This is a genomic window from Staphylococcus sp. GW823-FHT05F06 (genome assembly GCF_058795495.1).
Genome location: NZ_JBXAHW010000001.1, coordinates 115,343 through 173,013 on the forward strand (window position 1 = coordinate 115,343; position 57,671 = coordinate 173,013).

A 57,671-nucleotide genomic window follows, 5' to 3' on the forward strand; every position below is an offset into this window, starting at 1 on the left:
TATATTGCTCATAAATTAATCAAACGGACACATTTTGTCAAACTGGAAGAAATAGATTTAACTCCGCATAATTACAAGAATTAATTATTAAGAAGGCCTGTGACGTGTATTTTTGTCACAGGCCTTTTTAATATTAGTAATTGATAGTTGAACTCAAAATGCATACATCAATTTCAATATCAGTAATCTCAATGCTAAAGAGTATTTCATACTTAATTTCTACTGAAAATATATGTCGAGACTATAGACTATAGTGGAGCTTCGAATTCGATAGGAAATTTGTTCACCCTCTTTTGAATGATTTAACACCATATATAAATTTTCGTTATTTTATGATTAAAACTTATAATGTATAATAAAGATAATAAAATGGTATAGAGGTGGATAACATGGTTGGACAAACAAATTTATTCGATGATGTTATAAAGAAAGAGGAACGCTTTGTTATAGTTGTTCAAGCACTTGAAGAAAAAAATGGTAAGCTCTTAAAACGGACTTTGAGAGAATATCCAAGCTTAGAGCACACGCAAATGAATGACCTTTTCTCTCATCTTAAAGAAGTATTTCTTGAAGAACCTTTTGGGGTCAATCAATCAGCATATAGCATTACTGTTTATACAAACCTAGATTATGCCGCAGATCAAGTATATGCACATGTTAAACGCTATAAAGGAAAACATGACTGGACACATACTGCGAAATAGCAAATCAATTGAAAGTCTCGATTTTCAATTGATTTGAAAGAAAAAGTAAATAAAGATTTAAATATATTCAATAAAGAAATTGTAGGCATGGATGAAGGTTAATTATGTAACTTATATTATGAATAAAGAAGCCCGTAAATAAATTTTGAAAATTCATTTACGGGCTATTATTCTAGATTATGTTTCAGACTTATATATTATATTAAAAAGAAAATTTTTTAATTATATTTATATCGACAGTTTTTTATGACTTACTACTTATATTTAGAGAAGTCAGATTCAATTAACCTTAAAATTATTAATTTACATATTAATTCATTGTAATAATACTTTAAACCAAAAGTTCTTTTAAAGCATAAGGAATACCGTTAGAATTATTATCTAAAGTTACCTCGTCAGCAATTTTCTTGAGTTCATCACTAGCATTTCCCATTGCTACAGAATATCCAGCAACTTCAAACATTGACTTATCATTCAAACTGTCCCCGAATACTATAACTTCTTCTAGAGAAATTTGTAATCTTTTACAAAGTGCTTTTATTGCGTTCCCCTTCGAAACATTCTTTGCCATAAACTCTAGGAAAAAAGGCTTACTCGTTGTCACATCAATATCATTATTGAAGTAACCATCCAATTCAATACGTGCTTCGGTAATATGACCTACATAATCCACACCCATAACTTTGGGTACACTATGATTAATATATTCCTTCAAATCAGCAACACGATTCATTGGTAATCCGGTAAGTTGTGATTCTATGTTCATATATTCATGACTACTATCGTGAATGATATATCCATTATCATAAGTAAGTACTAAAAAGTTCTTATCTCTACAATAATCTACAATATTATCGAAATCTTCCTTTGAAACAGGCTGATCGACCTCTACATTTTCATTAGCCATATTTATAGTTTTACCTCCATTATAACTAATAATGAAGCTGTTATATTTATTTAACTCTAATTCTCTCGCAGTAGGTAACATACCTTCTGTTGGTCTACCTGAGGCCAATACCACATAATAACCACGCTTTTGAATATCTAATAAGTAAGATTTTGTCTCAATGGATAATTTATTATCACTATTCATTAAAGTATCATCCATATCTAAAACTACCATTTTATACTGAGTCATATAGTATAGAACTCCTTTCAAGAGTTATTAAAAGTTTATTCTTAACTATATTTTACAATAATTTAGGACTTTAGGTACACCACTTCATCTTTAACACCTATTTCATTAATTGTTACTAGTTCTGAAGCACAATTATTAATTTTCTCACGTAGTGTTCTAACTAATTTACCACTTTTTTCTTTTGGACAAAGAGTGAGTATCGTAGGTCCAGCTCCACTTATAACAGTTGCATATGCATCATGTTGACGTGATAGTTTACGTACTTGATTGAATTCTGGAATAAGGTGTTGCCTATATGGTTCATGAAAACCATCTTGTTCCATCATCTTTCCAGCAAGTTTATATTTATGCTGAATGAGAGCACAAATCATAGTGTTACTAATGGCACTATTTTGCACAGCACCTTTATGTGAAAATGTATCGGGTAAGACCCTTCTAGAGTCTTCTGTACGAAGCTCATATGGAGGTATAGTTAAAATTATATCTACGTGCGGAACTTCTATTCTAGCAACATCTGTTATTTTAGTTATTGGATTATAAAAACCTGCAATCAAACCTCCATATATTGTAGGTGCTACATTATCAGGGTGTCCCTCAATTTCAGTCGCTAGTTGTAACAATTCGTATTTAGATAATTGAATATTACCAAAGTAATTAGCAATAAAAAGAGCACCGACTAATGCAGAAGCAGATGAACCTAGTCCTCTAGCTAATGGAATATCACTTCTCATTTCAATTTGCAAGCTTGGAAGTGTAACATTGTATTTACGCGCAACATTTAGAGCAGTTTGATAAATATAATTATTCTCATCTTTAGGTAAACCTTCTAGTTCTGAACTATAATATAGAAATTCCCAATTAGCTCTTTCAATCTTACGTATAGACATATGCAAATATTTATCCAATGCCATACCAATTGAGTCAAAACCTACACCTAGATTCGCGGTTGATGCAGGGATTTTAAGTTTTAAAACTTCCTCCATACTAGATTGCCCCTTTGATGTATCTAATTATACTTTCTTTATTATTAGGTAAAGGTTGAATAGGATTATCTAAGAGAGAAATAGCTGTGTCAGGATCTTTAAGTCCATTCCCAGTTAATATTGCAACTATCTTTTTACCTTTAGGTAACTTACCAGAGCGATGAAGTTTGATTAGACCTGCAATTGAAGCATTACTCGCTGGTTCACTAAAAACACCTTCATTTGTTGTCATTAACTGATAAGCTTCTAAAATTTCTTCATCTATCACACTATCAATTAAACCATTTGATTCATCTAGTGCATTAACAGCTTTTTGCCAACTAGCAGGATTCCCTATTCGGATAGCTGTAGCTATTGTTTCTGGATTTTTGATTATTTTATTTTGAACAATTGGAGATGCTCCTTCTGCTTGGAAGCCAAACATTTGTGGTAATTGTGTATTCTTTTTATTATGATATTCAACAAATCCTTGCCAATAAGCAGTTATATTACCTGCATTTCCCACTGGTATTGCTAAAATGTCAGGGGCTTGACCATCTAACTGTTCAACAATTTCAAAGGCACCCGTCTTTTGTCCTTCAATCCTAAATGGATTAACAGAATTAACTAATTCAATTTCATCATTTTCTTCAGCAATCTCTTTTACAATTTCTAGTGCTTCATCGAAGTTTCCTTCTATAGAAACAATTTCTGCACCATACATAACTGCTTGTGATAATTTACCTAATGCTATTTTACCTTCAGGAATTACGACAATTGCTTTTAAACCAGCTCTTGCAGCATAAGCAGCTGCTGATGCTGAAGTATTACCAGTTGAAGCACAAATAACAACTTTTTTCCCTTGTTCTTTTGCCTTTGTTACAGCCATAACCATACCACGATCTTTAAATGAGCCAGTCGGATTTGCTCCTTCATATTTAACATATAATTCAATATCTAATTTTTGAGAAAGATTTTCACAATAAATAAGTGGTGTATGTCCTTCATTGAGTGTTAGTGCTGGTGTAGATTGATTGACTGGTAAATATTCTTTAAATTCTTTAACTAATCCTTGCCATCTTTTCATAATTATTAAACTCCCTCTACAGGATAAACTTTCTTGATATTAAATCCTGATTGATTTAGAACTTTTTCTGGAGATGTTTCTATTCCAGTAACGATAATTGCATAAGTATCTTGATCCCTCTCAACAAGTTGCAACGATTTATGGAATGGTAATTTCTTTTTAATGTCATATTCAACTTTCTCCAAAGATTTATTATTGTTACTAATTACTATATAGTAATTAGATTTCTCTTGAATAACCACTGGTTCTGCACCATCCATCATTTCTTTAGTTTCCTCTGTCTTTAATTCAAAATGAGGTGGTAAAGTGTGTAAGTTTGATTCAAAGAAAAGTGCCACATTTAATAAATCACTTACAACTGCACTTCCTGTTGCTAAACTACCTGCACCTTTACCATAAAACATTGTATCGCCAACAGCATCACCTATAACATATATTGCATTGTATTCGTTCTCTACAGCTGCAAGTTGGTGATTCTTATGTATCAGTGTCGGTTCCACAGAAGCATTCACATATCCATTTTCATATGTACCTTTACCTATTGATTTAATTTTATAATTTAATGCGCTTGCTGCATTGATGTCTGCTAATGTAATGTCACTAATTCCTACCGATTTAACATCATTCAGTTTAATGACTTGGTTAAAAGATAAATAAGATGTAATAACTACCTTTCTTGCAGCATCTACACCTTCTACATCATCTGTTGGATCAGCTTCAGCAAATCCTAATCTTTGTGCTTCTTCTAACGCATCTTTAAAAGTTGTTTGTTCATGAGTCATTTTTGAGAGAATAAAGTTAGAAGTTCCGTTAAATATTCCCATAAATTTAGAAATATTATTTGCATTCAGTCCGTTATTAATAGCATTGACAATAGGGATACCACCTGCCACACTTGCTTCAAATTTAAGAGCGACGCCATTTTCTTCAGCTAAGTCTTCTAATAATTTTAAATGGATAGCTAGTAAATCCTTATTTGCTGTAATCACATGTTTTTTATTTTTAAGGGCTGTTCTTAACCAATCAACAGTAGGTTCAATACCACCCATAACTTCAACGACTATATCAATAGAATTGTCATTTAAGATGTCATTAATATCTTCTGTAAGATGATATTGACTAATATTTAACGGACGTTTCTTAGATTTATCTCGGACTAGAATATGTTTAATGACAATATCCTTATTGATGGTGTCTTTAATCTGTTGTCTATTCTCTTCAATAATCTTTACAACACCTGATCCGACTGTTCCCAAACCAAGTAATGCGATATTTAACTCTTTCATGTAAATTACCTCCGTTTGTGCTTTTGAGAAAAACAATTGTACTGTTGAAAAATACTAGATAATGGTTTAGTATAAAATCATTCTAAATTTTTGTAAAGTTCTTAATATTGAAAATATAAATCTATATTACCATGCTTAATCAGAAAACTAAATAAAATTTTCTGATTTTTTAGAAAGGTAGGAAAATTATGAAAGTTGCTAAGTTTGGTGGAAGTTCTGTATCAACTGCAGAACAAATTAAAAAGGTATTAACTATAGTGAATGAAGACCCTGAACGTAAAATCATTATCGTTTCAGCTCCAGGCAAAAGGCATAATGACGACATTAAAACTACTGATTTATTAATTCGTCTCTATGAAAAAGTACTTAATAAATTAAATTATGAAAGTAAAAAACAAGAAATTATCCAAAGATATGCTGATATAGTAGAAGAATTAGGTATAGGAAATGACATTTTAATAACAATTAATGACACTTTAGAGGAATACATTAAACATCTTTCTGACAAACCTAACCGTTTATATGATGCTTTATTATCTTGTGGCGAAAATTTTAATGCTCAATTAATAGCCCAGTATAATAATAGTCAAGGTATTCCTACTCGTTATATTTCTCCTAAAGAAGCTGGATTAACTGTAACTGATTTACCACAGCAAGCTCAAATTTTAGATTCCGCATATAATGAAATATACAAATTGCGTGATTATGATGAAAAGCTAATTATTCCTGGTTTTTTCGGAGTTTCAAAGCAAAATTATATCGTTACGTTTCCACGCGGTGGTTCTGACATAACTGGTGCTATCATAGCACGTGGCGTCCGAGCCTCACTTTATGAGAACTTCACTGATGTATCAGGAATATATAAAGCTAATCCGAATATCATAAATAATCCTGAACTCATAGAGGAAATAACTTATAGAGAAATGCGAGAGCTATCTTATGCAGGATTTGGAGTTTTTCACGATGAAGCTCTACAACCTTTATACAAAGATCGAATTCCCGTAGTTATCAAAAATACTAATCGTCCAAATGATAAAGGGACCTACATTTTACATGACCGTGAAATCGATTCTAAAAATGTCATTAGTGGAATTAGTTGTGATAAAGGCTTTACTGTGATTAATATTAAAAAATATTTAATGAATAGATTAGTTGGATTTACACGAAAGATTCTTGGCGTTTTAGAAGAATTTAATATATCATTTGACCACATGCCTTCTGGTATTGATAACATAAGTATTATCATGCGTACAAATCAAATTCAAGGTAAAGAAAGTCAAGTTCTTAATGCCATACGCAAACGTTGTGAAGTTGATGAATTAAGTATCGACCATGATTTAGCAGTACTAATGATTGTTGGTGAAGGTATGAATCAAGTTGTTGGTACAGCTAGTAAAATTACTCACGCCCTTTCAGAATCAAACATTAATTTAATAATGATTAACCAAGGTGCTTCTGAAATTTCAATGATGTTTGGAATTCATGAAGCAGATGCTGAAAAAGCAGTATTATCTACGTACGAATTTTGTTACAACGGTGTTTGTTTAAAAAATTTGTGTAAATAAAATAAAAAAGATTTCTACATCACTTTCAATACATAAAGTAAATTTATTAACTCTGTATCAATGATGTAGAAATCTTTTTAAGATATCTTTTTAGTGGAACTATTTACTATAGCTTTTTTAATACGCTGTTCACCTACTACCAATTTTAAAATATAGAATTGATAATAACTAAGAGAATCAATAACAGCTTTATAATTACTAAACTGATGATATTTTTGTTCACTCATTAAATCATACATAAGAACTATTTCTGGCTTAATATAATCTACGTTCCAACTTAAAGAATGAAAATATATATTATTTTTTGGTAAACGTATATGATGATCTAACCTAAATAGCCATTCATCATTTACAACATCATAAACAAATATTGTCATGACTTCTGTATCGTTTTTAAAGACTTTAACATGTTCAACATCTGATAAAGATAAAGATTCTCTTAATCTTTCATATAACTGATTATCATAATAGTGAATCGTAAATTCTTCAGGAATCACCCTGATAATTTCCAATAACTTTTTGCGCTCAACACAAATATCTATTTTCGATGGTAATATAAAATCATCATTCAGAAATAGATGCATCGCTACCTCGCCGTGAAATTTGAATAAATGAGATGATGTTTTCCTTAAAATTTCGACTATTTTATTCACTGGTTTTTCTTCTTTAACAAACATGTTACCACCCCTATAGCAAGCGCTTTCACAATCAAATTATACATTTTCTTTTTTCACTTATCAAACAAATAAATGTGAACATTTAGTAAAATTTATTTTATTTTCAATAAAATTATTTTCATAAAAAGTTACTATATCACTATTCGCTACGCATATGATAGGGCTCTCATAAAAATTCACGAAAGTTTAATTGATATGTAAATATTTCGTCACTACTATTTGATAAAACACATTTCCCCTTTCATTTTCATTGAACTCAAAATTTAAGAAGTTTATAATTTATCTTGCAAATAGAATTTAATATTAAAAGATTTGGGTGAGTAGTAATGTCTTTAACGATTATCTTATCTATAATAATTATTATTTTGATTATGGCTATGGTTCTTAATCAAAAATTTATGAAAGATAGGGTTGAAACAGAAGAATATGCTAGAAATCAATTAATCTCTAAAAATTCAATTTTAAGTGAAGAAAATTTATCATTGAAAAACCAAATGTTAAGTACAAACAATGACGTCGGTCAACACGCTTTTAAAAACGCCAAGCGTGAATTAAGAAAAATATTAAATAGATTTAAAGAAGAGGGTCGTTTACGATCATATACAATTGTTCCTACGAGTAATTTGGCTGTTAAACATCCCCTTTTCGAATATGCACGTTCATTCGATTTTATTATCATTACTGATGTTGGTTTGATAAATGTGGATGTTAAAAATTGGAACCAAAAAACGTTTTATCATTTTGATGTGCCAGATCAACATCTTGAAGAAGGACAACCACAATATAATACCGAAAAAGTTGTCGGTCATTATATTAGCAATCGATATCATAGTCAGTTTAAAACAACACGTTCTGGTGTCTATACTTTTATTGAGATTTTACAGGATAATCGTGTAATATATGAATTTTATGACCACGATCCATACGATAAAGCCGCAAACAATGCAAAAGCATTAAAAGATAAAATTGAAAATGATTATAATTTTAAAATTCAAAGTATTGGCGTCATATATTTTAGTGATGGTAGCGTTAATATTATTGAAGGATCCGACGAGAGTGATAAATACGTCGACACCGTATCTACACCGATATCACTTGAAAAAGTAATTGAGGAAGCTATCGATTTATCTAAGCACCCCCTTACTGATAAACAAATCGAAGAAATTTCTGAAAACTTTAAACAACATATGAATAATTAAAATTCAAAAAGAGTTTGGGGCATGAAGTTATTTGACTAATAAAAAGACAATTTCTATTTATAAAATGTAGAAATTGTCTTTTTATTATAATTATTTAAATTGTTGAGCAACTACTTTTTTTATATTCATTAGCATTAATACAAATGCAATTTCTCTTTTGACTTTAATTATGTTTCGAATCGACATTCTGATGAAACTTAAAATAACTTTCGTAAATCCATCAACAAGTTCCACATCAAATTTCTTTAACTGCAAACGTTTCTTCTAAAATAAGAAATCTTATCCCAATTTGAATTTTAAAATATCTTAAATTGTAATTTTACATTCCAACTTATTAAATTATCTATTATCAACAATGTTGTCATATATATTTTTAATTTTAACGTTTTAATACGATTCAGTAGTCATAGCACACATTTATATGACAACACTTATAGCAATTATTTCATGAATAAATAAACTTAATTATAAACTGTATCAGTTTACATTAGAAATCTTTTTAAAACATAATGTTTTTCACTAGACTAAGAAGTAGATATCCTAATTTCTACTTTATTGAAACACTAGTCAGAAACGTAGTTGAAATCTACTAAATATCACTCTTTTTTTATTCTAATCTCTTTAGCTAGAATAAGAAAACGCTGCTAAACAAAATGGTCCAACTGAGTTTCTACTTATTGATATAACAAATGAATTTTATATTTCCACTCAATATCAGACTCTAAATTATCGCTACTAGCTCCAAATATTTAATTTTCTCTTTTTTGCCTCTTCTTGAGCGTTTACGAAGGTATCCCTATATTTTCCGTTTGGAGAAAAATACTTTTCTCTGGCTAGACCTTTTTTCACCAGCGATTCGTTAAACATATCTCCATTTTTTAACCATACGTACGCCAAAGTACGACCATACCTATCAGTTTTTTCTTTATCATATTCTAAATAAACATTTTGATGCGTGAGATACTTCTTCGTATAATTAGATGCTTGTTTACCATATGGTTGAACTGGCGTATTAGGTTTAACAGTCTCTGGCGTATCTACACCAATTAATCTGACTTTAATTTCCTCTCCATTTTTTTGAGCAACAAATGTATCACCATCTACAACTCGTTTCACATATACTTTGTCTTTACCATTTAAATTGGAATTATCTGATTGATGTTGAGATTCTGAACCACTAAACGGTCCAGAATGGTTTACAAACTGGAAAATAATTACAAGTATTCCTATCATCGCTACTACTAAAAGCGATGACATTTTCTTAGATTTCAATAATGTCACCTTATTTCACTTAATATCCCGATTTATACTAAAGAAAATTTGATCCAACGTCAAATGATTTCATACTATTATATGTAATCGATTTTATATAATTACAATCTCGCTTTCCAAATTATAAGAGCATGATATAATACATGATGTTAGGAGTGAAAGAAATGGATACATCTAATGAAAATAAAATAACAATCATTGCCGTTATAGTAGCAATAATTGTTGGTGTCGTACTACAAATTGTCTTTAAACTACCCTTAATCGTGAGTTTAGTGGGGTCAGTATTTTTAGGTATGTTCGTTGGTTTTATCGTCTACCTAATTCAATCATTTCGTCGTAAAAAAAAGAATTAAAATTGGGTAATATCTTTAGTATATATGGTTTGAAATTAAACATCATTCACTCAGTATCTTTGTCTCAATACAAAGTTTTACTTATCAAAACTTTATCATATTGATAACTGTTAGATTAATTTAATTTTATAGAGTCTGCCTCAATTACGTATGGTGGACTCTTATTAATTAAATCCACCCCTTTTCATTTGCTTTTTTCCATGCCTCAAAACGATGATCTGAATTCATTTTGTCTATAATAGTACTCGTATAGTTACGCACAGTCCCGTTCGATAAATACAATTTGCTAGCAATCTCTTTGCTACTTAACCCATTGCCTATTTCTCTTAAAACAACTTGTTCTTTATGAGTTAATGGATTCGATTCAGTAAACAATGATGTCATGAGCGAAGGGCTATATTCCTTCTCACCCTTTGTCACTTTATAAATAGTTTTAATTAAATCATCAATTGAACGCTCTTTTAGTACATAAGCATCAACATCATTTGCTACGGCTTTTTCAAAATAACCTGGACGTTTAAATGTAGTCACTATGATTATTCTTGTATTGAGTTGTTTTTTTCTTACATAAGATAAGATTTCCAAGCCTGTTAAACCCGGAATTTCAATATCTAAAATGGCTACATTGGGTTCATTATTTTCAATAAATTCGAGTGCCTCTACACCATTTTCAAAATCTTTTATTACATTCATTTCTTCATGCATTTCTATCAGTTGTACCATAGCTTTTCTTAACATCAATTGATCCTCAGTTATAACAAGCGATATCATAATAAATCACCTCTAGGTATTTCAACAATAATAAGTGTTCCATTATTTGATTGTACAATTAATTTACCATTTAAATAATCTACACGTTCTTTAATACTTTTCAAATTTGAAGCATCTTCATTTTCTATTCCCACACCATTATCTTTAATTTTTAAAATGATTTGATGCTCATGTACCTTCAATTCACCTATTACTTCAGTCGCATGCGCATGTTTAATAACATTATTAATTGCTTCTCTAAAAATCATAGATAATATTGATTGTTTCGCTGGATTTAATGATTTAGCCGCACTTTTATTGTTAAATTTAAAATGTAGATTAGCATTTTGCAATAAGTGTTCCAATGATGAAATTTCATCTTCAAAAGATTGTATCTTCAAATCATCAATAATGAGTCTGACTTTATTTAAGGCTTCTGTTGAAAGTTGATTTATTGCCTGCATTTCATTTTTTGCTTCTTTAGGATTAGTATCTATGAGTTTAACAGCTAATTCAGACTTCAAAGTAAGACTAGCAAATACATGTCCTAATGTATCATGAAGATCTTGACTTATTCTATTACGCTCTTGTTGAGCTATTAGTACATTAATATACTTATTCTTTTCTTCAAGTTTAGCTTTCATAATTCGTTCGTCTCTATTTTTAAAATTACCTACAGCAACAATTAATATAACCAAATAAAATGCACTTAATGGAACCACAAATGTTGGATTAAATATATAAGTTAGTATTAAACAACTTATCATAGCTATTAAAAAGGTTATAAATTCTTTTGATACAACACGAACATTAAAAATAAAAGGTAAGGCGAAAGCACTATAGAAGAAAAACAAACTATTCATAGGATTGACACTATAGACAAAATAAAAGATTCCTAAATAATGAATAACCAGTAATGAATATAAAATACTATCACTAAGGTATTTATAAAATATAATCATCGTCACATAGCTGATTATAAAAATAGTACAAACAATTAAATAAGTTAAGAAATTACCACGTTTGTCAACAAATATAGCTAAAATCGGAAATATTAAATATATTAAAGTACTTAATTCCCCTATTCTCACTCCCCAACTTCTTGATTCCATTAGTGTACATCTCCTTTCTTATTCATGAATAAAGCAATACTCACAAAGATTATACAATAGACCACGAGATAGCCAAACGCTTCTATATTCACCCCTTTATTTTGCGCTAAATCTATAGCAAGTAGCTTTAAATTATATGTTGGCATGTGTTTAGAAATCGACTGAAGCCAATCAGGAAACGTGTATACTGGAAACCATAGACCTCCTAATATAGCTAGTGTAATATTAAGTAAATTGGCAAAACTACTTGCTTTTTGAATATCGTTGAGTTGAGCGATAATCAATCCTAAAGTCAAAAATAAACTAACCCCAATCCATAAAGTTAATGCAGAGAATATCCATTGAAAAACAGTCATGTGAACATCTTTGTAAAAATGAGCTACTGAAAAAATAATTGTAATTGCTATTAAAAACTGACACATTGTCTTACTAATTTTAACTAAATAATATTGAAATGATGATAATGGGGTCACCATTAACCGCTTATACCAACCTTGATTTCGCTCTTCAATCAAATCTAATGGAAATGACAATAGACAAAAGTTCATTAAACTAAATACTGTCATACTGTACATATACTCTTTATAAAACTTAAGTTTTGCTTCTTCTGGCATGTCTAATATAGAAGTAAATAATAAATAAAACACGACAGGTAGGAATATGGACATAACTAAATACAATTTCTTTCTAAATATAATCTTTAATTCTATTTTAAAATAAGTTGATATCACTGGTAATTCCCTCCTTTAGACAAATCATTAGAAAACATGACTTCTAATAAAGATTTTTTAAGAATTTCAATCTTATTGAAATTGACATGATATTGTTTCAATAATTGTAAAACATCACTCACATCAGTTGTTTTTATTTCATATCTATTTTTTATTAATTCAATTTCGTATTTATGTTTCAGTTGATTGATAAGTTCTTGATATTTGCAAGGAATTCGAATTACAGAATAACTTTGATTCCTTTTTATATTTTCAGGTGAATCATCTAATTGTATTTTACCTTTATCTAACATCATTACTTGATCTGCCATTCTTTCAACTTCTTCAATGTAATGAGAGGTATATAGTATCGTAGTGTTATTCATTTTTAATTTATCTATAACATTCCAAAAATGTTGACGCATTTCTACATCCATAGCTGACGTAGGCTCATCTAAAATTAACAGTTCAGGTTTACCTACCAATGCTAAAGCAAAATCTAAAATCCTCTGCTGTCCACCTGATAAATTACATGCAAACTGATTCATTTGTCGGTCACTAAATTGTGTGATTTCTTTAAACTGATGAAAAGAAATAAACGTTTGATAAAAGGATTGATATAAATGTAATAATTCGCAAACCTTTATGTATTTAGGAAACTCTGTTTTTTGAAAAAGAATACCCATCTTATGTCTATTTAACAAATTTGATTTATCAGCGATTTGACCACTATCATAGTGATTATTTCCAACGATAATATCAATTAACGTTGACTTACCTGCTCCATTTTTACCTATTAATGCCGTACAACAATTATTTTTTATATCAATACTTATATCTTCTAAAACTTTATGTTCCTTGAAAGATTTAGATATATGTCGTAGTTCAATCATTATCGTCACACCTCTTGATTTATGTTACTTATAATTTAGCAAGTTTAAGTTAGTGATATAAGTACCGAATGTCATTAATTAACTATGACATTTGTCATATCATACATATAAGTTTACATAATATATTTACCGTTAAAAAAATACCCTCGTTCATTTTAACGAGGGTATTTTGAAATTTTATAAAATTGGAGATATTAATTTTGCTAGTCCTTCTTTAAATTTAATTGATAATGGACGCTTGTCGTATACTTCTTTTGTAAGTAATTTAGATTGCTCAATATCTTTTTCAAATGCTTGACGTAACTGTTTAGCTATATCTTCATCATATATAAATGCATTCACTTCGAAATTCAGTTCAAAGCTTCTAAAGTCCATGTTTGCACTACCAATTGAAGAAATTTCATCATCAATCATTAATATTTTAGAATGAATAAATCCATTTTGATAAGTGTAAATATTAACTCCGCTATCCAATAAATCAGCTGCATTTGAAAATGTAGCCCAATAAACGAATGGATGATCAGGTTTACACGGTATCATAAGGTTTACTTCAACGCCGCTATTAGCAGCCATTTTTAATGCATTAATGTATGATTGGTCTGGAATAAAGTAAGGGCTTTGTAGATAGATAGACTTTTTAGCGCTCATTATCATTTTTGTATAACCATATTCTATTTGATGTAAATCAAATGCAGGTCCACTAGAAGCGATTTGAATAGCCGCGTTTCCTTTGTCCCCATTTTTTTTAGGGAAATATTTTTGATCAAATTTAAATTGTGGACGATGCGACTGTGAATTCCAGTCTAAAATAAATCTTAATTGTAGTGCATCGATGCATTCACCTTGAACACGTGTATGTGTATCTCTCCAGTAACCTAACTTACCTAATCCTAAATAATCATCGCCGACATTAAAACCGCCAACGTAACCAATTTGTCCATCTATAATGATAATCTTTCTATGATTTCGATTATTCATTCTGAAATTGATTAAAGGTACTTTCGAAGGGAAAAATGCTTCAACTTCTCCACCTAATGCTCTGAAATGTTTAAATTTTGATAATCTAACCTTTTTAGAACCAACATCGTCATACAAAAGTTTAACTTCTAAACCTTCTTTAAGTTTAGTTTCAAGTGCATCTAAGATTCTTTTACCTAATCCATCAAGTTCAAAGGTATAGTACTCTAGATGTATATAGTCTTGAGCATTGTAAATATCCTCAAGTACTTTTTCATAAAGCTTATGACCATCTGTAAATAAATCGATTTTATTATTTTCTGTTAAAAAGGCATCTTGTTTCATTAACAACATACGTATTAAATCACGGTGTTTAATGACTTGATCATTGATATAACCATAATTATGTTTATCAAAACTGTCGATTTGGTCTTGAACTAAATCTTCAAATGCATGTAATTCATCACCGTTATTTTTTTCCATCTTTTTCTTGGAAACCGTTCGTCCTAAAAATAGATACAAAATAAATCCAATGACAGGAAGAACGAATAATACGAATAACCACGCCCAAGTTGAACTGGCAGTACGTCGATCACGTTCAAGGAAAATGATGACAAATGCCAATACTACGTTAGTTATAAACCCAACTACTAACAATATAGTTAAAATAGTACCCAAAAATCCAAAATTCATTACTAAATACTCCTATTCAGTCTTTCACCAAGAAAATTTAGCCGCCGATTTACTGAACTATGCTTCCGTTACCAATGTTAAAATAGCATTAAAGTCCTCGTCATTATGCGGAAATGCACGTTCTTCGATTTGTTTAATAGTAATGTTTAATAATTTGTAACCATTACCCTCTTGAGACTTTAAAAACGAATTAACACTTTTCTCTAAGCTCTCCAGTGTTTCCTCAGTTAAAGTTTTAAATTTTATTTGTTGCATAAATCCCATACCCCTTTCATTATATTGATTAAATCATAGAACTTTTCATACAAAATTTCAATTAATTTAGAGAAATTATCTTTTATAAATCAAACGTTCATTATCTTGAACAGAATATATTTTAATTTAAATGGTATTGATGTATAATAAATTACATTCGATTGAATATTCAGAAATTTTATTAGTCTAGATTCACATCAATGTCTTTATTGCTCCTCTTTTAATTGATTGAAATCTTTTCTAATTGAGAGCAAATCAACACTTTTCATCGAATAAATTAATAAATATCGATTTAACATTGGAGGGAACGCTTGTGATTTCATTTGAAAATGATTATTTAGAAGGTGCACATGAAAAAGTTTTAAATCGATTAGTAGAGACAAATCGAATACAAGCTGCTGGATATGGCTTCGATGACTTTTCGGCACAAGCTGCAGATAAAATTAGACAACGTATTGACTGTCCAGATGCTACCATTCGTTTTTTAGTAGGTGGTACGCAAACCAATCAAGTAGTTATTAACTCAATGCTTGATAGTTATGAAGGTGTTATATCCGCTGATACAGGACATGTGGCAGTCCATGAAGGTGGTGCGATAGAATTCAGTGGACATAAAGTTCTAACCATACCCTCCCAAGAAGGTAAGATTACTGCTCAAGACGTTGAGAATTATATAGAAACTTTTGAAAGTGATTTTAAAAAAGAACACATGGTGTATCCAGGGATGGTTTATATTTCACATCCAACCGAATATGGAACTTTATACACGAAAGAAGAATTACAATCTTTATCTAGAGTTTGCCGTAGACATCAGATTCCACTATTTATGGATGGTGCACGTTTAGGCTATGGCCTTATGAGCAATCAAACTAATGTAACTATCGAAGATGTTGCAAAATACTGTGATGTGTTTTACATAGGAGGTACTAAGATTGGAGCACTTTGTGGTGAAGCAATTGTCTTCACTAAACAAAATGAACCTAAAAACTTCACTACAATTATAAAACATCATGGTGCTTTATTAGCAAAAGGCCGTCTAACTGGTGTTCAATTTTTAGAATTATTCACTGATGATTTATATTTTGATATAAGTCGACATGCTATTAAAATGGCTGAAAAGGTAAAAAAAGGATTTATAGATAAAGGATATCAAGTCTATTTTGATTCACCAACCAATCAACAATTTTTTATTTTAAGCAACGATAAAATTGAAGAACTAAAACAAAAGGTAAAATTCGCAGTTTGGGAGAAATACGATAATCAACATCGTGTAGTTCGCTTCGCAACAAGTTGGGCCACAACTGAAGAAAATGTTAATCAACTACTTGAACTAATATAAAATACAAAATGAAGTTATAAAAACTGTATCACTACAGGCAGCTAAGAATGTAGTCAGGAGGACTATGCTATGCAACAAGAACGACAATCGTGGTACCAAAAATCTTGGTTTATTATTCTCACATTGCTATTTATTTTTCCATTAGGTCTCTTTCTAATGTGGAGGTATGCGCATTGGAAGAATTGGTTAAAATTGACTGTTTCATCAGTCTATATTATTAGTTTAGTTTTAACACTTTTATTTCAAGTTAGTCTATTAAATGAGAATAAAACAAATCAAATAGAACATGCATCAACTATGAAAGAAAAGTCTAATATAAATAATGTAAAAACAACTAAAAATAAAAATATGGAAAAATCAACGCAGACAGACAAACAAAACTCTGTGAACTTAAAGCAAAACACAAAAGATCAAAATAATAACGCAAATGATGAAGCAGCTTCTCCAACTAGCGAACAAAATGCAGCTATAGCACAAGCAAAGTCATATGCAAATACATTACCTATCTCTAAGAAAAGTTTATACAAACAATTAACTTCGGAATACGGAGAGAAATATCCGGCAGACATAGCACAGTATGCTGTTGACCATATCAGTGTAGATTATAAAATGAATGCACTGAGATTAGCAAAAAGTTACGTAAAAAATATAAACATTTCTAATCAAGCGTTATATGATCAACTCGTTTCAGAAAATGGAGAAGGATTTACTCCTGAAGAAGCACAATATGCAATGAATCATTTAGATAGGTAATCATTAAGAAAGAGTTTTAACATTAAAGGTTTGTTTTCTTAGTTGAAAGCAAACCTTTAATATATTCGTATAAATATAATCTTTATAGACTGTAAATTCAGTTATTATAAAATTTTATAGTTACAATTACTTTCAATCTTTTAAAATGTCATCGATATAGAGAAAATTCTCCACCTAGTAGGTTAAACTCAATTTTCTATTTAATTTTTATAAAGTAGAATGTTAAAAATTGAGAATTTAGTACATTTGTTTATAGACATTTTCTCCCTGAAACAAGATAATCTGATTCTTCATCTTTTGTCATTTTATTTGATTGAGTGCTTACTGGTGAGTCTTGTCTTAATGCTTTTTCAACATTTGATTTTACCATTTGATTAAGTAAGTTAGTAAATGATTCAACATTTTTCCTTGTTTTTTCAGCATCAGTATTTACTAATATATTAACAATTTGATCATCGAAGTTTTCTAAACCTGACTCATTAAGCATTGAACGAGTCTCATTCTTCATTTGAGATAAAGCTTTTTCTGCTTTTAGTTCTTCATTTTCTTTTAACAGCTTTTCCAACTCATATTGATTCTTTTGGTCTTTATTCATCTTGGCTAGTTTTTCAGCTTCTTGAATTGCATCTTTCATACGTTATTCAGATTTCTTTTTTTTCTAGCTAAACGATCCTTAATCATTTGAGATACTTCTTCTTGAGAGAATGTTTTCTCTTTTTGTTGCGTTTGTTCATAAGTTGTTTCTAAATTATCATTGTGTTTCGTTTCTTCAGTAATATTACTTTGATTGTTCTCCATGAGATATACCTCCGTTTATAGTCTGTCGACTGCGTATTCCATACTTGCTTTTATAACGTCATCAGCACGTTTTGGACATAAAAAATAACCTTCCGTAGAAGGTTAAAAAAGCTTATAAAAATAGCACCACTTTCTATTTATCTATGCAGAAAGGATGCTACTAAGATATTAATTTTATACTTTTTATTTCCGATTCATCAATTGAATATATTCCTAAATCTGTCTCTAAATCCAGGGAATAGTTTCCAGTATCACTTTCTAATGGGTTTTCATAATCAAACACAAAACCTTTAAACTTTTCATTATTTTTAAGTGTGACAATAACATTTTTACGATAAGCATCTTTAATTAACATTTTATTTCTCCTTACTTATAAAAGGTATTATATGAGAGTCTGTTTTTGAATAATGCACTTTACCAAATGTAGTCTCAATATATTTTCCATCTATAAATGCTTTTCCTATAATCCTCTCAAAATTTATTACTTTTTTATGGTTAAAACCGTTTTTATTTATTAAGATTTTACCAGAAGTTGAGTACTGTTGTACTAATCTATTTAATTCATTGATAGATAACGTAGTATAACTTGGTAATCTTTCATTATTTTTTAATGCAAAATTTTTATTTTTCAAATATAAACTATGATTTAAGGAATGTCTATTTTGTTTTTCAGGATTTATATCTAATTTTATTTTACCACTACGTATCACATCAGGAATTTCTTTTTTGCTTTTTCTTGTATTTTTTTCTTTTTATGATTCTTTATTCTCTGTCTGATACTTACCTTTACGCTCAGTAAAGAATCTATCTCGCCAATTGCCCACATGTGTTACTGTAGTACTTCTACACCAAGGGTGCATAGGTGGAGCATTAACTCCAGGCATCATATCTTTAACTTTAAATACTTTGCCATTTAAAGAGTGACATATTTTAGATGTTTTCTTGTCGATTTTGGCCACGTATTTATATTCGCCATCTTCACCTAAATCTTTAAGATAAGTTAACTTCTGTGATTCAGCCTGCACACATGCTGATTCAGTAACTAACAATCTACTTGCATTATATGTTGTGGTATTTGTTTGCTTTTTAAACTTAGCTACGTACTCATTAGGATGTCTCCCTCTAAGTAATACATTACTCGTTGTTTTTTCTACTTCTTTTTGAACTACAGCCATATCTTGACATAATCTTGTAGACCAGTTCACACCTTTAAAGTTACTGTTAACAACCGCTTTTACTTCAGTGTCATCAATTTTCACATGTTCACCAAGTATATGTGCTTGTCTTTCAACTTCTCTATCAACCAACTTATTTTCTATTTCATCATGAATGTCTAAAGCGGAGTCTTTGACTATCAAATCTAATTGCTGCTTTAATAGCTTTTCTCTAGATACTTTCATAGACAAATTATAAAGTTTAAGTGCTTTGTTTGCCTCATCACAAGATTTCTTCAGTACATTTCACTAAATTGAATCATTGATGGCTTGTTGATTTATTTAAGTTTTGTCGATAAAAAGTACATTAAGATTACATTTTAATGCATTCGACCAAATACTTTACTCATTATAAAATGATTAACAAAATATAGCTGTAAAAAAAGAAGCTAAGGCAAAATGCCTTAACTCCTTACCCCTATTAGGTTTCCCCTGAAATTGTTTAGCGCTTAGTATTGCTTAATATACTGTTCTCTTTCCCATTCGGATACTTGAGTTCTATAGTAATCCCATTCAATCGATTTTGAGTTAATAAATTGATTGTAAATATGATTACCTAATGCGTTTTTAATTGATTTATTTTCACGCATTGCTTTTAACGCAGTGTATAAAGTTGAAGGTAAGTCTTGGATACCAACCGCTTCTCGTTCTTCACGATTCATTTCGTAGATATTTTGGTTTACAGGTTCTGGAACCTCAAGTTTATTCTCAATTCCATCTAACCCTGCTTCTAAGATTGCTGCTAATGCCATGTACGGGTTAGCTGCAGGGTCAACTGAGCGTACTTCAATACGAGTTGATAGACCTCTAGATGTTGGAACACGTACTAAAGGTGAACGGTTTTTACCACTCCATGCAATATAACATGGTGCTTCGTAACCTGGTACAAGACGTTTATATGAGTTGACAATTGGATTACATACTGCAGTGAATCCTCTAGCGTTTTTAAGGACACCAGCTGTAAATTGATATGCAGTATCAGTCAATTGTAAATCACCTTCAGGATCAAAGAACGCATTCTCTTTTCCTTTAAATAGTGATACGTTGAAGTGCATACCACTACCGTTTACACCAAATAATGGTTTTGGCATAAATGTTGCATGTAAATTATGCTTACGTGCAATTGTTTTAACAACTAGTTTAAATGTTTGGATATTATCACATGCTGTAACGGCATCTGCATATTTAAAGTCAATTTCATGTTGACCTGGCGCTACTTCATGGTGGCTTGCTTCAATGTCAAAGCCCATATCTTCTAATTCTAAAACGATGTCACGGCGACAATTTTCACCTAAATCTGTAGGAGCTAAATCGAAATAACCACCATCATCGTTTAATTCTAATGTAGGTTCGCCTTTTTCGTCTAATTTAAATAAGAAAAATTCTGGTTCAGGCCCTAGATTAAAATCAGTAAAGCCCATATCTTCCATTCTTCTTAATACACGCTTCAAGTTAGCTCGTGGATCACCTTCAAATGGTGTACCATCTGTTTTAAATACATCACAGATTAGTCGTGCAACTTTTCCTTGTCCAGCAGTCCAAGGGAAGATAACCCAAGTATCTAAATCAGGATGTAAATACATATCTGATTCTTCGATACGAACGAAACCTTCAATAGATGAACCATCAAACATCATTTCATTATCTAATACTTTTTCTAATTGACTTACTGGAACTTCAACATTTTTAATAGTCCCTAAAATATCAGTGAATTGTAATCTTAAATATCTTACGTTTTCTTCTTCAGCAAATTTACGAATATCATCTTTTGTAAAACTACGTTTTGGCATGGTATAAATCCTCCAATTTCATTTAATAAATCGAGATAAATCGCCGCGATTTATTGGTAATGTTTCACTACGTGGTTTCTGCGTTGCGTCAACAATCATTCTCTTTCTTGTCTCTTGTTCATCAGTAGTTAAATGCCCTTGCTCATCGAATATAATTTGTTTAATACCTCTAATATTAAATCCCTTTTCGATAAGAGACTTTATTTCTAACAACCTCTCTAAATCGTTCATAGAAAATAATCTCTTATTTCCATCTGTTCTTTCAGGCATCACAAGTTCATGTGTTTCATAGTAACGAATTTGTCTTGGTGATAAATCTGTCAATTTACTAACCACACTCATAGAGAAAACGGCCATGTTTCGTCTGATTGAATCATTAGACATTACTTGAACCTCTCCTCTACTTTTGAACTTGTTATTAATTTAGCATAGTTTTACTTTAATTACAAAATTATGTAAGGTTTTCTGACATAAACCCTCTAAACCTTATTATATCAATGTTTAGTTATTAGTAATTAATTAAAATTAGAAATGAAAATGGCTTATGACACAAAATTTTTTATAATTTTCAGACATTTTATAATGTTTGAAATAAAAAGAGATTGCTTTTCAAAGTATAACTAAGCTTAAAAACTTTTATCTTAGGCGTAACAACTCTAAGAATAAGGCTAGAACATGGTCCATTCTCTCTATACCTATTACTTTTGGGGAGTCGAAAATCTTATCTAAAACAAACTCCTTATAACATCGTTATCATTTATATCATATTTCCTTGATGTTTTAATGAATTATACGAGAATGCTTTTATTCTATATTCTTATATTGAGCCCAACCTTTTATACTTTGATCTCAATCTCTTAAAAATTATAGTAAATTGTTTTCTTGCATATGTTGCACCGCACGTGTAACAGCTAATTTGACATGTTCATAAGTTAAACCACCTTGAACATATGCTTCATAAGGCGGACGTATAGGTCCGTCTGCGGATAATTCAATAGACGAGCCCTGAATAAATGTACCTGCAGCCATGATGACATCATCTTCGTATCCAGGCATATAGCTAGGTTCTGGACTAAAATGTGCGTTAATTGGTGAAGCGTGTTGTATACTTTGGCAAAATGAAATCATTTGCTCTTTGGTCTCAAATTGAACCGTTTGAATTAAGTCTGTACGATAAACATTATATTTAGGGGAGGTCTTCATGTTTATTTTTTCTAATAACAAACTAGTAAACAGTGCACCTTTTAAACTTTGGCTAACCACATGTGGCGCTAGAAAGAATCCTTGATACATTTCTTGTAAAGAATTAAGTGAGGCTCCTGCTTCCTTACCAATGCCTGGTGCTGTTAAACGATAACCACAGCGTTCAATTAAGTCTTGTCTACCAGCAATATATCCTCCAATTTTAGCTAAACCTCCACCTGGATTTTTAATTAATGATCCGGCGATTAAATCAGCACCTACTTCAATCGGTTCTTTATCTTCTACAAATTCTCCATAACAATTATCAACAAAAATAATGATATTGGGATAAACCTCTTTAATAGATGTTATTGCTTGTTCAATTTCATTAATTGTAATTGATGGACGTTGATCATATCCTTTTGATCGTTGAATTGCTACAACTTTTGTATTGTCATTAATTGCAGTGATGACTTTAGGAATATCAATTCGACCGTCACGTAATTCGACTTCATTATAGCGAACACCATATTCTTTAAGACTTTCAACACCATTGCCATTTATACCAATGACTTCTAGAAGTGTATCATATGGACTACCTGTAATATAAAGTAGTTCATCATTGTTTTTTAACGTACTTTGTAAAGCTAAAGTAATAGCATGAGTACCTGAAATAATTTGAGGTCTTACAAGTGCGTCATCTGCTTTAAATGTGTGCGCATAAATTTGTTCTAAATGGTCTCTCCCAAAATCATCATATCCATAACCCGTAGACCCCTGTAAATCACTTTCGCTAGCTTTAACATGGTGAAAAGCATTTAAGACCTTTTCCTGATTAAATAATGCACGCTTTTCAATTTTTCTAAAGTAAGGAATAAGTGTGTTTTCAACTTCTTCAACTAAATTGCTAAAATCTTGCATAATCTGTCTTCCTTTTTATAATTTTTTAAATCCTTTGATACGATAAGATGCTTGTGTTTCGTCAAATATTAATTCAGTAACAAGCGTGTGTTGTTTAAGAAAATATAATCTATCTGCATCAGCACTATCTACAATTTCTTCGTATGGGCTGAGACTATTTTTTATTTCTTGAATTACTAAATTTTTCACCTTTTGTTTATCATTTTCATCACGACTAGATACAAAAACATGCGCAGATTTAGATACAGGTACATCCATCTGTTCGTTACATAAGTCTTTTTTATTAAAAATAACTACTTGTGGAATATGGTCCATATCTAAATCATTAATAATTTGATTTACAGTGTCAATTTGAGTACGGTATTCCGAATGACTTGCATCGACGACATGCATAAGTACGTCTGCACCTTTAGCTTCTTCTAGTGTAGATTTAAACGCAGCCACCAATGTCGTTGGTAATTTCTGAATAAATCCTACCGTATCAGAAATAATTAAATTAAATCCTTCATTCACTTGTATTTGTCGTGTTTTGGGATCTAATGTTGCAAACAAAATATTTTTTTCATAGGTCTCCTCATTAGCTAAAACATTAAACCATGACGATTTTCCTGCATTTGTATAACCAACTAAAGCGATTTGAAAAACTTGATTTTGTTCACGTTTATTTCTATATCTTTCCCGATGATCCACGACCGTTTTTAATTGATGTTTAATCTCATTCATACGTGTTCTAATATGGCGACGATCCATTTCTAATTTTGTTTCACCTGGGCCTCTTGTTCCTATGCCACCACCAAGACGAGATAGGCTTTTACCATGACCATGTAGTCTTGGTAACAAATAATCGAGTTGTGCAAGTTCTACTTGTAGCTTTCCCTCTCTACTTCTCGCTCGCAACGCGAATATCTCTAAAATTAATTGGGTTCTATCGATGATTTTAATGCCCAAATTATCATTTAACGTTTTAGACTGTGCCGTCGTTAATTCATCGTTGGTTACGACAACATCTATATCATGGAATTCTATGAAAGATTTTATTTCATCGATTTTTCCTTTTCCAACATAATATTTATGGTCAAATTGCTCTCTATTTTGAGTGATTTGTCCTTTAACATTAAGTTGGCAAGTTTGTGATAAAGCATCGAGCTCTTCCATAGTAGATTCAAAATTAAATTGACGATCCGTTTGAGCATGTACACCGATTAATACAGCAGTTTCTCGTTTATTTTTTGTTTTATAAGTCGCATGCTGTGTCACGTTATACATCTCCTTTTAAAAGTTACTCAAGACATTTTATCATAGAGTGTGAACAAAGACTAACTACACAAATTGTGTTAAATTAGATGTATATCGAAAGGGTGATAAAATGGAAAGTATTTATGATTTTGTTGTACAAAAAAACAATGGTGAAAGTTATAAATTAGAGCAGTATAAGGGTGACGTTATGCTTATTGTCAACACTGCTAGCGAATGTGGTTTTACACCTCAATTCGAAGGTTTACAGAAGTTATATGATGAGTATAAGGATCAAGGATTTATTATTTTAGGATTTCCATGTAACCAATTTGGCGGTCAAGAACCAGGATCGGGAGAAGAAGCTGCTCAAAATTGCAAAATTAACTATGGTGTGACTTTCCCTATTCATGAAAAAGTTGATGTTAAAGGTGATAATCAACATCCATTATTTCACTTTTTAACAAACGCTGCTAAAGGTATGATAAACGAAAAAATCAAATGGAATTTCACTAAATTCCTAATCGACCGTGAAGGTAATGTGATTAAACGTTTCTCCCCTCAAAAGAAACCGGAACAAATTAAGACTGAAATTGAAAAATTACTATAATAAATTTTAACAAGAAAATGCTTCATCTAATGTTTTTGAACTGAATTAATGAATTCAATATTTACATTAGATGAAGCATTTTTTATTACAAACATTCCTTGGTTTGTGTTAAAGTGCTACGTTTAAAACATGTGCTTCAATATTTAATAACATTCTTAAATAAGTCGAAATCTGACTTCTATTGAGGTGATGCATTATGAATGCACTTTGATTACAACTTTTTATTCTTCACTATTCACTTCAGTTGCTTCAGACGATTCATTATCTACAGTGAAAGTGCTGATCGCATGTTTGTAAATCAGATGTTGCTTACCCTGAGAATTTAAACTTACAACATATTTGTCATAATTTTCAACGACACCTTTCATTTGAAAGCCATTTAAAAAGAAAATTGTGACTTCAGTTTTTTCCGATTTAAAGTTCTCTAGTGCTTGGTCTTGGATGTTTTCGTTTGCAATCATGGTTAGAACTCCTTTTATTTATTTGGGTTGTAATCTCATCTAACATCATTTGAAGTGACATCCTTTCTTTATTTAACCAATGAACATTCATTTTATTTTTAAACCAAGTCAACTGTCTTTTAGCATATTGTCGAGAATGCTGTTTTAATTTCTCTACAGCATTTTCCATGCTTATATTTCCCTTAATAACGGGTACAAGCTCTTTATACCCAATGGCTTGCATACTTTGACTCGCTTCAAAACCTTGTTCAACGAGATGTTGCACTTCATTAAATAATCCGTGGCCCAACATAATATCAACACGTTTATTTATTCTTAAATATAATGTTTCACGCGACATTTCAATCCCTATTAATAATGTATCATAATTTTCAGTAAATTGTTGCACTTTCTTGCGAGAACTTAAAAGTTTTTTTGTTTTCAAATAATATTCTATTGCTCGCAACACTCTTTTTCTGTTATTAGGATGTATATCCTTGGCTGATTCTTTGTCGAATGAAGCTAAATATTCGTGGAGCTTATTATTATTTAGATGCTCAAGTTCTTTTAACTTTAATTTAACTTGTTTCATTTTATCTTCAGATATGGATTCATCTTCAAAAGCATAGTTGTATAAGAGAGATTGTATATATAGTCCTGTTCCTCCTGCTATAATAGGCACCTTGCCTCTTCTAGTAATATCTTTAATATATTTTTCTGCCCTTTTTTTAAATTCATATGCAGAAAAGGAAGCATCTGGAGGCAAAATATCTATCATATAATGTGGTATACCTTCCATTTCTTCAGTTGTAACTTTTGCTGTACCAATATCCATTCCTTGATAGACCTGCATTGAATCTCCGCTAATAATTTCTCCATTAAATTTTTTAGCAACTTCAATACTTAACTCAGTTTTACCTGAAGCAGTTGGACCTACAATAACGATTAAAAAAGGCTTTGTCATTTCAGTCATTTAAGATTCACTCACTTTTGTTTTTTCAAAATTTGCTTTTCCATCCATTCAAACATGTGTTGCCATGTTTTCAAATAATCTTCTTCAAATAATATTTCATGACGCTTATGTTTATATAGTTGTACTGTTATATGTTTAATACCTGCTCTTTTATATAATCTAGCTAAATGCTTTATACCTTTACCATATTCACCAAAAGGATCATCTTTCCCAGAAATAAATAGTATAGGTAGTTCTTTGTCCATTCTTTTTAGTTGTTGTCGTTCTACTGTCTTCATCATGGTCTTTAAAGTTTGATAAATGAGCTGATTAGATACTTTGAATCCACAAAATTCATCTTCCACAAATTTATCAACTTCATCCTGACGTGTAGAAATCCAATCACTATCTGTTCGAGGTTGAGTGATTTTTTTATTGAAAGTTTTATTCAATAATTGATTCACCCACTTGAGTCGACGTCGTTTCCCAAAAATAAATGTAACTAACTTCATTGCTAAACGTATTGGTACACCTTTCCACTTGGGGAACATACCTGTTCCTGTAAGAATTAAACCTTGAGCAATGTCAGGATACTTTTCAACAAATGATCTAGCAATAATGGAGCCCATTGAATGACCTATGATAATATAGGGTACATTGAGCTCTTCAAGATATAATGTCTCAATAATTTCATAAGCATCATCTACAATTTGATTCATGCTATTAAAATGACCACGTTCATTCTCATCTATTTCTTTACCATGTCCACGGTGATTATGTCTAACAACGTCATAACCTTGTGTATTTAAAGCCTCAACTAACTCTTGATAACGGTCCATATGTTCAGCCATGCCATGGAAAAGATGAACAATACCAATAGTACTCTTTTTTGCTTTATCAATTTTCACCTCTAACATTGTTCCATCTTCAACTGTTATTTTAAAATGACTTTGACTCACAACATCTGCCCCTATTCCTTTTTTTATTTGTTATGTCATTTATAGTACATCTACCTATATCATATTTAATATACCGTGTGTGAGATATCATATCAAATCGTACGCATATTGAGTTTATATAAGCTTATAGCATTAAAATAAAAAACTACTTGTAGATAAAAAGATCTATTCCATCTACAAGTAGTTTATTATAATCTATTAGATATTCAATCAATAGGAATGATTAAGCTTTAGTTGCAGGTTGATCATTACCTGTACGTGCCTCATCAATCGCAACTTCTACTTCTTCAGTATAAGCTTCTTTTTGAGTTTCACTATAATTAAGCATATCCGCCATAACATCTATCACAGCATTTTTATAATCTAACACATCTTGAATATTAAAGTATAATTTGCCAGAACGACGTACTAAGAAGTCAGTTGGTTTGTAAACCATTTCTTGTTGAATACTATAAACTAATTCAACATAAATTTCTAATGGTAATTTACTATCATGATATGGTGCCGTTTGAGCAATATTAAATAGTTGATCAACATTTGAACCATATTTACTTGCTAAGCGACGTGCCACATCTTCATCAATTCCAAATCCTTTAGCTGCATCAACTTTTTGTTCAACAAAGTGTTCAAAGTTTTTGCTTCCGCCAACGTCACCACCGGAAATTTTTAGATTTTTTGTGGCACATGATTCAAATTTCAATCCGTATTCTTGTTTTAAACGTTTAGCTAATAAATCAACAATTTCTAGTGCCATATGACGATAACCAGTTAATTTACCGCCTGCTATAGTTAATAATCCAGATTCACCTTCCCAAACTTCATCTTTACGTGAGATTTCAGAAGGATCTTTACCTTTTTCAAGAATTAGCGGACGAATACCAGCCCATGTTGATTCAATATCTTCATCTTTAACATTAACTGTTGGGAACATATAGTTAATTGCATTAATTAAGTAGTCTCTATCTTCTTGTGTTGTTAAAGGTGTTGCTTTTTCATTATCATAAAACGTGTCAGTTGTTCCTACATAAGCTTTTCCTTCACGTGGAATCGCAAAAATCATGCGTCCGTCTTTTTCAGTATCAAAGTAAACTGCTTGACCTAATGGGAATTTAGATTGATCTATAACAACGTGTACACCTTTAGTTAATCTTAATTGCTTATTGTTACGTGCATAATCGCCACTTCTCACTTCATCAACCCAAGGACCAGAAGCATTAATAACTTTTTTAGCTTTAATCGCATACGTTTCGCCATCAATCATATCCAATACTTCAATACCATTTACTTTCTTATTGGAATCATAAGTGAAGTGTTCTGATTTTGTATAATTAATGATTTCTGCTCCATTTTCAGCAGCTTTTTTCATAACTTCAATAGTTAAACGCGCATCATCAGTGCGGTATTCCACATAGTAGCCACCGCCTTTTAATCCATCACGTTTAACTAAAGGTTCTTTATTTAACGTTTCTTGCTTAGATAACATTTTTTTACGTTCGGATTTTTTGACACCAGCTAGACGATCGTACATAGCTAGTCCAATAGAAGTTGAGAATTTACCAAATGTACCACCTTTATGCATAGGTAAAAGCATCCATTCTGGTGTTGTCACATGTGGACCATTTTCATAAACAATAGCACGTTCTTTACCTGTTTCTGCAACTACCCCTACTTGCAGTTGTTTTAAATATCTTAAACCACCGTGTACAAGTTTAGTTGAGCGTGAACTTGTACCTTGTGCAAAGTCTTGCATCTCTACTAAAGCTACCTTCATCCCACGATTACTTGCATCTAAAGCAATACCTGCACCTGTAATACCGCCACCTACGATAACAACATCGTATTCAGTGTCTCTTAAATTCTTTTTAATATGATCCCTTTTCAATGTAGATAATGACATTATCTAAACGCCTCCTAGTTATAAATAAAAAACGAGAAATTTATCCCCACAATAACATTAAATTGTTTTGTACGAACAAATCTCTCGTTTCTCGATTTTCTTATTAACTTATCTAGATTATAACACAGTTAAGAAAATCAAGTCCATTTAAAGATTTAAAAAGTCTAATACATAGCTTAATCTTCTAATTTAAATACTTGAGTCGCCTTAACAGCTTTTTTCCAACCACTATAAAGTTTATGACGTTGATCTGCATCCATTTCTGGTTTGAACTCAGTTTGAAGTTTCCAACGTTCACGGATATCCTCTTTATCATCCCAGAATCCAACAGCTAATCCAGCTAAATATGCAGCACCAAGTGCTGTTGTTTCTTGGATTTCAGGTCTTTCAACAGATGAATTTACGATATCTGCTTGGAACTGCATAATGAAGTTATTTTTTACAGCACCACCATCAACGCGTAAATTTTGAACTTCAATACCTGAGTCCTTAGACATAGCTTCCATAACATCTCTTGTTTGATAGCACAAAGATTCTAATGTAGCACGAATGAAATGTTCTTTTTCCGTACCACGAGATAATCCGAAAATAGCACCTCTTGCTTCTGAATCCCAATAAGGTGTACCTAAACCAACAAATGCTGGAACCATATAAACACCCTCAGTTGACTCTACTCTTGAAGCATAGTTTTCGGTTTGTGGCGCAGAATTAATCATTCTCAAACCATCTCGTAGCCATTGGATAGCAGAACCAGATACGAAAATTGAACCTTCAAGTGCATAATTAACTTTTCCATCTAAACCGTATGCAATGGTTGTTAACAAGCCACTTTCTGACTTAACTGCTTCTTCACCAGTATTCATTAGCATAAATCCACCTGTGCCGTATGTATTTTTTACATCACCACGGTCAAAACATGCTTGACCAAATAATGCTGCTTGTTGGTCACCGGCAATACCAGCAATAGGTACTTCTTGACCAAAGAAGTGATAGTCGATAGTTTTCCCGTAAATTTCACTTGATTCTTTAACTTCAGGTAACATTTGTTTAGGAATATTTAAAAGTTCTAACAACTCATCATCCCATTTTAGGTCATAAATATTAAACATTAATGTACGACTTGCATTAGTGTAATCTGTAATATGAGCAGTACGTCCTGACAATTTCCATACTAACCATGAATCGATTGTTCCGAAGAGTAAATCACCATTTTCAGCTTTTTCTCTAGCACCTTCAACATGATCAAGAATCCATTTTACTTTAGTTCCCGCAAAGTACGGGTCTAAAAGTAAACCTGTTTTTTCTCTAAATGTTTCTTCATAACCCTGTTCCTTTAAATTTGTACAAATATCTTGTGTCTGACGTGATTGCCAAACGATAGCGTGATAGATTGGACGACCTGTATTTTTATCCCATACAACTGTCGTTTCACGTTGGTTTGTAATACCAATACCTTCAATTTGATTTGCATTAATATTGTTTTCATTAAGTAACTCAGCCATAACTGATAGAACAGATGTCCATATTTCATTAGCATCATGTTCTACCCAGCCTGGATGTGGAAAGTGTTGTTTAAATTCTCTTTGAGAAACACCTTTAATTTCTCCTTCTTTATTAAAAAGTATCGCACGTGAACTCGTAGTTCCTTGATCAATTGATAAAATATATTTTTCCATAGGTATATGACTCCTTCAAAAGTGAATAATGAATTCATTATCTAAACAATTATACATTCTAAAATGATAATTAAATAGACTTTTAAATGTGATTGTTCAACACTCATGAACATATCACGTTAATCATACGGTTATATATACGAATGCCATATGTTAATAAATTGATTCAATATCGTTGTTTTTATTTTGAGATATCTTATTTAGTATCACGCCAAGTATAAGTGTGAATATAAGTACAATTAAACCAATGAAACAACTAAAATTGAATGTTTGTTTATAAAACACTTCGTAAACAATCGCACCTAACATACCACCTGCCATGGGTCCCAGAACGGGTACAATTGCGTAAGACCAGTTAGATTTACCTTTACCATGAATTGGCAAAATAGCATGTGCAATACGTGGTGCTAGGTCACGGGCTGGATTAATAGCGTAACCAGTAGTACCTCCTAAGCTTAAACCAATTGCTATGATAAGACTACCAACAATAATTGGATTTAAACCATCAGCAATTTTATTAACCCCGATAAATAAAATTCCTAATGTTAAAGCCATAGTCCCGATAATCTCACTTAAAAAGTTAGCAAAATAATTTTTAATGGCTGGTGCTGTTGAAAATACACCTAATTTGACTGCTGGATCTTCTGTAACTTTCCAGTGTGGTAAATACATTAACCATACAAAAACTCCACCAACAATACCGCCAAGCATTTGACAAACAATATAGCCCGGTACTTGCGCCCAGCTAAATCCACCATCCATGGCTAAAGCAACTGTTACAGCTGGATTTAAATGTGCACCAGAAAACGTTCCAACAGCATAAACGCCCATTGTTACTGCCAAACCCCAACCAAATGCAATAACAATCCAATCTGCACCGTTACCAGCACTTCTCTTTAAGTTAACGTTTGCACAAACGCCACCACCAAAAAGAATAAGGATTGCAGTACCTAAAAATTCTGCTAAATAAGCATTCATATACATTCCTCCCAAAAAACAGGGAGACCCCTACGTCAAATATATTACTTGTAGAAATCTCCTCGTCTCTCTTCTAATATTAACTTTTTAACTTGTTATAAGTTTACTATTACGTTGTAAGCGTTGTCAACAATTTTGTAAAAAAATTGTCATATTTGATTAAAGTTTTTATTGATATAGTGTGCATTTATTTTTGATGCACTAAATAAAAGGTTTAACAATTCTTTTAAAAGTACATTCTTCTTTTTTATTCATAAAAAAAAGAATGCACTTTAAGTTATTAATCTTTCGGTATTCAAATTCACTCGTCCTATGAAAAAATGATAATACCTTGATTAACAAACTTAAATACATTCTTATTAACAGTATACAAATTACCAAAGTTTCTCGTAACTTGTAGTGACGTACTTAGCGCCATTGGAAATTGCTTCTCTAATTTCCGATTGTTCATCGATAAGACCACCAGCTATTACTGACGCTGATGTTTCTTGTTGAATTTTACTCACTGCTTTACTTGCAACACCAGGTAAAACTTCAACATAGTCAGGCTCTACTTTTTTAATGAGTTCAATACTTCTTGTTAATGCTTGACTATCTATGATAAACACTCTAAATATCGTCAAAGTATTTAACATTTTAGCTTTTTTGATGACCTTAGCTTTTGTAGAAACAATACCTTTAGGTTTATATTGTTGAATAATGTACTCACAAGCAAATTCATCATGACTGAGTCCTTTGATTAAATCGATATGTACATAACATTCAATCGAATGACTTTTAAGTAACTCCATAATGCTTTTCAAATGACCTATATGCATATCTAACACAACACATGCTTTGTAGTCTGTTTTAATTAACTTTTCTAAATCTCTCATATTTCTAATAGCTGGCAAAATATTCTCTTTCATAATTAAAACTCCCCTACATTACTCTTTTAAATAACTTTTCTAATTCATAATTTGAAAAATTGATAATAATCGGTCTACCATGAGGACAAGTAAAAGGATCTTCTGCTTCTCTTAGTTGATCAATTAAATCTGCCATTTCATTATTTTTTAAATAGTGATTAGCCTTAATTGATTTCTTACAAGACATCATGATTGCTGCATCTTCTCTTATTTTCTTCACATCAACACTTTTGTGTTTTAAGACAAGTTCAATCATATCTTTAATAATTTCTTCCGCTTCTTCTTTCGGAAACCATACTGGATAGCTATTTACAATATAATCATGCCCACCAAAATGTTCAAGATGTACTCCTACTTTATCTAATTCATCTTTGTACTGATCAATAATCATTTGTTCATCTTTAGAGAAATGGAAAGTAAGTGGTATTAATAAGTTTTGCACTTCATTGGTCACTTCGCCAATTTTTTCTCTAAAATATTCATATTTAATTCTTTCCTGAGCAGCATGTTGGTCAATCATAAACATTCCATTTTCATTTTGTGCAATGATATACGTACCGTGTACTTGACCTACAATTTCCATATAAGGCACCCTACGATGAGGTGTCTGACTCACTGTTCCTTTAATATCGTTTGATTGCTGATTTGATATCTCATATTCGTTAGATGTGTTTTGTTCCATATCAAACAATACTTCTTTTTGACTTTGTAAGTAACTATCATCAATGTAATTGTGTAATTCATTAGAAACTTCCGTACTTTCATTATTTGTCGATGAAGTTGAATCTAAATTATTCTTATGCGACTCTACATCATGATTCTTATCTTTTTGATCATGTACATATGGTGCAGATGTTTCTCCAATTTGTGATTGTTGCTTCTCGAAATTAATTTTTTGTTGTTCAAATGTTTCTAAAACCTTATTCTTTTTGGGCGCGTGATTTAAATCGTTTTGTGGGATGAGGATTTTGTCTTTAAAAGCCTCTCTGATTTTGGTTACGATAAGATCATAAAGTTGATCTTCTTTAGAAAGTCTCACCTCTAATTTTGTTGGATGAACATTTACATCAACCAAAATAGGATCCATTTGGATATTAATGTAACATATAGGAAATCTTCCTATTGTAAGCAATGTGTGATATCCCTCTAAAATTGCTTTATTGAGTACAAAGTTTTTGATGTATCTACCATTGATGAAAATAGAAATGTAATGTTTATTACTTCTAGAATGCTCAGGTTTAGCTACAAACCCTTCAAGATGATAATCACTAGTATCACCCGAAATATGCACTAAATCCTTTGCTACTTTCATTCCATAAATTTCAGCCATTACTTCATTTGTTCTTCCTGAGCCATTCGTACTTAAAAGTTTTTTACCATCTGAAACTAAAGAAATTCTAATTTCGGGATGACTCATCGCCATTCTATTTACAATGTCCGTAATTTTACCCAGTTCGGTATACAAACTTTTTATATATTTTAATCGAGCAGGTGTATTGTAGAATAATGAATCCACTTGTATATCTGTACCCTTTTTAGCTTTTGCAGGTTTTTGATGAATAATTTTACCATCTTCAGCATATATTTCATGTCCATTTTCATTATCAGTACAGGTCTTTAATGTCACCTTTGCTACTGATGAAATACTAGCTAAAGCTTCTCCCCTAAAACCTAAAGTACGAATATGGAACAAATCATCATCTGCGACTATTTTACTCGTTGCGTGTCTATGAAATACTAACCCTAAATCTTCCTGAGCAATACCAGTGCCATTATCTACAACCCTTATTGATGAAACTCCAGACTGTTCAACTTCAATATTAATTTCTGTCGCTTGTGCATCAATTGCATTTTCTAAGAGCTCTTTAACTACGGAACTTGGTCTTTCAACCACTTCACCCGCAGCTATTTTATTAGCTAGAGACGTCTCAAGTTCTTTTATTTTCCCCATCGTTTACACCTCTTCTACTTTAATTGACTTTGTAATTCATTCAGCTTGATTAAGGCTTCCAATGGTGTCATATTGGATAGATTCAATTCTCGAATTTGACATTCAACTTCACTTTGTTGATTGTAACCATCAAATAAATCAAAGGTCGCTTGCTCATAATTATGATTTGATGTATGTGTTTCTATAACTGATTGCTCTTCTTCTGTTCGACCAAAATCGTTATACGACGGAACCGTTTGTTGATCGTCAGTATTCTCATGAGAGAGTTGATACGAAGGTTTTTGCTCAAATGCATTTAATATAACTTGCGCTCTATCAATGACTTCATTAGGTAAATCCGCTAATTTTGCCACTTGAATACCATAGCTATCATCCACAGCGCCATCTTTGACTTTATGCAAAAATATCAGTTCACCTTGATACTCGTTTGCAGCAACATGTACATTTTTTAAACACTTAAGCATTTGATCAAGTGATGTCAATTCATGATAATGTGTTGAGAAAAGTGTCTTAGCATGGGAAGTTTGAGCAACATATTCAATCATCGCTTGCGCTAACGCAAGACCATCATAAGTAGATGTACCTCTTCCTATTTCGTCAAAGATAATTAAACTATTTTCAGTAGCATAAGTTAAAGCTTTTTGAGCTTCTAACATTTCTACCATAAATGTACTTTTACCTGATACAAGGTCATCTGCTGCACCAATCCTAGTAAAAATTTGATCAAATATAGGTAATGTTGCTGAATCACATGGTACATATGCTCCCATTTGAGCCATGATACTTATTATAGCAACTTGTCTCATATATGTTGACTTACCTGACATATTAGGTCCCGTAATGAGATAAATAAACGTTTCATCATCAAGATGGCAATCATTAGGTACATAATCATTATAATCCATCACTCTCTCAACAACAGGATGTCTTGAGTTTTCTAAATGTAAAACTTTATCATCACTAAATGTAGGTTTGACATAATTATATTTTTGAGCAATTTCAGCAAAACTTTGTAAACAATCAAGTTCTGAAATGATTTTCGCTTGCTTTTGTAAACGTTCAGTGTACGTTTTAATGTGTTCTCGTAATTTAACAAATAATTCATATTCTAACTCTACTGCTTTATCTTCAGCACCAAGTATTATATCTTCTTTTTCTTTTAATTCATCCGTAATAAATCGTTCAGCATTAGATAATGTTTGTTTTCGATTATAGCCAAACGCTTCAGGTTGAAAATTATTTAAGTTTGCACGTGTAATTTCAATAAAATAACCAAACACTTTATTAAAACTAATTTTCAATGACTTAATACCTGTACGTTCACGTTCCTTAGCTTGTAATTCTGCAAGCCAAGTTTTACCATTTTTTGAAGCTTCTAAATATTCATCAAGTTGCGCGTTGAAGCCATTTTTAAATAATCCTCCATCTTTGATGGAAATAGGTGGTTCTTCAACTAAACTTTCTTCTAAAATTTGTAACAAGTCATCTAAAGGTTCTAATTCTTTAAATTGCGTGGTAGTTTGTGCACCCAATTCATTGAGTAATGCTTTAATGTGAGGTATTTCGGATATAGAATGCTTAAGTTGTATTAAATCTCTTGCATTTACGTTTCCATAACTCACTCTTCCTACTAGTCGTTCTATGTCATACACTTGATTTAAATGATTACGTAATGTATCTCTTTCAATAAAACGGTCCATAAACTCTTCAACAATATTTAATCTGTCGTTGATTTGTTGTTTATTAATTAATGGACGATCAATCCACTGCTTTAAACGTCTAGCACCCATCGGTGTTTTTGTCTCATCCATTAACCATAACAAAGTCCCTTTTTTTGATTTTAATCGTATGCTCTCTGTCAGCTCTAAATTTCGCTTCGCATAATAATCCATCTTCATATAATCAACTGCAGCATATTCAATTACTTCCTCAATATGAGATAAATCTCGCTTTTGTGTGTGATGAATGTAATCTAACAATAATTGAGTTGTGTCATGCATTAACTGATGTGTCAACTGATTCATATCATAATCTTCATCAGATATATCTTCGCGAACAGTAATCGTCTCAGTTATCATGTTGATTTGTCTTTTTAATTCTTCAGATAGAGCTTGCTTTATGACGATTTCATTGGGATTAATTGTTGTAATCTCATTAAGCAAGGTTGCTGTATCTTTGAAATGAGTTACTTTGAGTTCGCCTGTAGAAACATCACAATAGCATAATCCAAATTCTTCATTTTCGATAAAACTTAAAATATAATTATTTTTCTTTTCATCCATACCATTTTGATCCATAACAGTTCCTGGTGTGATGATTCTTACAACTTCTCTTCTAACCATTCCTTTTGTTTGCTTTGGATCTTCCATTTGTTCACATATAGCGACCTTATACCCATTATTAATCAATGTTTCAATGTAATTATCAGCAGAATGATATGGTACGCCACACATCGGAATAGGATTTTCTTTTTTAGCATCTCTTTTCGTCAATGTTATTTCAAGTACTCTTGATGCTTCTTTAGCATCATCAAAGAACATTTCATAGAAATCTCCGAGTCTAAAAAATAGCAAACAATCATCATATTCAGATTTTATCTTTAAATATTGTTGCATCATTGGTGTAATGTTAGCCATTTCTATTTTCACAACCCTTATTCTTATATCTTTATTTATATTATATGTATAAATTTATGGTTTTTAACTCATTCATTTTAACATATATGTTTTTGAAACGCTTTTGTGTAATAGATACAAAAAGTACGCTTTCATATGAACAGATATCAACATTTCACTTATAATCCCCTATTCATCAAGCGTACTTCAAATAAATATTAATTTTTGTTAAATCTATCTAGTAAACCTCTTCTTTTCAAAATAATAAGCAATATATAACTAATTAAAGCCCCAATAAAACTTGATACTATGAACATAAGCATTAATGGTTTAATAAAGAAATCTTGAAGTCCTAAAAACCATGCTAAAGGTATACACATTAAACTACCAATAACACCAGTCCCTAATACTTCACCAACTGAAGCCATAAAAATATGCTTCCTATACATATAAAACAGACTGGAAAGTAAGACACCTATCATACTTCCTGGAAAAGCAAATGCGCTTCCAGTTCCAAATGAAATTCGTAGTACAGAAGAAATAAAAGCTTGCGCTAAACCATACCATGGTCCAACAAATACAGCACATAATACATTTACAAAATGTTGAACGGGTGCGGCTTTAATTGGACCTAAAGGAATGACAATTAAACTACTTAACACGACATTAATAGCTATTAAGAATGCTGTGATGGTCAACTTTCTAATATTCATTGTACTTAACTCCTCTAAAATAATTATTCATTGTGTTCTTTTTTATTATATTCATTGAGTCTATCTTCCATTGTTTTGACCATCATTTGTAGTAAATCATTCGCTTCATATTGTGCTGAACGAAATTCTTCAACAATAGGTAATTCATTAATTTCATCTTTTAGATTCTGAATTTTAACTTCAGATTGCTCGAGTGCATTTTGTTTTCCATAATTTTGAAAATTAACCGATTGTTTTTGTTGCGCTTTCAAACGATTCATCTTTTGTTTTATTGCTTGATTATTATGAATTTGTTTTTCTACATTATGATAATCTTGAACAACTTCTAGTTTTCCAATTTTCTCTGCTAAACTTTCGACTTTTCGTATGATTTCTTTTTCACTATACATATTATTGTGTCACCATTGAACGTTGATGTTCTTGTATAAATGTTCCATTTAAAGAATATTGTTTTGCCTCGTCAATTTTGACATCAACGAGTTTACCAATGCTCTCTCTTGGTCCTTTAAAATTCACAAGTTTATTTTTATCAGTATAGCCTGCTAGAACATTCTCATCTTTTTTACTAGAACCTTCACATAATACCGTAACAATCTTACCTTCATACTGACTCATTGCTTGTTGAGAATATATTCCAACCTTCTTATTAAGCCTTTGCAAACGTTCTTTTTTCACTTCTAAAGGTACGTTATCCTTCATTTTAGCTGCTGGTGTTCCATCTCTTTGTGAATATAAATATGTGTATGCATGCTCAAATTGAACGTCATCATATAATGATAATGTTTCTTCAAATTGTTCTTCAGTTTCATTAGGATAACCTACTATGATATCAGTAGTTAGAGCTACGTTAGGGATAGCTTCCTTTATTCTTGAAACTAAATCAAGATAACTCTCTCTTGTATATTTACGCCCCATTATCTTTAATACTTGGTTATTACCTGATTGTACCGGTAAATGGATATGCGGTACTATGTTCCCACCTTTAGCTATAACTTCAATCATTCGATCTGTAAAGTCCCAAGGATGACTTGTTGTAAAACGAACACGAGGTATATCAATTTTAGAAATATCTTCCAATAAGTCACCTAATTCATAATCCAGACCTTCGATATCTTTACCATATGAATTTACATTTTGACCTAATAAGGTAATTTCTTGATAACCTTCTCTTGCTAATTCTCTAACCTCATCAATGATGTCCTCTGGACGACGACTACGTTCTTTTCCTCTAGTAAATGGAACAATACAATAAGTACAAAACTTATCGCAACCATACATAATATTAACCCAAGCTTTAATGTGACCGTCACGCACTTTAGGTAAATTTTCGATGATGTCTCCCTCTTTAGACCATACTTCAACTACCATCGCTTTAGATAAATATGCCTCTTCTAAAATCTCAGGTAAATGATGAATGTTGTGTGTCCCAAAAACCATATCTACATTTTGATAAGATTTTAATATTTTATTTACGACTGATTCTTCTTGAGACATGCAACCACACACCCCAATTAAACAATCTGGGCGTTCTTTTTTTAAATGTTTTAAATTTCCTATTTCACTAAAGACTTTATTTTCAGCATTTTCTCTAATGGCGCATGTATTAATTAAAATCACATCCGCTTCATTAATATCCGAAGTAGCACTATATCCTAATGCATTTAATATTCCTGCCATAACTTCAGTGTCATGTGCATTCATTTGACATCCATATGTTTTAATTAAAAAAGTGCGACCTTTACCCATACCTTTGTATTTTTCATCTATATGAAAATCTCTGTTATATTGAACTTCTTGTTTTCCTCTTTTTTTAGCTTCTTTTAAGCTAGGTGGCTGATACACTTGTTCAAAGTATTTACTATAATCTTTCTCAGCTTTACGATCACGTTCTGCTAGAATATTTATCGTTCCAGCCTTTCTTTGCTCTTCATTCACTTTGAAAATCCTTTCTATATGCCCATAATCATTATTTCATTATATTAAATTTATAGTCAAAGTGCAAAAAGACATGTATATGATGTTACATCTATCTTTGATAATTAACTTATTAGCCTTTTATTACTGTAATTAATGTAAATCATATCTAAATGTTTATTTAGACACCATTTATTTATAATAAATCAGTTGATAAAAGTCTTTTATATCATATTTTCAGTGTGATAATGTATGGCGTCTATAGCATACCAATATTTTCATACAAAATTTTAAGAGCCTTAAACACTATGGCATGTTAGGCTCTTAAATAAATAAGATAAGAAATATTATTCTAATTTAAACTTAGTCGTATTTTCCTGTAAGCGTCTCAATTTCTATTCCTTCAGGTACGTGATAAAACTTAACTTGACTAATAATACTTGGACATTCTAATTCAACCATTCTATCATTTAATTTTTGAATTAAAATAAGACATTCACTCATTTCACCTTGAACTGTTGTTTCTAACGGTCCCACTCTAAAATGCAAACCTGAATCATCAATAATTTTAATTGCCTCATCAACATATGGAATAACATCGTTGTTGTTCGGTGTTTTTGGAATAATTTGAATACTCATTAATGTATCTTGCATGCTTCATCTCTCCAATTAAGTTTTATAATATTATTTTAACATGCGTTAGAATTTAATTATGCACGTTCTATAGCTTTTTTCATTGCATCAGCAAAGTCGTACATTAAATCATCCCAATTATCTTTATTTTCACGGTTTTTGCGTGAACTTTTTCTATTTTTAAATAGCTCCTTTCTTAACTGAGCTGTCAGTTCTAATTGCACTCCTCCTTGGGTTTGAGTCATATTAACAATATTATTTTCTTGAGTTCCAGAAATATGATGTGGTGCTTCTCGCACGCTAATTCCTATATCTTCAAGAGATTCGGTGATTAACTCAATTAGTCTGTCATCACTACCTCCTATATAAGCCACACTTTCATTACCTTCACAACCATGGATGGCTACAGTTCTTTGGCTACCTCTCACTAAATCTAATGCAATTTGGTCATCATAATGTGTGGAAGTCACATGTAACTCATTATTCCCCTTACTTCTCATACCTTTAAAGGAAAAATAGTTATAGTCGCCACAATGTGCAATTGTATAGGCTAATTCAGTTGTGGCAGGTTCAATTCCACCGCCATGTAATGCTAATATAGTGACTATGCTAGAACGATTTTCACACTCTATTTCCCAATCTTTTCCTTCTTTAGTCAATTCTTTTAATTCTGTCATAGATTTAAATTTGTCCATATTAACCTCCGAAAAATCATCTTATATTTTTATTATTCCCAAAATTCATATTCTTAAAATCTTTTTACAAAATCTTTTACATATTTATTAAAAAAACAAACTTATTGCATTGATTAGGACTGTGCGTTTAACTGTTCACATTATTTATGTATTTAATAATAACTCTGAGTAAAATTTCATTTGTTAAATACTTTATCTATATTTTTAAAATAATTTGGAATAAATTATGTCATTCTTATATTATTTACTTTTAGATGAGATGGGTGATTAATCATGTAAAAAACGTTAAATGAGAATTACATTATTGAATCGTAGTGCTTTTGACAAGCAACATAGAGATAAAATAAGAGTGAGCAGAATTAAAATGTTATTCTGACCCACTCTTTAAATATGTTATTTACTTATATGCATGTTCTCTAATACTTTTAAATTGAAACGTACTTCTTGATTTTCTATAGTAATCATTAACGTTATTAGATAAGAAATTACAGTAAAATTAGATAGTCATGATGTATCAAGTACACCTTCGTTTTTATTTTACCTACTTATTTTGACGCAATTCTAGTTACTATGAATGAGTATCCTTTATAAAAATTGTGCAGTTAAATCGTTGAAAGTTTCTTCTGTAATATGAATATCTCTTTTAGCTAACGCCTCATGTTCTAGTTCTGAAATTTGCGATTCATAAGAAGGTGTTGTTGTATCTTGATAAACGATACCTTTAACCAGTGACTCATGATCCAGCACAGTTTTCATAGCAAGTTGTTTATCTGTGATGTCATAGCCCTCAATATCATCGATACTTGTTAAATGTTCTTTAAACCAGTCATAAGTATTCACTTTATTGTAAGTAACACAAGGTGAGAAAACATTAACAAAAGAAAAACCATCATGATGAATCGCATCTTCAATCATTTTAGTTAATGCCTTTATATCACTTGAGAATCCTTGTGCTACAAAAGTTGCACCAGAGGACAGTGCCAATTCCAATGGAGCTACATTCTTTTCTATATTTCCTTTAGGTGTTGATTTAGTTACAAATCCTTTAGCTGAGGAAGGTGATGTTTGTCCTTTAGTTAATCCATATATTTGATTGTCCATGACAATATACGTCATATTCATATTACGTCTAAGAGCATGAATAGTATGTCCCATTCCTATTGCATAGCCGTCTCCATCACCACCAGAAGCGATAACTGTTAAATCTTTGTTTGCCATTTTAACGCCTTGTGCTAGAGGCAATGCACGTCCATGAATAGAGTGTACGCCATAAGAATTAATATAACCTGATAGTCTACCAGAACAACCAATCCCTGTAATGATTGCTACATCTTCTGGTTCTAAACCAATATTCGCTGTCGCTTTTTGTATAGCAGCTTGAACTGAAAAGTCACCGCAACCAGGGCACCAGTTTGGCTTCACATTATTTCTAAAATCTTTAAATGTAGCCAATTACACCAACTCCTTTAACTCTTTAGCAATTTCCAAACCTTTTTCTTCAATTTCATAAGGTAAGAAAGGTTTCCCATCGTATTTTGTTTGATTAACTAATTTATCATTAACTTGTGTGTTCATTTTTAAAATACTTGATAATTGTCCTTGATAATTATGTTCTGCAACTATTACTTTCGAAGCTTTATTAATAGCTTGTTGAACAATATCTTTAGGGAAAGGATGTAATTGTCGAATATGCATCGTATTCACTTTTACACCATGTCGTTCTAGTCTTTCTGCACCTTCTCCAATAGCACCTTTAGTAGATATAAATCCTATATACAGTATATCTGCTTCGTCTTCATGTTCATTGAGTAACACAGGATTATTGATAACCAAGCTTTCAGTTTTGCGCATTCGTTTTTCCATCTGATTCTGACGATTCATAGGCGCCTCACTTGGCTTCCCTTCTTCATTATGTTCAACACCTGTTACATGATGTATACCACCTTTAACACCTGGTATTGGTCGTGGTGATACGCCACTAGCTGTTAATGCATATCTTTTAAAGTATGCTTTATCATCTTCAGCTCTCTCGATATCTGACTGTATTATTTCTCCACGACGAATATCGATTTTATTATAATCGAGTGTTTTAACAGTTTGTTTTCCTAATGATAATTGTAAATCACTTAACAGAATGACTGGACATTGGTATTCTTCAGCTAAATTAAATGCTTCCATAGTAAGATAAAACGCATCTTCAGCATCTGTAGGAGCAACGACAATTTTCGGAATATCACCATGGGTACCATAAATCATTTGCATTAAATCTGATTGTTCTTGCTTTGTTGGTAAGCCAGTAGAAGGACCACCTCTTTGAGTATTAATAATGACTAATGGCGTTTCAGTCATACCAGACAATCCAATAGATTCCATCATTAAAGAAAGACCTGGACCCGCACTCGCTGTAAAGCCTCGTACGCCAGCATAGTTAGCTCCAATCGCCATCGTTGCTGCTGCTATTTCATCTTCAGTTTGAACAACAGTACCATCAACTTTAGGTAGATTGGCAATCATGTATTCCATAATTTCAGAAGCTGGCGTAATTGGATAAGCGGACATAAATCTTGATCCAGCTGCTATTGCTCCTAATCCGATTGCGTCATTACCTATCATATATAAATGAGGATGACCGCTACCATTCTCTAATGTAAAGTCTCCATTAACGTTGGTAACTTGTTGCTTCATTAAATCATAACCCATATTAAGGGCTTGTATATTCATATCAACGACTTTATTACCTTTTTTTGAAAACATGTTATCGATTAAAGTTTCAAAAGTTGATGTATTTAAATCCATCAGTGCAGATGTCGCACCAATTGCCACCATATTCTTCATTAATGCTGTTCCAAGTTCCTTTGCCGTGCTAGTGAATGGTAACTCAATTAATTGAGCCACACAGTTCTCTGGCTTTTGGGGTTTTGCTTTAGCATCCGCAATTATAATACTATCTTCTCTCATTTCATGATGATTTAATTCAATCGTTTCCTGGTCAAAAGCAATGAGTATATCCAAATCATCACTAATCGCATGCACAGGCGATTTTGAAACTCTTATCTTATTATTAGTATGGCCACCTTTTATACGACTAGAAAAGTGTCTATATCCATACAAAAAATAACCTTTTCTATTCATCGCAGTAGCAAAGATTTCACCGGTAGATTCAATACCTTCGCCTTGCTGACCGCCCACTTTCCATGATATTTGTGATTTCATATCACATGCCTCCTGTGGTATTAATTCATACTCTATGATAACAAAATAAACCACCGTTTTACTATTTCAACAGTGGTACAAGTTTAAATTCATACTAATGGACTATATCCCTTTAAATTTGGAAAGGATGGTCCTCATTTATTAACAGTCTTTTTATTTGAGTCGTTTTACCTTCTTTATCTAAATCTATGATAACTCCTGATAATACGCCTCGCCCATCATCTGGAACAACATGCCTTTGTGGCAAACTAGTAATAAAACGTTGAATAACTTCATCTCTATTGATACCTAAAATACCATCGTAATAACCTGTCATCCCGACATCTGTGATATATCCTGTGCCATGAGGTAATATACGATCATCAGAAGTTTGAATATGTGTGTGAGTACCAACAACAGCGCTCACTCTACCATCTAAATACCAACCCATAGCATTTTTTTCAGATGTAGTTTCAGCATGAAAATCTACAAATATATATGGTGTAGATTTTTGAGCTTCTTCGATTAGCTGGTCAGCCTTTTTAAATGGATCATCAATGTCTTGCATAAATGAACGGCCTTGTAAATTAATAATAGCCAATTTAATATCGTTAATTTTTATTATTCTCATACCTGTTCCTGGAGCTTCATCAGGAAAATTTGCAGGTCTCACCATTCGATGAGCATCATCAATAAAATCGTAAATTTCTCTTTGACCATATGTATGATTACCCATAGTCATGAAATCCACGCCTTCTCTCAAAAGTTGTTTGTAAATTTTTTCTGTTAATCCTTTACCGTGTGCGGCATTTTCAGCGTTTACTATAGAAACTGTTGGGTGATAAGTTTGTTTAATTTTAGGTAAATAAGTAGTAATCATTTTCCTGCCCACTTTACCAACGATGTCGCCTATAAACAATATTCTCATTCTCTGTTCATCCTCTCATAAATTAAGTTTAATGGATACTGTACTATAATAAAAGTCTCATTAACAAATTAATTATTCTGAAAATTAAAAGACTTTACTTTTTTGTATTTAAGTATTGTGTTAATATGAAACTAATAAAAATATAGGAGTTGTTTATTCATTCATGTCTATTAATATTGATCCTGAAAAATTTGCTGAATTAGTTGTAACTTCAAATCCAGCCAAATCTGATGACGCTGAAGATATCGCTAAAGAAAGTTTAATTTTATACATTAATGCTTATCGTTTAGCAGAGAAATATGCAAATATCGCTACAAATTGCTATGATACAGCTGAAATTTTAAAAGAAATAAATGAAGTTGATTTACAATTAAAATAAATCATTATATCCGAGCGTTTATACGCTCGGTTTTTTATATTATATTTAATAAGCCACTGGCCGTAAATACGGTCAGTGGCTTATGGAATTATTTAGCATATTCTATTGCTCTAGTCTCTCGAACAACTGTCACTTTGATATGTCCAGGATATTGTAACTCTTCTTCAATTTGGTTCTTAATATCTCTTGCCAATCTATATGATTTTAAATCATCAATTTCTTCAGGTGAGACGACTACACGAATCTCTCTACCAGCTTGTATAGCAAATGCTTTTTCTACCCCATCATAACTTTCAGATAACGTTTCGAGTCTCTCAAGTCTTCTAATATAATTTTCAAGTGTCTCTTTACGTGCACCTGGTCGCGCTGCTGATAATGCATCAGCTGCTGCAACTAAAATAGAAATGATAGAGGTTGGTTCAACATCACCATGATGTGAGTGAATAGCATTAATAATTATGTTATTTTCATTATATTTCTTAGCTAATTCAACACCTATTTCTACGTGACTACCTTCAACTTCATGATCAATGGCTTTACCAACATCATGTAATAATCCAGCACGTTTAGCTAAAGTAACATCCTCTCCTAATTCTGCTGCAAGCATACCTGAAAGGTGGGCAACTTCAATTGAATGTTTAAGTACATTCTGACCATAACTAGTTCGATAATTTAATCGACCCAAAATTTTCACTAAATCAGGATGCATATTGTGTACATTTATTTCAAAGGTAGCTTGTTCTCCAGCATCTCTAATGATATCGTCTACTTCCTTTCTAGCTTTTTCGACCATATCTTCAATACGTCCAGGATGAATACGTCCATCAGAAACCAAATTAACTAGTGCAGTTCTAGCAATTTCACGTCTAATTGGGTCAAAACCTGATAAAATAACTGCTTCTGGTGTGTCATCAATAATTAAATCTATGCCAGTAAGTGTTTCTAATGTGCGTATATTTCTACCTTCTCTACCTATGATACGACCTTTCATTTCATCGTTAGGCAGATTTACGACTGAAACAGTTGATTCAGTTGTATGTTCGGCTGCTAATCTTTGTACAGTTGTAGCAAGTAATTCTTTAGCTGTCTTATCAACTTTTTCTTTCGCTTCTTTTTCTTTTTCTTTAACAAGTATTGCAATATCTTGTGACAGTTCTTCTTCAACTCTTTGAAGCTGTTCTTTCACAGCTTCTTCTTGAGTGAGACCGGAGATGCGTTCTAATTCTTGTTCATGCTTCATTATTAATGTTTGAACACTACTCTCTTTTGCATCTACTTGTTGTTGTCTTTCTTCAAGTTTTGATTCTTTTTGTTCCAAAATCTCATCTTTTTTATCTAAAAGATCAGATTTCCGATCCAAATTTTCTTCTTTTTGAAGAAGTCGGGTTTCTTGTCTTTGAAGTTCACCACGTCTTTCACGCAGTTCATTCTCAGCTTGTTCTTTTAAAATTTGGTTCTCTTCTTTTGCCTCAAGTAATTTTTCTTTTTTAATATTGTCTGCTTCTTTATTAGCATAGCTAACAATATCATCGGCAGTTTGTCTTGCTTGAACTTGTTTTTGGTGTAATAAATTTCGGGCAACAATATACCCTACAACAACGCCTAGAATAATCCCCAGCAAAATGAGTAGGAGGCTTAATAAATTCACATAAACACCTCCTTTATCTAGGGTTTGCTTTGTATATCAAAATCAATATGATTATATGAAATTATATAAGAATCATACATACTAATTGTACGTTTATCGACAGATATGTGTCAAGATATGAAATTGCACTACACTCATTTTAAATTGCTTTTTTTAAAGAACAAATCAAAAACTACAAAAAAGGATGGCTAAATAAGCCATCCTTTTAATTAGTCAACTAAAAAACTATTCATCAAATAAAGTTTTTGGTGAATCGTCTTCATTCTCATTTTCATCCACATCACCATCGAAAATACCTAACTTTTCACGTAACTTACGGTCAATTTCTTCTTTGATTTGTGGATTTTCCTTAAGATAATTTTTGACGTTTTCTTTACCTTGGCCCATTCTATCTCCATTATAAGAATACCAAGCACCTGATTTATCAACGATATCATTCTCTACACCTAAATCAATGAGCTCTCCTTCCTTAGAGATACCTTGACCATACATAATATCTACTTCTGCAACTCTAAATGGAGGTGCAACTTTATTTTTTACAACTTTTATTTTGGTTCTGTTACCTACAATATCTTGACCTTGTTTTAACTGCTCTGCTCTTCTTACCTCTAAACGTACAGAACTATAGAATTTTAGGGCTCTACCACCGGGCGTTGTTTCAGGATTCCCGAACATCACACCGACCTTTTCACGAATTTGGTTAATAAATATAGCTGTAGTATTAGATTTAGAAATAGCCCCTGATAACTTTCTTAATGCTTGAGACATTAATCTTGCTTGTAAACCAACATGAGTATCTCCCATTTCACCTTCAATTTCAGCTTTAGGTGTTAATGCTGCTACTGAATCGACAACAACAATGTCCACAGCACCACTACGAACAAAAGCTTCGGCGATTTCAAGACCTTGTTCACCATGATCAGGTTGAGATAAATATAAATTATCAATATCTACACCTAATGCTTGTGCATATACTGGATCGAGAGCATGTTCGGCATCGATAAATGCTGCTACACCACCGTTTTTTTGTACTTCAGCGATAGCATGTAAAGCTACTGTCGTCTTACCTGAACTTTCAGGTCCATATATTTCGATAATTCTTCCTTTAGGATAACCTCCAACCCCTAATGCATTATCAACTGTGACAGAACCACTTGAAGTGCTTGATACTCTGCGACCTTTATTATCGCCTAACTTCATAACGGCACCTTTACCAAAAGATTTTTCCATGTTTTTAATTACTGTATCTAAAGCTTTTTGACGTTCATTATCCAAAACGAGACCTCCTACTACAGAAAGTTATCTGTATAATATCTTATACTTACTATACAAGCATTTTAAGCAAAATACAAGTCTTTTGCGAATATTTGTTCGCGTTTATTGTGTGATAGCTGATACAAAAACGAACAAACGTACTTATATTTTTTGCAAAAATTTAAAATATACTATTTATTAAACCAATTTAATAATCTAATCATTGCATAATTTTGACTTCTGCTTCTCAATAAATTACGACTTTGAGACATCTTAAATGTTTCGATATCGAAATTATTTCCATCATAAATTCCTAAATATACAATGTTATCTTTATTTAAAAGTACAATACCCAAATCTGTTTGGTACAAATCCCTGACATATTGTGCTGCATTGAATAACACGGCATTAAACTCAGAAGTCACATCAATAAATTGATTAGAATGTGGTAGCATACCTTTAACTAGATTTTTACTGTCAGCATTTTTTAATCGAGTAAACAAAGCTCCATTAGTTACACCGTCATAAATAGCAAAATTCTGTTTTGCACTATTTATAACCGATTCTTCAATATTAACTTCGTCTGAGCCAAAATAATAAGTACCAACCCTATTTAAAATTTCATCTCGAATAGGCTTAATAAGCAGTTGACATCGTTCCTTACTTTCAGCATTGGCTGTTAATCTAAAATATACTTCATGCGTACCTGCAAGAGGTGCGATTGTCGGATTAGTTTGATCATCTATTAGATCAATTAATAGTGTTTCTAATTTCGACTCTCCTATACCAGCAAATCTAAGTAATTCAGAAAAAATAACTTCATCTTTATCCATAAGATAAGGTAATAATTCATTCTTCGCCATAGGTTGCATCTCTTTCGGTGGACCTGGTAGTAGAATTATTTTTTGTTTACCTAATTCTACAAGCATACCAGGAGCCATACCATTTTTATTTGGTAAAACTATGGCATCTTCAATTACTAATGCTTGTTGCTTATTATTAGAGGTCATATCTTGACCTTGTTCTTTAAAATAGTTTTTGATAAAGTTTAACGATGCTTCATCCGTCACTAGATTTTTTCCTAATACTTTAGCTACAGTATGTTTAGTTAAATCATCTTTTGTTGGTCCTAAGCCACCTGTTAAAACAATGGTATCAAATCTAGATAGACATTGCTTTATTACATATTCTAACCTTTGAGGGTTATCACCAATAACTGTGTGTTCTACTACACTTTTACCAATACTATTAAAAAGTTTTGAAAGATATTGCCCATTTGTATTAGCTATTTGACCTAGTAATAATTCAGAGCCAACAGCTACAATTGAAATATTCATCAATGATATACTCCCTGATATTTATATTGTCTTTTCAATAAGTCCATTATATATATTTTTGTAATATAAATCTAAAATATGAATCTTTATAAAAACAGTTTAATTATTTATCACAGAACTGTCATCTAATATAACTTAAACATAGCATCACATTATTTTTATAACATACTGACATTACATTTATATAAAAGATTTACAGATGTATATCGATATTACACCTGAAAATTGAAAATATTAAATCAATTATAGTAATTGTTTTATCTTCTTTGTCACACTAAAGCAACCGAAAAATAAAAGGTTTGCACCCCATATAGAATAGGGAACAAACCTTTGACAAAGATAACTTAATCAAAATGTATATATTTTAGAGAGTATGATTATATAACAAATTGATATGGTAATTTATATATGAAATAAATATACAAGCTCAATTTTTTAATTACACATTTATTTAGAATGTTTAAATACATCTCTTCCTTTATAAAAATATTCAATACCTGAAAGAATAGTAAAGAATACTCCAATGTATAATAACCACACTCCAATTGGGAAATGTAGATAGTGTAAGAAAGGATCGCCCAATAAAATCCATATAATTGCAACCATTGTCACTGCTGTTTTTATTTTCCCTAGTTGTCCTGCAGCACTTACAAACCCCTGTTCAATTTGTAGTAATCGTAATCCTGTGACGGCAAATTCTCGAGCAATAATTATGATAGCAACGACAGAATTAGTAAAACCAAGTTGTACCATAACAATTAATGCACTCGCGACCAATAATTTGTCTGCAAGTGGATCTAAGAATTTCCCCATATTAGTAACTAATTGCCATTTACGGGCAAGATAACCATCAGCAAAATCACTTAATGATGCAACCACAAATATGATAGCACTAATTAATATTTCAATTCTAATATGATTTCCACCTAAAATTGAAATTTGTCCAAAACCAAAATCAACTAAAGCAAATAAAATAAAAAATGGTATTAAAATAACTCTAAATACCGTTATTTGATTCGGTATATTCATATTAAATCCTCATTTCTAAAACATATATTTATATAATTAATACTGCGAGTATCCAAACGATTAAAGATATTAAAATAATGAAACCCATCCACATCAACAATTGAAACGCTTCCTTAGATTGACGTCGGTAAGGGGGTTCATACCCATTAGAAAATGTTTGTATCACATCATCAATTTGATATTGTGTTTCAGGAATCTCATCTTGATGTGCTTCAATAAGTTGATTTGGTTCGATATTTACAACTTTAGCGTATTTTCTAATAAAACCTTCAGTATAATCACTCTTGGCTAGTTCATTAAAATCATTATTTTCTATATGTATTAACGTTTGACGCTTTAACTGAGTTCTTTGTTCTAATTCACTTAGTGTCATACCCAATCTTTCACGTCTACTTTTCAACACTTCACCAATCGTTTTCACTCAAAGTCCTCCTAGACATTATTCAAAGAAACCAAACCCTCCACCAAATGGATCTCCAAAATCTAAATTATTCTTGCTTTGAACCGTATGTTTCTTCATTTCTTCATATCGAATCTCTTGATCTTCATTTTCTCTCAATTCAATAATATAGTCAAAATCTTCCATATTATAATTGCACGACTCTACAAATAAATCTGGATGTTCAACTACTTTTATTGAGGGTAACGTCATAACCTCTCTCACCAATTCTTGGTGCTCAGGGTTCAATTCACGTGCTGTTACCGCACCATCAATGATATATACGTGATTAGAATCATATTCACCTTTAAATAGTGAACGCCTTACTGTTTGTTTAATTAAAGTTGAGCTTATGAATAACCATCTTTTATGTGCACAAACACTTCCAGCTACAATAGATTCAGTTTTACCAACTCTAGGCATTCCACGTATTCCGATTAATTTATGTCCTTCTTCTTTAAATAACTCAGCTAAAAAATCAACAAGTAATCCTAAATCTTCTCGTTCAAATTTAAAAGTCTTTTTATCATCAGCATCTTGTTCAATATATCTACCGTGTCGTACAGCGAGTCTATCTCGTAATTCAGGAACTCTTAACTTTGTAATTTCTATTTCATTAATTTCTTTTACAATTTGTTCGAACCTTTCGACCTTTTCTAGTTGATCTGTTTTAATTAACAATCCCCTTTTTCCCTGATCAACACCATTAATTGTAACAATACTAATGCCGAGCATTCCAAGCAAACTTGAAATATCACCGAGTAAGCCAGCACGATTTACAGTTATCTCATATTCTAAGTACCACTCTTTCCTTTTTGCAAAAGTCATTTCTTGATCACCCCTTGTTAACAACGAAGCACATGAAATCTTTGTTTATCATATTATAACACCAATAATAAAAAGATACTTCTTTTATTATTACTAAAATGTTGCTCCTATAACAATTGAAACAAGAAACTTATCTTTTACTGACAAAGCATTTAAATATACCATCCGCCATTCACTTTATGTACTGTACCCGTAATACTTTTTGACATAGTACTACACAAGTATGCACAAGCATGTGCCACTTCAGAAGGATCAATCATTCTTTGCTGAGGTAACTCTGATACTATATTCGATAACTCATCTTTCGACCATACATCGCTCATTTTCCCTTTTACCATACCTGGTGTAATAGCATTTACAGTTACTGAAGTTAAAGCTAATTCTTGACTTAATGCTTTAACAAAACCAATTTGAGCACTTTTCATCGCTGAATAGATTGTCTCTAAACTAGCTCCAGTTTCTCCCCAAATTGATGAAATAACAATGATACGTCCATTGTTACTCTGCCTTAAAATATCAATAAAGTAGCGAGTCAAACGTATAAATTGTCTTACATTTAATGCATAACTATTATCGATGTCACAATCACTCATATCTTGTAACATGCCATATAATGCTGTCCCACTGGTATAAATTAGACAATCTAGCTCGTCAATGTGTCCAAAGTAATCTTCGAGCTCTATATCTTTGGTTAAATCACATTGAATAAATGTAACTTTGCTATTTTTAAATTGATTACTTAAATCAGAATATTGAGCTGAATGATAATGTAAGAAAACTTCATAACCTTCAAATAGCAGTCGTTTTACAATGGCACGACCTATTGTTCCAGAACCACCTATGACTAGCGCTTTCATCTATTTTCCATCTCCAAACGACTATCAACAAGTTGGTCAAAGTTCAAGAATAATTCGGAAGTTTCATTTACACTCTCTAACGTAATATTTTCTACGATATCAAGCATATCAAATACACTCACTCCCTCGAAATAGAGTTTTGCATATTGATTAGCAATATATTCTGGAGAATTTAAACTTGATATGAATTCTCCAATAAATTGCTTTTTCAACAAATCAAATGCTTCTTGATCTTTAAGGTTTCCTTTATATTTTCTTAATTCATCCATTATTAATTGTTTAAATAGATCAGGCTGTTGTGTTGCACTAGTAATAATTGAAAAACTGTAGCTCGGTTCCAATACAAATTGATAACCGAATGTTTCATCTATTAAATCTTTATTTAAAAGTTGTTGATAAAACTCCGTTTCCTCTCCAAAAACCAATTCGTAGAAAAATGTCATTTCCAAATCTCTTTGAACAAATTTAGTTGCACTTTCATCTAATGGTTCATTTTTAAAACCTAGCATCAATCGTGGTGACTGTAACTTCATTTTCTCAGAAACAAACCGTTGATTTATCTCTCTAGGCTCATCAATTTGCGCACGTTCAATACGTGGTTGATAAGTTTTATTTCTTTGATTTTCATGCTTTTCTACAAGTTTAATTATCGATTGAGGACTAACATCGCCTACCACAAACAACACCATATTAGAGGGATGATAAAATGTCTCATAGCATAGATATAAATCATCTTTTGTTATTTCATAAATGCTTTCAACACTACCAGCGATATCCACCCGTATCGGGTGCTTGGAATACATAGCCCTTAAAGTATTAAACATTAATTTATATCCTGGTTGTTCCTGGTACATTTTAATTTCCTCAGCTATAATCCCTTTTTCTTTATTAACTGTTTCTTCAGTAAAATAAGGTGTTTCTACCATATTGAGGAGACGTTTAATGTTACTTTCAATATTACTTGTTGCGCTAAATAAATAACTCGTACGATCAAAGCTTGTAAAAGCATTAGCTTGCGCATTCTCTTCGGCAAATGCAGTAAATAAATCTTCATCTTCTTTTTCAAACAATTTATGTTCTAAAAAATGTGCCACACCGTCAGGAACTTTTACAAATTGCTGACTACCTATGGGCTTAAAATGATTGTCCAATGAACCAAACTGTGTTGTGTAGGTCACATACGTTTTTTGAAAACCAGGCTTAGGAATGATAAATAATTTCAATCCATTATCAAACTCATGTTCGAAAACTTTCTCATCTATAAGTTCATATTGATGTGTTTTCATCAGTGTTGGTCTCCTTTCGTTAGTACATAAATTGTATCTAGAACAGCTTCATTTGCCAATTTAATAACATCTTTTTTCGTCACTTGATTAACTGCATTTATAAAATCTTGATCAGTTTGCTGTCGGTTTAATAATAATTGATTATGTAGTATTTCAATTATACTTTTAGGTCTATCTGATGCTTCGTGTCTATGGGAAATAATGATTTTTTTAGCTAATTCAATTTTATTAGAATCAAAATCTCCATTTTTTATCTTATCAAACTCTTTGATGACAGTATCTTTTGCTTGCTCATATTTCTCAGCAGAAACACCACTTAAAACAAATAAAAATCCGTTTTTACCATCAATTTGTGAATGTATAGAGTATGCCAAACTTTGCTTTTCTCTGACTTCATTAAATAGTACTGAGGAAGGATCTCCTCCAAACATCATATTTAATACTATAAATGCATAGTAATTACTTTTCCCATAATAAGATGGAAAGCGATATCCCAAATTCAATTTAGCTTGGTCAACATCGTCTTTTTCAATTATATATTGCGGTTGATCAAAAGAAGGTGTGATTTCAGTACTTTCTTTATTTTCTAAATAGAAAGGCTTAATTGCAAACTTATCTAGAATTAGTTGCGTTACTTCCTCTTTGTTAATATTTCCTACAACATATATGGCACAATCATCATTTTGTACCATGGATAGATATGTATCGTATAGACTTTCAGAAGTCACTTGTGGAATTTGTTCTAATTGACCTGTCGCTATATATCGATAGGGTTCTTGTTTAAACATATAATTCATTAACTGAAGAAATGAATACTGTGCTTTATTATCTTCCATTGCTTCAAGTTTTTTGCTAAGTAAAGACTTTTCTTGAGCTACATATGTATGATCAAAGCATCTATCTTTGATTAATGGATTCCAAATTATTTCTTTTAACGTATCTAATCCCTTTTCAAATAAAGGGGTTTTATCTTTTAAGAATTTTTCATTAACTACTTCTAATGAGATTGTAATAACATGCTTATCTTTAAACTTAGAAACAAAACTATTAACATAGGCGCCATACAATTCTGATAACTGTTTATTTAAAGTTTTATCGGTGGGCCATTGTTGTGTTGCACGAACTAATACTTTACTTAAAATTGAACGTGAAGTAATTGTTTTATAGTTTAATGGTGCCATAAATTTAAATGTAATTGTCGTTGTTTTAAATTTATCGGTAGGCAAAACATTGACTCGAACTTTTGTGTTATCTTGATTGAATCTCTTCAAAATCTAACCTCCTGGTTTTAATATGACAATTTATTCACTTTTAGTAATAGTGAATTTAACTAAACTACTCTTAATATAATTTAAAGAATACAAAATTGGTTGATGCTTTTCGTCATAATGTACTACTTTAAGTAACATAAGCCCTTCGTGAGGTGAAGCATTAAGCACTTCAGAGATATGGGGTTCGTAACTAATTGCTTCTAAATCCATTTCTGCATGCATGATTTGATGATTTGTAGATGCTTTAATAGCTTCTAACATTGAACCACTACTCTGTTGATAATCTGTACAAGTTAGATAAGTTTTTGCTATTTTGTCTAAACAATATACGACAGGCTTATGATTAGCAGTCCTTAGTCTCTCAATAATTGTTATAGGTTCTTTTGTTTCTATACCTAAATGTTCAGCATCTAAAATAGTTGCAGGTTGCTCGTCAAGATTCAGATATTCTGTTCCTGCTTCATAACCCGCTTCTTTAATCATAGTCCCTATACTAATAATTTTATTTAACGGGTAATAGAAAGGGGGCTTTACTTTTACGCTAGTCCCCTCTTCAAAATTATCCGTTACTACTTGTTCAGTAATCAACTCATCTATACCATCATAAACATCATCTGTTTTAACATTTAATGCTCTCGCAATTGACAAATTACTAGGTAATTTACTTCCATTGGTTAGTTCACCATCTTTGATTAAATTTAAAATGTATTGTTTTACTCTATAGATTGCACTCATTTCCGACATTTTTACACCTCGTCATTTTCTAAATCAACTAATATTTGTCTAGGTTTACTTCCTTTTTGTGGACCAATAACTTGGTTACGTTCCAAATCATCCATGAGCCTTGAAGCTCGATTATAACCGATTCTAAATTGTCGTTGTAATAAAGAAGTACTAGCTTTTTGCTTTTCTATTACAAATAAATAAGCTTCATCATATAAAGCATCCTCACTCTTCATTTCTGATTTATCTACAGGTGCATCTGGTTCCATTTCTTTAACATAATTTGCTTTCTGTTGCTCTACAACATAATTAACAACATCTTGCACTTCTTGATCACTTAAAAAAGCACCTTGAATTCGGGTTGTAGTAGATTCTCCGTTACCAACATATAGCATATCACCTTTACCAAGTAGCTTTTCAGCTCCACCAGCACCAATTATTGTTCTAGAGTCAGTTTGAGAACTTACAGCGAACGCAATTCTTGATGGAATGTTATTTTTAATAATACCAGTAATAACATCAACGGAAGGTCTTTGAGTAGCTACAATTAAGTGTATACCCGCTGCTCTAGCCATTTGAGTAATACGTTGGATAGCATTTTCTACTTCTTTACCTGCAACCATCATTAAATCAGCCAATTCATCCACTATTACGACGATATACGGTAACTCAGGTTGTTTTTCATCAAGTTCTTCATTCTGTTTGCGTATATATTG

58 protein-coding genes and 1 pseudogene (2 of these 59 running past the window's edge) are annotated in these 57,671 nt (G+C 31.6%); 9 read left to right on the forward strand and 50 right to left on the reverse strand.

Going from position 1 to position 57,671, the window contains the following annotated elements; genetic code table 11:
• A protein-coding gene (locus tag AC1Q7N_RS00540) for an amino acid permease (RefSeq protein ID WP_002456211.1) crosses the window boundary here: on the forward strand, positions 1–84 show its final stretch. It extends 1,365 nt beyond the left edge of the window; the window shows 84 of its 1,449 coding nt (coding positions 1,366–1,449); its start codon lies beyond the left edge, outside the window; it ends in the stop codon at positions 82–84.
• Positions 85–389: 305 nt separating this feature from the next.
• Entirely contained in the window at positions 390–704 is a 315-nt protein-coding gene (locus tag AC1Q7N_RS00545) for a hypothetical protein (RefSeq protein WP_002439628.1), read from the forward strand.
• A gap of 331 nt (positions 705–1,035) precedes the next feature.
• On the opposite strand, the gene AC1Q7N_RS00550 is transcribed toward AC1Q7N_RS00545, so the two are convergent.
• From AC1Q7N_RS00550 to AC1Q7N_RS00565, 4 genes are all read right to left on the reverse strand, one after another.
• The gene (locus AC1Q7N_RS00550; RefSeq protein WP_001829516.1) at positions 1,036–1,842 is read right to left on the reverse strand and encodes a Cof-type HAD-IIB family hydrolase; all 807 of its coding nucleotides are present in this window, start codon (positions 1,840–1,842) and stop codon (positions 1,036–1,038) included.
• A 62-nt stretch (positions 1,843–1,904) separates the two neighbouring features.
• Positions 1,905–2,825: a homoserine kinase gene (gene thrB / locus AC1Q7N_RS00555; protein WP_002456538.1), complete on the reverse strand. Its 921-nt coding sequence runs from the start codon at positions 2,823–2,825 to the stop codon at positions 1,905–1,907.
• Position 2,826: 1 nt separating this feature from the next.
• Positions 2,827–3,891: a threonine synthase gene (gene thrC, locus AC1Q7N_RS00560; RefSeq protein WP_002456539.1), complete on the reverse strand. Its 1,065-nt coding sequence runs from the start codon at positions 3,889–3,891 to the stop codon at positions 2,827–2,829.
• Positions 3,892–3,896: 5 nt separating this feature from the next.
• Positions 3,897–5,177 (reverse strand): homoserine dehydrogenase, encoded by a 1,281-nt coding sequence (locus AC1Q7N_RS00565; RefSeq protein ID WP_002468463.1) that lies wholly within the window; start codon positions 5,175–5,177, stop codon positions 3,897–3,899.
• A 188-nt stretch (positions 5,178–5,365) separates the two neighbouring features.
• Between AC1Q7N_RS00565 and AC1Q7N_RS00570 the strand changes: the two genes are divergently transcribed.
• A complete protein-coding gene (locus tag AC1Q7N_RS00570) occupies positions 5,366–6,742 on the forward strand; it encodes an aspartate kinase (RefSeq protein WP_001829461.1) in 1,377 nt (458 codons plus the stop codon).
• A gap of 77 nt (positions 6,743–6,819) precedes the next feature.
• Here AC1Q7N_RS00570 and AC1Q7N_RS00575 read toward each other — a convergent pair whose 3' ends face one another.
• On the reverse strand, positions 6,820–7,419 hold the full coding sequence (locus AC1Q7N_RS00575) for a hypothetical protein (RefSeq protein WP_002439621.1): 600 nt from the start codon (positions 7,417–7,419) through the stop codon (positions 6,820–6,822).
• A gap of 326 nt (positions 7,420–7,745) precedes the next feature.
• On the opposite strand from AC1Q7N_RS00575, the gene AC1Q7N_RS00580 reads away from it, so the two are divergent.
• Positions 7,746–8,618 carry a hypothetical protein gene (locus AC1Q7N_RS00580; RefSeq protein ID WP_002468460.1) on the forward strand — a complete coding sequence of 291 codons (873 nt, stop codon included), beginning with the start codon at positions 7,746–7,748 and terminating at the stop codon, positions 8,616–8,618.
• Between the two features lie 735 nt (positions 8,619–9,353).
• On the opposite strand, the gene nucI is transcribed toward AC1Q7N_RS00580, so the two are convergent.
• The gene (nucI, locus tag AC1Q7N_RS00585; protein ID WP_002468003.1) at positions 9,354–9,890 is read right to left on the reverse strand and encodes a thermonuclease NucI; all 537 of its coding nucleotides are present in this window, start codon (positions 9,888–9,890) and stop codon (positions 9,354–9,356) included.
• Between the two features lie 164 nt (positions 9,891–10,054).
• On the opposite strand from nucI, the gene AC1Q7N_RS00590 reads away from it, so the two are divergent.
• Positions 10,055–10,243, forward strand: coding sequence for a membrane protein (locus AC1Q7N_RS00590; RefSeq protein WP_001829458.1), 189 nt, complete (start codon positions 10,055–10,057; stop codon positions 10,241–10,243).
• A 168-nt stretch (positions 10,244–10,411) separates the two neighbouring features.
• On the opposite strand, the gene AC1Q7N_RS00595 is transcribed toward AC1Q7N_RS00590, so the two are convergent.
• The 6 genes from AC1Q7N_RS00595 to AC1Q7N_RS00620 all read right to left on the reverse strand — a co-directional run bounded on the left by AC1Q7N_RS00595 (position 10,412) and on the right by AC1Q7N_RS00620 (position 15,613).
• Positions 10,412–11,014 (reverse strand): response regulator transcription factor, encoded by a 603-nt coding sequence (locus tag AC1Q7N_RS00595; RefSeq protein ID WP_002439610.1) that lies wholly within the window; start codon positions 11,012–11,014, stop codon positions 10,412–10,414.
• Positions 11,011–12,105, reverse strand: a complete 1,095-nt coding sequence (locus AC1Q7N_RS00600; RefSeq protein ID WP_002456544.1) for a sensor histidine kinase — start codon at positions 12,103–12,105, stop codon at positions 11,011–11,013. Before AC1Q7N_RS00600 ends, AC1Q7N_RS00595 begins: the two co-directional genes overlap by 4 nt.
• Positions 12,105–12,836 carry an ABC transporter permease gene (locus AC1Q7N_RS00605; protein ID WP_002469377.1) on the reverse strand — a complete coding sequence of 244 codons (732 nt, stop codon included), beginning with the start codon at positions 12,834–12,836 and terminating at the stop codon, positions 12,105–12,107. The genes AC1Q7N_RS00600 and AC1Q7N_RS00605 overlap by 1 nt, the downstream gene beginning before the upstream one ends.
• Entirely contained in the window at positions 12,833–13,708 is an 876-nt protein-coding gene (locus tag AC1Q7N_RS00610) for an ABC transporter ATP-binding protein (protein ID WP_002468002.1), read from the reverse strand. Before AC1Q7N_RS00610 ends, AC1Q7N_RS00605 begins: the two co-directional genes overlap by 4 nt.
• 177 nt (positions 13,709–13,885) lie before the next feature.
• Positions 13,886–15,358: a cardiolipin synthase gene (gene cls, locus AC1Q7N_RS00615; protein ID WP_002456547.1), complete on the reverse strand. Its 1,473-nt coding sequence runs from the start codon at positions 15,356–15,358 to the stop codon at positions 13,886–13,888.
• Positions 15,359–15,415: 57 nt separating this feature from the next.
• Complete coding sequence (locus tag AC1Q7N_RS00620; protein ID WP_001829481.1) at positions 15,416–15,613, reverse strand: hypothetical protein; 198 nt, start codon at positions 15,611–15,613, stop codon at positions 15,416–15,418.
• Between the two features lie 313 nt (positions 15,614–15,926).
• Between AC1Q7N_RS00620 and AC1Q7N_RS00625 the strand changes: the two genes are divergently transcribed.
• Together AC1Q7N_RS00625 and AC1Q7N_RS00630 are read left to right on the forward strand one after the other, a co-directional pair.
• On the forward strand, positions 15,927–16,952 hold the full coding sequence (locus AC1Q7N_RS00625; RefSeq protein ID WP_002456217.1) for a threonine aldolase family protein: 1,026 nt from the start codon (positions 15,927–15,929) through the stop codon (positions 16,950–16,952).
• 69 nt (positions 16,953–17,021) lie between these two features.
• A complete protein-coding gene (locus tag AC1Q7N_RS00630) occupies positions 17,022–17,705 on the forward strand; it encodes an Ltp family lipoprotein (RefSeq protein WP_002456548.1) in 684 nt (227 codons plus the stop codon).
• A 250-nt stretch (positions 17,706–17,955) separates the two neighbouring features.
• On the opposite strand, the gene AC1Q7N_RS00635 is transcribed toward AC1Q7N_RS00630, so the two are convergent.
• The 10 genes and pseudogenes from AC1Q7N_RS00635 to hflX all read right to left on the reverse strand — a co-directional run bounded on the left by AC1Q7N_RS00635 (position 17,956) and on the right by hflX (position 24,867).
• Positions 17,956–18,339 (reverse strand): DUF4355 domain-containing protein, encoded by a 384-nt coding sequence (locus tag AC1Q7N_RS00635; protein ID WP_002468913.1) that lies wholly within the window; start codon positions 18,337–18,339, stop codon positions 17,956–17,958.
• Positions 18,336–18,503, reverse strand: a complete 168-nt coding sequence (locus AC1Q7N_RS00640; protein ID WP_002456550.1) for a hypothetical protein — start codon at positions 18,501–18,503, stop codon at positions 18,336–18,338. The genes AC1Q7N_RS00635 and AC1Q7N_RS00640 overlap by 4 nt, the downstream gene beginning before the upstream one ends.
• Positions 18,491–18,587, reverse strand: a pseudogene (locus AC1Q7N_RS00645) (hypothetical protein); the annotation flags it as partial. The gene AC1Q7N_RS00640 and the pseudogene AC1Q7N_RS00645, both read right to left, overlap by 13 nt.
• Before the next feature lie 76 nt (positions 18,588–18,663).
• Positions 18,664–18,858, reverse strand: coding sequence for a hypothetical protein (locus tag AC1Q7N_RS00650; RefSeq protein WP_002456551.1), 195 nt, complete (start codon positions 18,856–18,858; stop codon positions 18,664–18,666).
• Between the two features lies 1 nt (position 18,859).
• A complete protein-coding gene (locus tag AC1Q7N_RS00655; protein WP_002456552.1) occupies positions 18,860–19,213 on the reverse strand; it encodes a polymorphic toxin type 50 domain-containing protein in 354 nt (117 codons plus the stop codon).
• A gap of 42 nt (positions 19,214–19,255) precedes the next feature.
• Positions 19,256–19,861 carry a minor capsid protein gene (locus tag AC1Q7N_RS00660; protein ID WP_002495457.1) on the reverse strand — a complete coding sequence of 202 codons (606 nt, stop codon included), beginning with the start codon at positions 19,859–19,861 and terminating at the stop codon, positions 19,256–19,258.
• A 305-nt stretch (positions 19,862–20,166) separates the two neighbouring features.
• Positions 20,167–21,507, reverse strand: a complete 1,341-nt coding sequence (gene glnA, locus AC1Q7N_RS00665) for a type I glutamate--ammonia ligase (protein ID WP_001829492.1) — start codon at positions 21,505–21,507, stop codon at positions 20,167–20,169.
• Positions 21,508–21,525: 18 nt separating this feature from the next.
• Positions 21,526–21,891 carry a MerR family transcriptional regulator gene (locus AC1Q7N_RS00670; RefSeq protein WP_001829488.1) on the reverse strand — a complete coding sequence of 122 codons (366 nt, stop codon included), beginning with the start codon at positions 21,889–21,891 and terminating at the stop codon, positions 21,526–21,528.
• Between the two features lie 480 nt (positions 21,892–22,371).
• Positions 22,372–23,610 carry a methionine gamma-lyase family protein gene (locus AC1Q7N_RS00675; RefSeq protein ID WP_002456554.1) on the reverse strand — a complete coding sequence of 413 codons (1,239 nt, stop codon included), beginning with the start codon at positions 23,608–23,610 and terminating at the stop codon, positions 22,372–22,374.
• A 15-nt stretch (positions 23,611–23,625) separates the two neighbouring features.
• Positions 23,626–24,867: a GTPase HflX gene (hflX, locus tag AC1Q7N_RS00680; protein ID WP_002456218.1), complete on the reverse strand. Its 1,242-nt coding sequence runs from the start codon at positions 24,865–24,867 to the stop codon at positions 23,626–23,628.
• A gap of 109 nt (positions 24,868–24,976) precedes the next feature.
• On the opposite strand from hflX, the gene AC1Q7N_RS00685 reads away from it, so the two are divergent.
• The gene (locus tag AC1Q7N_RS00685) at positions 24,977–25,453 is read left to right on the forward strand and encodes a glutathione peroxidase (RefSeq protein WP_002456556.1); all 477 of its coding nucleotides are present in this window, start codon (positions 24,977–24,979) and stop codon (positions 25,451–25,453) included.
• 221 nt (positions 25,454–25,674) lie between these two features.
• On the opposite strand, the gene hfq is transcribed toward AC1Q7N_RS00685, so the two are convergent.
• The 17 genes from hfq to AC1Q7N_RS00770 form a co-directional block, all read right to left on the reverse strand.
• Complete coding sequence (gene hfq, locus AC1Q7N_RS00690) at positions 25,675–25,914, reverse strand: RNA chaperone Hfq (protein WP_001829517.1); 240 nt, start codon at positions 25,912–25,914, stop codon at positions 25,675–25,677.
• Positions 25,868–26,866 (reverse strand): tRNA (adenosine(37)-N6)-dimethylallyltransferase MiaA, encoded by a 999-nt coding sequence (gene miaA, locus AC1Q7N_RS00695; RefSeq protein ID WP_002439583.1) that lies wholly within the window; start codon positions 26,864–26,866, stop codon positions 25,868–25,870. Before miaA ends, hfq begins: the two co-directional genes overlap by 47 nt.
• A gap of 11 nt (positions 26,867–26,877) precedes the next feature.
• Positions 26,878–27,804: an alpha/beta hydrolase gene (locus AC1Q7N_RS00700; protein WP_002456557.1), complete on the reverse strand. Its 927-nt coding sequence runs from the start codon at positions 27,802–27,804 to the stop codon at positions 26,878–26,880.
• A 223-nt stretch (positions 27,805–28,027) separates the two neighbouring features.
• A complete protein-coding gene (locus tag AC1Q7N_RS00705; protein ID WP_001832566.1) occupies positions 28,028–29,701 on the reverse strand; it encodes a glycerol-3-phosphate dehydrogenase/oxidase in 1,674 nt (557 codons plus the stop codon).
• A 176-nt stretch (positions 29,702–29,877) separates the two neighbouring features.
• Positions 29,878–31,377 carry a glycerol kinase GlpK gene (gene glpK, locus AC1Q7N_RS00710; RefSeq protein ID WP_001829522.1) on the reverse strand — a complete coding sequence of 500 codons (1,500 nt, stop codon included), beginning with the start codon at positions 31,375–31,377 and terminating at the stop codon, positions 29,878–29,880.
• A gap of 153 nt (positions 31,378–31,530) precedes the next feature.
• A complete protein-coding gene (locus tag AC1Q7N_RS00715) occupies positions 31,531–32,355 on the reverse strand; it encodes an MIP/aquaporin family protein (RefSeq protein WP_001829504.1) in 825 nt (274 codons plus the stop codon).
• 374 nt (positions 32,356–32,729) lie between these two features.
• The gene (locus tag AC1Q7N_RS00720; RefSeq protein WP_001829471.1) at positions 32,730–33,263 is read right to left on the reverse strand and encodes a glycerol-3-phosphate responsive antiterminator; all 534 of its coding nucleotides are present in this window, start codon (positions 33,261–33,263) and stop codon (positions 32,730–32,732) included.
• A 13-nt stretch (positions 33,264–33,276) separates the two neighbouring features.
• The gene (mutL, locus tag AC1Q7N_RS00725; RefSeq protein ID WP_002456559.1) at positions 33,277–35,214 is read right to left on the reverse strand and encodes a DNA mismatch repair endonuclease MutL; all 1,938 of its coding nucleotides are present in this window, start codon (positions 35,212–35,214) and stop codon (positions 33,277–33,279) included.
• 14 nt (positions 35,215–35,228) lie between these two features.
• Positions 35,229–37,850: a DNA mismatch repair protein MutS gene (mutS, locus tag AC1Q7N_RS00730; protein ID WP_001832553.1), complete on the reverse strand. Its 2,622-nt coding sequence runs from the start codon at positions 37,848–37,850 to the stop codon at positions 35,229–35,231.
• A gap of 197 nt (positions 37,851–38,047) precedes the next feature.
• Positions 38,048–38,542: an energy coupling factor transporter S component ThiW gene (gene thiW, locus AC1Q7N_RS00735; RefSeq protein ID WP_001829480.1), complete on the reverse strand. Its 495-nt coding sequence runs from the start codon at positions 38,540–38,542 to the stop codon at positions 38,048–38,050.
• A gap of 23 nt (positions 38,543–38,565) precedes the next feature.
• Positions 38,566–38,931, reverse strand: coding sequence for a YlbF/YmcA family competence regulator (locus AC1Q7N_RS00740; RefSeq protein ID WP_001829463.1), 366 nt, complete (start codon positions 38,929–38,931; stop codon positions 38,566–38,568).
• Position 38,932: 1 nt separating this feature from the next.
• Complete coding sequence (miaB, locus tag AC1Q7N_RS00745; protein ID WP_002439565.1) at positions 38,933–40,477, reverse strand: tRNA (N6-isopentenyl adenosine(37)-C2)-methylthiotransferase MiaB; 1,545 nt, start codon at positions 40,475–40,477, stop codon at positions 38,933–38,935.
• A 342-nt stretch (positions 40,478–40,819) separates the two neighbouring features.
• Complete coding sequence (locus AC1Q7N_RS00750; protein WP_001829496.1) at positions 40,820–41,110, reverse strand: thiamine-binding protein; 291 nt, start codon at positions 41,108–41,110, stop codon at positions 40,820–40,822.
• A 56-nt stretch (positions 41,111–41,166) separates the two neighbouring features.
• Positions 41,167–41,784, reverse strand: a complete 618-nt coding sequence (locus tag AC1Q7N_RS00755; protein ID WP_001832558.1) for a poly-gamma-glutamate hydrolase family protein — start codon at positions 41,782–41,784, stop codon at positions 41,167–41,169.
• A 585-nt stretch (positions 41,785–42,369) separates the two neighbouring features.
• Entirely contained in the window at positions 42,370–43,236 is an 867-nt protein-coding gene (locus AC1Q7N_RS00760; protein ID WP_002439562.1) for a 2-oxoacid:ferredoxin oxidoreductase subunit beta, read from the reverse strand.
• Entirely contained in the window at positions 43,237–44,997 is a 1,761-nt protein-coding gene (locus AC1Q7N_RS00765) for a 2-oxoacid:acceptor oxidoreductase subunit alpha (RefSeq protein WP_002469373.1), read from the reverse strand.
• A 112-nt stretch (positions 44,998–45,109) separates the two neighbouring features.
• Positions 45,110–45,904, reverse strand: coding sequence for a TIGR00282 family metallophosphoesterase (locus AC1Q7N_RS00770; RefSeq protein ID WP_001832548.1), 795 nt, complete (start codon positions 45,902–45,904; stop codon positions 45,110–45,112).
• Between the two features lie 163 nt (positions 45,905–46,067).
• On the opposite strand from AC1Q7N_RS00770, the gene AC1Q7N_RS00775 reads away from it, so the two are divergent.
• Positions 46,068–46,283 carry a hypothetical protein gene (locus tag AC1Q7N_RS00775; RefSeq protein ID WP_002439555.1) on the forward strand — a complete coding sequence of 72 codons (216 nt, stop codon included), beginning with the start codon at positions 46,068–46,070 and terminating at the stop codon, positions 46,281–46,283.
• Positions 46,284–46,371: 88 nt separating this feature from the next.
• On the opposite strand, the gene rny is transcribed toward AC1Q7N_RS00775, so the two are convergent.
• The 11 genes from rny to AC1Q7N_RS00830 form a co-directional block, all read right to left on the reverse strand.
• Positions 46,372–47,931: a ribonuclease Y gene (rny, locus tag AC1Q7N_RS00780; protein WP_001829512.1), complete on the reverse strand. Its 1,560-nt coding sequence runs from the start codon at positions 47,929–47,931 to the stop codon at positions 46,372–46,374.
• 225 nt (positions 47,932–48,156) lie between these two features.
• The gene (gene recA, locus AC1Q7N_RS00785) at positions 48,157–49,206 is read right to left on the reverse strand and encodes a recombinase RecA (RefSeq protein ID WP_002439552.1); all 1,050 of its coding nucleotides are present in this window, start codon (positions 49,204–49,206) and stop codon (positions 48,157–48,159) included.
• 170 nt (positions 49,207–49,376) lie between these two features.
• Positions 49,377–50,522, reverse strand: a complete 1,146-nt coding sequence (locus AC1Q7N_RS00790) for a CinA family nicotinamide mononucleotide deamidase-related protein (protein WP_001829470.1) — start codon at positions 50,520–50,522, stop codon at positions 49,377–49,379.
• A gap of 447 nt (positions 50,523–50,969) precedes the next feature.
• The gene (gene pgsA, locus AC1Q7N_RS00795; protein ID WP_001829485.1) at positions 50,970–51,551 is read right to left on the reverse strand and encodes a CDP-diacylglycerol--glycerol-3-phosphate 3-phosphatidyltransferase; all 582 of its coding nucleotides are present in this window, start codon (positions 51,549–51,551) and stop codon (positions 50,970–50,972) included.
• Positions 51,552–51,579: 28 nt separating this feature from the next.
• Complete coding sequence (locus AC1Q7N_RS00800) at positions 51,580–51,972, reverse strand: helix-turn-helix domain-containing protein (RefSeq protein WP_001832565.1); 393 nt, start codon at positions 51,970–51,972, stop codon at positions 51,580–51,582.
• An 18-nt stretch (positions 51,973–51,990) separates the two neighbouring features.
• Positions 51,991–52,818, reverse strand: coding sequence for a YmfK family protein (locus AC1Q7N_RS00805; RefSeq protein ID WP_002456562.1), 828 nt, complete (start codon positions 52,816–52,818; stop codon positions 51,991–51,993).
• Between the two features lie 152 nt (positions 52,819–52,970).
• Complete coding sequence (gene ymfI / locus AC1Q7N_RS00810; protein WP_002439542.1) at positions 52,971–53,675, reverse strand: elongation factor P 5-aminopentanone reductase; 705 nt, start codon at positions 53,673–53,675, stop codon at positions 52,971–52,973.
• On the reverse strand, positions 53,672–54,961 hold the full coding sequence (gene yfmH, locus AC1Q7N_RS00815) for an EF-P 5-aminopentanol modification-associated protein YfmH (protein WP_001832569.1): 1,290 nt from the start codon (positions 54,959–54,961) through the stop codon (positions 53,672–53,674). Before yfmH ends, ymfI begins: the two co-directional genes overlap by 4 nt.
• Positions 54,961–56,232 carry an EF-P 5-aminopentanol modification-associated protein YfmF gene (gene yfmF / locus AC1Q7N_RS00820; RefSeq protein WP_002439538.1) on the reverse strand — a complete coding sequence of 424 codons (1,272 nt, stop codon included), beginning with the start codon at positions 56,230–56,232 and terminating at the stop codon, positions 54,961–54,963. Before yfmF ends, yfmH begins: the two co-directional genes overlap by 1 nt.
• A 30-nt stretch (positions 56,233–56,262) precedes the next feature.
• Positions 56,263–56,976, reverse strand: coding sequence for a GntR family transcriptional regulator (locus AC1Q7N_RS00825; protein WP_002439536.1), 714 nt, complete (start codon positions 56,974–56,976; stop codon positions 56,263–56,265).
• A 2-nt stretch (positions 56,977–56,978) separates the two neighbouring features.
• A protein-coding gene (locus tag AC1Q7N_RS00830) for a DNA translocase FtsK (protein ID WP_002439534.1) crosses the window boundary here: on the reverse strand, positions 56,979–57,671 show its final stretch. Its footprint extends 1,701 nt past the window's final position; the window shows 693 of its 2,394 coding nt (coding positions 1,702–2,394); its start codon lies off the right edge, out of view — the gene reads right to left on this strand; it ends in the stop codon at positions 56,979–56,981.

Coding starts and splice junctions, on each gene's coding strand:
- glnA (WP_001829492.1), bottom strand. CDS start 21,507: ATGCCAAAACGTAGTTTTACAAAAGATGATATTCGTAAATTTGCTGAA.
- AC1Q7N_RS00640 (WP_002456550.1), bottom strand. CDS start 18,503: ATGGAGAACAATCAAAGTAATATTACTGAAGAAACGAAACACAATGAT.
- AC1Q7N_RS00715 (WP_001829504.1), bottom strand. CDS start 32,355: ATGAATGCTTATTTAGCAGAATTTTTAGGTACTGCAATCCTTATTCTT.
- thrC (WP_002456539.1), bottom strand. CDS start 3,891: ATGAAAAGATGGCAAGGATTAGTTAAAGAATTTAAAGAATATTTACCA.
- thrB (WP_002456538.1), bottom strand. CDS start 2,825: ATGGAGGAAGTTTTAAAACTTAAAATCCCTGCATCAACCGCGAATCTA.
- AC1Q7N_RS00825 (WP_002439536.1), bottom strand. CDS start 56,976: ATGTCGGAAATGAGTGCAATCTATAGAGTAAAACAATACATTTTAAAT.
- ymfI (WP_002439542.1), bottom strand. CDS start 53,675: ATGAAAGCGCTAGTCATAGGTGGTTCTGGAACAATAGGTCGTGCCATT.
- AC1Q7N_RS00600 (WP_002456544.1), bottom strand. CDS start 12,105: ATGGAATCAAGAAGTTGGGGAGTGAGAATAGGGGAATTAAGTACTTTA.
- miaA (WP_002439583.1), bottom strand. CDS start 26,866: ATGACTGAAATGACAAAGCCTTTTTTAATCGTTATTGTAGGTCCAACT.
- AC1Q7N_RS00790 (WP_001829470.1), bottom strand. CDS start 50,522: ATGAATATTTCAATTGTAGCTGTTGGCTCTGAATTATTACTAGGTCAA.
- AC1Q7N_RS00775 (WP_002439555.1), top strand. CDS start 46,068: ATGTCTATTAATATTGATCCTGAAAAATTTGCTGAATTAGTTGTAACT.
- AC1Q7N_RS00675 (WP_002456554.1), bottom strand. CDS start 23,610: ATGCAAGATTTTAGCAATTTAGTTGAAGAAGTTGAAAACACACTTATT.
- AC1Q7N_RS00740 (WP_001829463.1), bottom strand. CDS start 38,931: ATGTATAGTGAAAAAGAAATCATACGAAAAGTCGAAAGTTTAGCAGAG.
- AC1Q7N_RS00545 (WP_002439628.1), top strand. CDS start 390: ATGGTTGGACAAACAAATTTATTCGATGATGTTATAAAGAAAGAGGAA.
- AC1Q7N_RS00550 (WP_001829516.1), bottom strand. CDS start 1,842: ATGACTCAGTATAAAATGGTAGTTTTAGATATGGATGATACTTTAATG.
- mutS (WP_001832553.1), bottom strand. CDS start 37,850: ATGGCTAACATTACACCAATGATGCAACAATATTTAAAGATAAAATCT.
- pgsA (WP_001829485.1), bottom strand. CDS start 51,551: ATGAATATACCGAATCAAATAACGGTATTTAGAGTTATTTTAATACCA.
- glpK (WP_001829522.1), bottom strand. CDS start 31,377: ATGGAAAAATATATTTTATCAATTGATCAAGGAACTACGAGTTCACGT.
- AC1Q7N_RS00685 (WP_002456556.1), top strand. CDS start 24,977: ATGGAAAGTATTTATGATTTTGTTGTACAAAAAAACAATGGTGAAAGT.
- yfmH (WP_001832569.1), bottom strand. CDS start 54,961: ATGAAAACACATCAATATGAACTTATAGATGAGAAAGTTTTCGAACAT.
- AC1Q7N_RS00750 (WP_001829496.1), bottom strand. CDS start 41,110: ATGCAAGATACATTAATGAGTATTCAAATTATTCCAAAAACACCGAAC.
- AC1Q7N_RS00635 (WP_002468913.1), bottom strand. CDS start 18,339: ATGAAAGATGCAATTCAAGAAGCTGAAAAACTAGCCAAGATGAATAAA.
- AC1Q7N_RS00575 (WP_002439621.1), bottom strand. CDS start 7,419: ATGTTTGTTAAAGAAGAAAAACCAGTGAATAAAATAGTCGAAATTTTA.
- AC1Q7N_RS00595 (WP_002439610.1), bottom strand. CDS start 11,014: ATGATATCGCTTGTTATAACTGAGGATCAATTGATGTTAAGAAAAGCT.
- AC1Q7N_RS00755 (WP_001832558.1), bottom strand. CDS start 41,784: ATGGACAAATTTAAATCTATGACAGAATTAAAAGAATTGACTAAAGAA.
- AC1Q7N_RS00570 (WP_001829461.1), top strand. CDS start 5,366: ATGAAAGTTGCTAAGTTTGGTGGAAGTTCTGTATCAACTGCAGAACAA.
- AC1Q7N_RS00765 (WP_002469373.1), bottom strand. CDS start 44,997: ATGAAATCACAAATATCATGGAAAGTGGGCGGTCAGCAAGGCGAAGGT.
- AC1Q7N_RS00620 (WP_001829481.1), bottom strand. CDS start 15,613: ATGCAACAAATAAAATTTAAAACTTTAACTGAGGAAACACTGGAGAGC.
- AC1Q7N_RS00720 (WP_001829471.1), bottom strand. CDS start 33,263: ATGAAAGAGAATATTTTGCCAGCTATTAGAAATATGAGAGATTTAGAA.
- AC1Q7N_RS00630 (WP_002456548.1), top strand. CDS start 17,022: ATGCAACAAGAACGACAATCGTGGTACCAAAAATCTTGGTTTATTATT.
- hfq (WP_001829517.1), bottom strand. CDS start 25,914: ATGATTGCAAACGAAAACATCCAAGACCAAGCACTAGAGAACTTTAAA.
- AC1Q7N_RS00705 (WP_001832566.1), bottom strand. CDS start 29,701: ATGTCATTATCTACATTGAAAAGGGATCATATTAAAAAGAATTTAAGA.
- cls (WP_002456547.1), bottom strand. CDS start 15,358: ATGAATTTTGGATTTTTGGGTACTATTTTAACTATATTGTTAGTAGTT.
- AC1Q7N_RS00650 (WP_002456551.1), bottom strand. CDS start 18,858: ATGTTAATTAAAGATGCTTATCGTAAAAATGTTATTGTCACACTTAAA.
- AC1Q7N_RS00670 (WP_001829488.1), bottom strand. CDS start 21,891: ATGTCTAATGATTCAATCAGACGAAACATGGCCGTTTTCTCTATGAGT.
- AC1Q7N_RS00580 (WP_002468460.1), top strand. CDS start 7,746: ATGTCTTTAACGATTATCTTATCTATAATAATTATTATTTTGATTATG.
- AC1Q7N_RS00590 (WP_001829458.1), top strand. CDS start 10,055: ATGGATACATCTAATGAAAATAAAATAACAATCATTGCCGTTATAGTA.
- mutL (WP_002456559.1), bottom strand. CDS start 35,214: ATGGGGAAAATAAAAGAACTTGAGACGTCTCTAGCTAATAAAATAGCT.
- thiW (WP_001829480.1), bottom strand. CDS start 38,542: ATGAATATTAGAAAGTTGACCATCACAGCATTCTTAATAGCTATTAAT.
- AC1Q7N_RS00770 (WP_001832548.1), bottom strand. CDS start 45,904: ATGAGAATATTGTTTATAGGCGACATCGTTGGTAAAGTGGGCAGGAAA.
- AC1Q7N_RS00565 (WP_002468463.1), bottom strand. CDS start 5,177: ATGAAAGAGTTAAATATCGCATTACTTGGTTTGGGAACAGTCGGATCA.
- AC1Q7N_RS00610 (WP_002468002.1), bottom strand. CDS start 13,708: ATGATTGAACTACGACATATATCTAAATCTTTCAAGGAACATAAAGTT.
- AC1Q7N_RS00805 (WP_002456562.1), bottom strand. CDS start 52,818: ATGACTTTTGCAAAAAGGAAAGAGTGGTACTTAGAATATGAGATAACT.